The organism is Pseudarthrobacter sp. NS4 (assembly GCF_024758005.1).
Lineage (GTDB): Bacteria > Actinomycetota > Actinomycetes > Actinomycetales > Micrococcaceae > Arthrobacter.
Window position 1 is genome coordinate 1 of record NZ_CP103288.1, and the last position, 57,519, is coordinate 57,519.

A 57,519-nucleotide genomic window follows, 5' to 3' on the forward strand; every position below is an offset into this window, starting at 1 on the left:
ATGACAGTAGACGAAGCCAACCACGCCAATACTGTCGGAAGTTCCTGGCGCCGCGTTGTCAGCCTGCTGGAACAGGACCACCGGGTATCACCGCGGCAGCGCGGCTTTGTCATCCTCGCCCAGGCGCAGGGCCTGATCGGTTCCACCCTCCTGGTGGCGGTCCCCAACGAACTCACCCGCGAAGTACTCCAGACCCAGGTCAAGGATGCCCTGGACGATGCCTTGCACAATGTCTTCTCCGAGGACATCCGCTGCGCCATCGACGTTGACACAGACCTGGTTCCCATCCACGAGGAGCCCGAACCCGTCGTCGAGCCGTCCTTCGCCTCGGATCAGCTGATCGAGCAGAAGCCGCAGCCCATGCTCCCCAGTACCTCCCATGAGTTCGGCCGGCTGAACCCCAAGTACGTCTTCGATACCTTCGTGATCGGGTCCTCCAACCGGTTCGCCCACGCCGCCGCCGTTGCAGTGGCTGAAGCTCCGGCCAAGGCTTACAACCCGCTGTTCATCTACGGCGATTCCGGGCTCGGCAAAACGCACCTCCTGCACGCGATCGGCCACTATGCCCGCCGCCTCTACAGCGGCATCCGCGTCCGGTACGTCAATTCCGAAGAATTCACCAACGACTTCATCAACTCCATCCGTGATGACGAGGGCGCCAGCTTCAAGACCACATACCGGAACGTGGACGTGCTGCTCATCGATGACATCCAGTTCCTGGCCGGCAAGGACCGGACGCTGGAGGAGTTCTTTCACACCTTCAATTCGCTGCACAACAACAACAAGCAGGTGGTCATCACCTCCGACCAGCCGCCCAAGCTGCTCGCCGGGTTCGAAGACCGGATGAAGTCACGGTTTGAGTGGGGCCTGCTGACGGACATCCAGCCGCCGGAACTGGAAACCCGAATCGCCATCCTCCGCAAGAAGGCCCTCAGCGAAGGACTTTCCGCGCCTGATGACGCCCTCGAATACATCGCGTCCAAAATCTCCAGCAACATCCGTGAACTCGAGGGTGCCCTGATCCGGGTCACCGCATTCGCCAGCCTGAACCGGCAACCCGTGGACGTTGCCCTGGCGGAGATGGTCCTCAAGGACCTCATCACAGACGACGGCGCCCAGGAGATCACATCCAGCCAGATCCTCCAGCAGACAGCCGACTACTTCAAGCTCAGCATGGAAGAACTCTGCAGCAAGTCCCGCACGCGCACCCTGGTGACCGCCCGCCAGATCGCCATGTACCTCTGCCGGGAACTGACGGACATGTCGCTGCCCAAGATTGGCCAGGAGCTTGGCGGCCGCGACCACACCACGGTCATCCATGCCGACCGGAAGATCCGTGAGCTGATGGCCGAGCGCCGTGTGATCTACAACCAGGTGACAGAGCTGACCAACAGGATCAAGCAACAACAGCGGGACTCCTGAGCGCCCCACCTATACCTTATTAACAGGTGTATGTGGATAAGCCTGTGGATAGTTAAGGGGACAACCGCGGTTAATGGGCTTAAAACCCTTAAGCCGCCTGTGGATTGGGAAAATCTCCAAAATTCTTATCCCCATCCACACCCTGTTTAAAACCTGCTCCGCCCACAATCAGTGAACAGGCCTTAACCCCCGGAACCCGCGGCCGAGCGAGGTTATCCACAGTTTCCACAGCAGTTATTAACACTACTAATCCCAAGAAATTGATTTCCCTCAAACAACAAGACCGATCCGCATCCCCACGACGGGCGGGCCGGGCGGCCCTTGACCCTTCTGGGCATACCTGGGGGATGGGTTAATCCCGGATCTTCCGGCTAAGCTGTCAGCAGCGCTCCCATCCTCAGGTTCCGGCGTGGTTTCCGTCAGCAGGGACCATGCAGGTTTCAGGTGCGGACAACACTTTCTTGAGATTCCCCACGGGAGTTTCCGGTTCATAGACGCAGCAGCAATGAAAGGCGGCACCCTTCCGTGAAGTTCAGAGTCGATCGGGATGTCCTGGCAGAAGCCGTCACCTGGACAGCCCGGTCGTTGTCTCCGCGGCCGCCCGTGCCTGTCCTTTCCGGCCTGCTTTTGAAGGCTGAAGCCGGAACCGTCAGCCTCTCGAGCTTCGACTACGAGACGTCGGCACGCCTCGAAATCACAGCGGACATTCGGGACGAAGGCACCATCCTGGTATCGGGGCGCCTCCTGGCGGATATCTGCCGCAGCCTTCCTTCAGCTCCTGTCGACATCGAGACCGATGGCAACAAGGTGACTCTCACCTGCCGTCGAAGCAGCTTCCACCTCGCCACCATGCCTGAAGCCGAATACCCGCCGCTGCCGGCCTTGCCGGCCATCAGCGGAACCGTCCCCGGTGACTCCTTCGCACAGGCTGTTTCCCAGGTGATCATCGCCGCCAGCAAGGACGACACCCTCCCCATCCTCACCGGCGTCCGGATGGAGATCGAAGACGACCTGATCACCCTGCTGGCCACCGACCGCTACCGCCTTGCGATGCGTGAAGTCCCGTGGAAACCTGCGACACCAGGCATCTCCACCAGTGCCCTCGTCAAGGCAAAAACCCTCAACGAAGTGGCCAAGACGCTTGGCAACAGCGGCGACATCAACCTTGCCCTCGCGGACGACGACAGCCGGCTCATTGGCTTCGAGAGCGGCGGACGCACCACCACATCCCTGCTGGTTGACGGCGATTACCCGAAGATCCGCTCGCTCTTCCCGGAATCGACACCCATCCATGCCACGGTGCAGACCCAGGAACTGGTGGAGGCTGTACGGCGTGTGTCACTCGTGGCTGAGCGCAACACCCCGGTCCGGCTTGCGTTCACCGAGGGCCAACTCAACCTGGACGCCGGCACTGGCGAGGATGCCCAGGCTTCAGAGGAGCTTGAGGCACAGCTTTCAGGGGATGAGATCACGGTTGCCTTCAACCCCCACTACCTGGTGGAAGGCCTCAGTGTCATCGAAACCAAGTTTGTCCGGTTCTCCTTCACTTCGGCCCCGAAGCCGGCCATGATCACCGCACAGGCTGAGGCGGACGGCGAGGACCAGGATGACTACCGCTACCTGGTGATGCCTGTCCGCCTCCCCAACTAAGTAGCAGCAGGTGTCGTTTAGGACGTCCAAAACGACACCTGCTGCTACCCAGTCGGCACCCCTCCCATCCCTCGCGCAGAAAGAGTTCCACCATGCACATTGGACTGATCGGCCTTGGCAAAATGGGATTCAACATGCGCGAACGGCTGCGCAAGGGCGGCATTGAGGTCACCGGTTACGACCGAAACCCGGATGTCACCGACGTGGCCTCCCTGGATGAGCTTCTCGCCGCTGTCCCATCACCCCGGTTGATCTGGGTGATGGTTCCGGCCGGCGCGATCACCGATGCAGTGATCACCGAACTCGGAGACAAGCTGGACCAGGGCGACCTGGTGATCGACGGCGGCAACTCGCGCTTCACCGAAGACCAGAAGCATGGCGAACTCCTCGCCGCCAAGGGCATCCGCTTCGCTGACTGCGGTGTATCGGGTGGCGTCTGGGGACTGCAGAACGGCTATGGCCTGATGGCCGGCGGGGAGGCGGCAGACATCGAACGCGCCTTGCCGGTCTTTGATGCCCTTCGCCCGGAAGGCGAACGCGAGGACAGCTTTGTGCATGTGGGCGGCATCGGCGCCGGCCACTACGCCAAGATGGTGCACAACGGCATCGAGTACGGCTTGATGCAGGCCTATGCCGAGGGTTACCAGCTGCTTGCTTCCAAGGACATCATCAGTGACTTGCCCGGCACCTTCCGGGCCTGGCAGAAAGGCACGGTAGTCCGGTCATGGCTGCTGGACCTGCTGGTCAAGGCGCTGGACGAGGACCCGGGACTGCAGAACATCGATGACTACGTCGAGGATTCCGGCGAAGGCAGGTGGACCGTGGAAGAAGCCATCGCCAACGCCATTCCCGCACCGGCCATTACAGCCGCACTGTTCGCCAGGTTCGAGTCCCGTGAGGACAGTTCCCCCGCCATGAAGATGGTGTCCGCCCTCCGGCATCAGTTCGGCGGACACGCAACCCGTCCCGCCAAGTAACACCCACCGGGGACCGCCACTGTCCCCAGAATTGTCGAAACCCGCGTGTATCTGGAACACCTTTCACTGACCGATTTCCGAAGTTACGCCCAGGTTGACCTTGCCCTTGCGCCCGGCGTCACCGTACTGGTGGGGTATAACGGCATCGGCAAAACCAACCTGATGGAAGCAATCGGCTACCTCGCCACCCTCAGTTCCCACCGGGTCAGTTCGGACGGACCCCTGCTGCGTTTCGGTACTGACCGGGCACTGGTCCGGGCACGGATTGTCCGCGGCAGCCAGACCACTGTCCTGGAGTTGGAGATCAACGCGGCCCGGGCAAACCGCGGCCGCATCAACCGGAGCAACCCGGTGCGTGCCCGGGACCTGCTGGGCATTTGCCAGACAGTTCTGTTTGCTCCGGAGGACCTGGCGCTGGTCAAGGGGGATCCTTCGAACCGCCGGCGTTTCCTGGACGAACTGCTCGCCAGCCTCGTTCCGCACCATGCCGCCACGCGGAGTGACTACGACCGGGTGTTGAAACAGCGCAACGCCCTGCTCAAGTCTGCCCGCGCCGGAAAGTTCACCCCGGGACACGAGGCAACCCTGGATGTCTGGGACCAGCACATGGCAAAAGCCGGCGCCGAACTGCTGTACGCGCGGCTCGAGCTGGTGGAACGCCTGCGGCCGCACCTTGCCCGGGCCTATGCGGAACTGACGGACGCATCAAAGCCCGCTGACGCCACCTACCGCTCCTCGTTGCAGAACCAGATGGACGACGACGGCGCGGCGCTGGCAGGTGCGCCGCGCTCCGGAGCGCCGGGTGCTGATGCCGAACCGGAGGATTTGCGCAGGCTTTCCGTGGAACAGCTCACTGAACGCTACGTCCGGGCCTTCGCTGAATCGCGGAAAAAAGAGCTGGAACGGGGCATTTCGCTGGTAGGACCGCACCGCGATGAACTGGAACTTGTCCTGGGCCAGGCGCCCGCGAAGGGGTATGCCTCGCACGGCGAAACCTGGTCCATGTGCCTCTCACTTCGTCTCGCCTCCTACTACGTGATGCTCGACGACGCACGCACCGGCGGTTCCGCTCCCATCCTGATCCTCGACGACGTTTTTGCCGAACTGGATGTGCAGCGCCGGCGTAAACTTGCGGCAATAGTCTCCGGCGCGGAACAGGTCCTGGTGACCGCCGCCGTCGACGCCGATATCCCGGAAGAGCTGTCCGGACGGCGGGTGAGGGTCATCCCGGGAGGAATTGATGAGCAGGGACAGTGAAAAAGACGGCGGGCTGCAGCCCGGCCGTGATCCCGACAACATCGATGCCCCGCAGGCAGCACTGAACAGAATGCGCGAGGCCGCCGCTGCGCGCGGTGAAATCCGCAGGAAGGCACAGCGTCCGGGCCAGAAAGCCAAAAACGGGATCCGGGACACCCGCGGTTTCAGCCAGTTCCACGGCACCGGCCGGGATCCCCTGGGCCTGGGCAAAGTGGTGGGCCGCCTCGTGGCTGAACGCGGCTGGACATCACCGGTGGCCGTCGGCTCCGTCATGGCCGAATGGGCCACCCTGGTGGGGCCGGAAATCTCCGCCCATTGCACCCCCGAGAGCTTTACGGACACCACCCTCCACGTCCGCTGTGATTCAACCGCCTGGGCAACCCAGCTCCGGCTGCTCAGTACCAGCCTGCTGGACAAATTCCGCGTGGAACTGGGAGATGGAGTGGTCACCAGTATCCACGTGCTGGGCCCATCGGCACCCAGCTGGCGCAAGGGTGGCCGTACCGTCAACGGCCGCGGTCCACGGGATACCTACGGATAGCCGCCCGCCGGACTATTGAAAATACGCCCTACGGCGTGTAGAGCGCTGGAAGGGCCGGAGGGTGTATAGGCACCCGGGGGCCGTCCCGCTGGGGCTCCCTAGGCGCAGTCAACGGCCTCCGGCAGCCACACTGCCAGCCGTCCGCGGCCCTGGAATGCGGGGATATGGCATGTTTCGCGGTAGAATCGTTGTAGATAACTGGGCGCGGGTGAAACGTTGACTGAGTCCGTTCTCCGTGCGCATCCGGCACGCGGAGTCGGACCCCCAACCGTCAGCAAGTCACCGGCGCCATAAGTTTGTGCCTGTTGGCGGGCGACTTTTCCGAATGGAAGGGGAACCGGCCGGCCATCATCGAGAACAGAGGAGTCGACAGCGCCTGTGGCTAACGACAATACAGATATTCTGGCAGTTGAACCCGCAGTCGAGGATGCCCGTACGCCTGACACCCCGGCGGAATCTGCGAAACCGCGGGAGTACGGTGCCAGCGACATCACTGTCCTCGAAGGCCTGGAAGCCGTCCGGAAACGTCCGGGCATGTACATCGGCTCCACCGGACCCCGCGGGCTCCACCACCTGGTGTACGAAGTGGTGGACAACTCCGTGGATGAAGCCCTCGCCGGCTACTGCACCCACATCGAGATAGTCCTGCAGGCCGACGGCGGCGTCAAAGTCGTGGACGACGGCCGCGGCATCCCCGTGGACATGCATCCCACCGAGCACAAACCCACCGTCGAAGTGGTCATGACCATCCTGCACGCCGGCGGCAAGTTCGGCGGCGCAGGCTACGCGGTCTCCGGCGGCCTGCACGGCGTGGGCATCTCCGTTGTCAATGCGTTGTCCAGCCGGGTGGACACCGAGGTCCGGCGCCAGGGCCACGTCTGGCGGATGTCCTTTGCCGATGGCGGCAAGCCCCAGGGCAGCCTGGTCAAGGGCGAAGAGACGGACCACACCGGCACCACCCAGACCTTCTATCCCGACCCGGCGATCTTTGAATCCACCGAGTTCGATTTCGAGACCCTCCGTGCCCGCTTCCAGCAGATGGCCTTCCTTAACAAGGGCCTGCGCATCACGCTGACGGACGAGCGCACGCCCACCACCGAGGACACCGACGAAGACCTGGACCTTGATGGCATTGCCACCGAAGGCGAGGTCAGCGCGGAACACCGCACAGTGGTGTACCAGTACGACGAAGGCCTGCTGGACTACGTCAAGCACCTGAACTCCGGCAAGAAAGTGGATGTTGTCCACGAGGATGTCATCGCTTTCGAAACCGAGGACAAGGAACGCCGGATCGCCCTGGAGATGGCGATGCAGTGGACCAACGCCTACTCCGAGAGTGTCCACACCTACGCCAACACCATCAACACCCATGAGGGCGGAACCCACGAAGAGGGTTTCCGTGCCGCCATGACGTCCCTGATCAACCGCTATGCGCGCGAGAAGGGAATCATCAAGGAAAAAGACGACAACCTCACCGGTGACGACATCCGTGAAGGCCTGACGGCCGTCATCTCCGTCAAGCTGTCAGAGCCACAGTTTGAAGGCCAGACCAAGACCAAGCTCGGCAACTCCGAGGTGAAGGGCTTCGTCCAGCGCGTGGTCACTGATGGCCTCGGCGACTGGCTGGAGCGCAACCCCGGCCCCGCCCGGGACGTGATCCGCAAGGCGATTTCTGCAGCCCAGGCCCGCATGGCGGCACGCAAGGCACGAGATAACGCGCGCCGGAAGAGCCCCCTGGAGTCCTTCGGCATGCCCGGCAAGCTCTCCGACTGCTCCTCGAAGGACCCGGAGAAGTGCGAGGTCTACATCGTGGAGGGTGACTCGGCAGGCGGATCCGCCAAGCGCGGCCGCAACCCCGAGACCCAGGCGATCCTGCCGCTGCGCGGCAAGATCCTGAACGTGGAGCGTGCCCGCCTCGACAAGGCGCTCGGCAACGCCGAGGTCCAGTCCATGATCACGGCCTTCGGCACGGGCATCGGCGAAGACTTCGACCTCTCCAAGCTGCGGTACCACAAGATCGTCCTGATGGCCGATGCCGACGTTGACGGCCAGCACATCACCACGCTGTTGATGACCCTCCTGTTCCGGTACATGCGCCCCCTGATCGAAAACGGCTACGTCTACCTGGCGCAGCCGCCGCTGTACCGGATCAAGTGGTCCAACGCCGCCCACGACTACGTCTACAGCGACCGTGAGCGTGATGCCAAGCTGGTGGCCGGCCAGGCCGCCGGGCGCAGGATCCCCAAGGACAACGGCATCCAGCGGTACAAGGGCCTCGGCGAAATGGACTACACCGAGCTGTGGGACACCACCATGGACCCGGACAACAGGACGCTGCTGCAGGTCACCATGGACGACGCCCTCGCCGCCGACCAGATTTTCTCTGTCCTCATGGGCGAAGACGTGGAATCACGCCGCAACTTCATCCAGCAGAACGCCAAGGACGTCCGATTCCTCGATATCTAGAGCGCCGCTCCTTATATTCGAAATCTGACATATACCTGAAACGGAAATAAATTAATGAGCGACGAAACACCCGAGAACCCGGCATCCGACGCCGGGACACCGGACACCGTTCTTGAAGGCGACGTGCTGATTGACCGTGTGGAACAGGTTGACCTGCAGACGGAAATGCAGCGGTCCTACCTGGACTACGCCATGGCCGTCATCGTGGGCCGTGCCCTCCCCGATGTCCGTGACGGGCTCAAACCAGTCCACCGCCGCGTGCTGTACGCGATGTTCGACGGCGGCTACCGCCCCGACCGTTCCTTCAACAAGTGCGCCCGCGTGGTGGGCGAGGTCATGGGCCAGTACCACCCGCACGGCGACACCGCCATCTACGATGCGCTGGTCCGCCTGATCCAGGACTGGACCATGCGGTACCCGCTGGCGCTTGGCCAGGGAAACTTCGGGTCCCCGGGCAACGACGGCGCAGCCGCGCCGCGTTACACCGAAACCAAGATGGCGCCCCTGGCCATGGAGATGGTCCGCGACATCGACGAGGAAACCGTCGACTTCCAGGACAACTACGACGGCAAGAACCAGGAACCCACCATCCTGCCGGCCCGGTTCCCCAACCTGCTGGTCAACGGATCGTCCGGCATCGCCGTCGGAATGGCCACCAACATCCCGCCGCACAACCTCCGCGAAGTGGCAGAGGGCGTGCAGTGGTACCTGGCCAACCCGGGTGCCAGCCGCGAGGAGCTGCTGGAAGAACTCCTGCTGCGGGTCAAGGGTCCCGATTTCCCCACCGGCGCCACCATTCTGGGCCACAAGGGCATCGAGGACGCCTACCGCACCGGCCGCGGCTCCGTCACCATGCGTGCCGTGGTTAACGTTGAGGAACTTCAGGGCCGTACCTGCCTGGTGGTCACCGAGCTTCCCTACCAGGCCAACCCGGACAATCTGGCCATCAAGATCGCCGAACTGGTCAAGGACGGCAAGATCCAGGGCATCGCCGACCTTCGCGACGAAACTTCAGGCCGCACCGGCCAGCGGCTGGTCATCGTCCTGAAACGCGATGCAGTGCCGAAGGTGGTCCTGAACAACCTCTACAAGCACACCGAGCTGCAGAGCAACTTCTCCGCCAACATGCTGGCGATCGTTGACGGCGTGCCGCGGACCCTCAGCCTGGATGCCTTCATCCGGCACTGGGTGACGCACCAGATGGACGTCATCGCACGGCGCACCCGCTACCGCCTGCGTAAGGCGGAAGAGGAAGCCCACATCCTCCGCGCGCTGCTCAAGGCACTGGACATGCTGGATGAAGTCATCGCCCTCATCCGCGCCTCCAACACCACCGAAGCAGCACGTGACGGGCTGATGGAGCTGCTGGACATCGACGAACTGCAGGCCAGGGCCATCCTGGACATGCAGCTGCGCCGCCTGGCCGCCCTGGAACGCCAAAAGATCCAGGACCGGCACTCCGAACTCGAGGCGTTGATTTCCGAATACAACGTCATTCTCGGCTCAGAGCAGCGGCAGCGGGAAATCATCAGCACCGAACTCGGCGAGATCGTGGACAAGCACGGCGATGACCGGCGCACCAGGATCCTCATGGGTTACGACGGCGACATGTCCATGGAGGACCTCATCCCCGAAGAGGAGATGGTGGTCACCATTACCCGCGGCGGTTACGTCAAGCGGACCCGCAGCGACAACTACCGCTCACAGCAGCGCGGCGGCAAGGGAATCAAGGGCGCGCAGCTCCGGGGCGACGACGTGGTGGAACACTTCTTCGTCACCACCACCCACCACTGGCTGCTGTTCTTCACCAACCTCGGCCGCGTATACCGGGCCAAGGCCTATGAGTTGATAGAGGCAGGCCGCGACGCCAAGGGCCAGCACGTGGCCAATCTGATGGCGTTCCAGCCCGACGAACACATCGCCCAGGTCCTGGACCTGAAGGACTACCAGCAGGCACCGTACCTGGTGCTGGCCACCAAGCGCGGCCTGGTCAAGAAGACACGGCTGGAGGATTACGACACCAACCGCTCCGCCGGCGTGATCGCCATCAACCTCCGTGACGGCGACGAACTGGTGTCCGCGCAGCTGGTGTCCGAAACGGATGACCTGCTGCTGGTTTCCCGCAAGGGCCAGTCCATCCGCTTCACAGCCACCGAGGATGCGCTCCGGCCCATGGGCCGGGCCACCTCCGGCGTCACCGGGATGAAGTTCCGTGAGGAGGATGAGCTGCTGGCCGCCAACGTGGTCACGGACGGTTCCTACGTGTTCATCGTGACCGAAGGCGGCTATGCCAAGCGCACCGCCGTGGAGGAATACCGCCTCCAGGGCCGCGGCGGCCTGGGCATCAAGGTGGCGAAGCTTGCCGAGGAACGCGGTGACCTGGTGGGGGCCCTCATCGTCCAGGAGGAGGATGAAGTGCTCGTGGTCATGGAAGGTGGCAAGGTTGTCCGCTCCTCCGTGTCCGGCGTGCCCGCTAAGGGACGCGACACCATGGGCGTCATTTTTGCCAAGCCGGACAAGAACGACCGGATCATCGAAGTGGCACGCAACAGCGAACGCGGTCTCGAGGGCGAGGAATCGCCGGCGGATGACGTAACGTTGGCTGAAGATGGCGGGGCCACTGGGGAATCCGCCGAGCCAGCAATGGCAGAAGAATCACCGGCCGTTGAGTCAGAGGACGCCTCGGGCGACACTGAGCCGAACGAAGACAACACGGAGGTAACGAGTGAGTAATCCCGACTCATTTCCCAAGCCGGGCAGTACTGTTCCCGACGGAAACCGGCCCTTGGCGGCACCCCGCGTGAACGCCCCCGTTCGTCCGCAGCAGCGGCCGCCGGCACCTGCCGCAGCCCCGGGCCAGCGTCCTGCTGCCCCCGGCCAGCGCCCTGCAGCCGAACGCCCCACGCAGGCACAGCCCGGCCAGCCCCCGGTACAGGGCCAGCCCGGCCAGCGTCCGGCACAGGGGCAGCCTGGTCAGCGGCCCGTGCAAGGCCCCCGGCCTGCAGCGGCCGGCCAGCGTCCCGCGGCAGGTGCTCCCGGGCAGGGGACTCCCGGCCTGGTCAAGCCGGCGCCGAAGGCAAAAGTCCGCCGCGCGCGGCTGCTGATCAGCAAGGTGGACCCCTGGTCCGTTCTGAAGATGGCCTTCCTGCTGTCGGTGGCTTTGGGAATCGTCACCGTGGTGGCCGCCATCGTCCTGTGGACCGTTCTTGACCTCACCGGCATCTTTGACCAGGTGGACAGCCTGCTGGGCACGCTGGCGGGCTCTGAAGGCGGCGGCTTCGAACTGAAGAAGGTCGCTTCCCTGGGGCAGGTGGCTTCATTCGCCACCATCATCGCCGTGGTGAACGTGGTCCTGCTGACCGCACTCTCCATGCTCTCGGCCGTTCTGTACAACATCTCGGCCACCCTTGTGGGCGGCATCGGGGTCACCCTCACCGACGATTAGGATCCCGTTTCCGCCGGCCCCCGGCCTGCGGAAAGGCCCGATTTGAGATCGGGCCGGGATGTGCTGTAAAGTCATGTCTCGGCCCGATGAGGCATCGGGGCGTATAGCTCAGGCGGTTAGAGCGCTTCGCTGATAACGAAGAGGTCCCAGGTTCAAGTCCTGGTACGCCCACGGAACCTGTGCAGGTTCAAGTGGAGGTTTGGTTCGGGGTAATCCCAGGCCGGACCGGAACGGGGAGCATGTGAAGAAGTTGCTGGTACTTGCAGCTGCGATCGCAGGCGTCCTGGTCTACCGGAAAGCACAGGAATCCGAGGCCCGGAAAGAGGTCTGGAGCAAGTCAACCGATACGGTGGACTAGCCTGGATATCCGGTCCGGGAGCTGGTCAAAGGCTCTCCGGTTCCAGGGTATGATTGACGGGTTGCTTCTTATGGGGGCATGGCGCAATTGGTAGCGCACCTGCTTTGCAAGCAGGGGGTTCGGGGTTCGAGTCCCCGTGCCTCCACCATAGGAAAGTCCCGGTCAGCGGAAACGCTGGCCGGGACTTTTGTTTGTCCCCTCCCCGGATATGCCGGGCATTAGGGTTGTGCAGTGAACTTCTTTCTCGCCGCCGTGGGTGTCCTGGGTGTTGCGTCTTCAGGACCGCTAATTGCCGCCACCCTCGGTGCGAGGGACTCAGCGTTGCCTTCGCCGGCGTCGTGACCATTACCGGGTTCGACATGGGTTCCTCCCCGGATGCGCTGCTGGGGGACCTGCTGGCCGTCACCGGCGGAGCCCTGGCCGGCCTCTACACGCTCGCCGGAGGCAAAGCCCGGCAAAGCATGACCACAGGAACGTACATCACGCTCTGCTACGGGATGTGCGCAGCCTTGGTGGCACTTCTGGCGCTGTTGGGAGGACAACCCCTGGTGGGCTGGGCTTCCAGGCGGCGGGATGGCTGGGAATTGTTGCCATTACCGTCTGTGCGCAGCTCGTGGGCCACACCGCGTTCAACCACCTGCTCGGCACCATGAGCCCGCTGCTGGTCTCGATGATCATCCTCCTGGAGATTCCGGGCGCGGCCCTGCTGGCGGCGGTGTTTCTCGGGGAGACGCTTCCCGCCGGCACCTATTCCGGGCTCGGCCTTATCCTGGCGGGACTCACCGTCGTCGTCCTGGGGCAAAAGCCTGGGCGCCCGGAAATGCGGGGGAAGGCACCGCGGCACGAACCGCCGTCGGACCGCCCCCTGGCCGAGCTGGGCACCGACTAGCCAAACTCACCCTGGCTGGCTGGCTGGCTGGCTGGCCGGGCCGGAGGACCTGCTCCCGGCAGGGTGCTGCTACTGGCCGCCGCGGCGGGCGGGCTGCGCTGTGTTCACGGTGTGGATGGCCCGGAGGAGCTTGGCCGGGAAGTACACGGAGAAGAAGACCACCATGGGCGCCTTCAGTGCCATTTTCTTGACGTTGTGTGCTTTGTAGGTGCGGTCGAACCGCGTCACGTAGTACCGGTAGTCGCGCGGGGAATCTTCAAGCCGCCGGGCCGACATCCCGGAAACCATCTGAGGGCAGTACTGGACCTTCAGTTCGTGGTCGGCCAAGTGCAGCGACAGGTCGATATCCTCGTGCATCTCGTCTTTTTCATCGCGGCAGGTCTCAGCCCGGATGGTTTCCCAGGCGGAAGCGCGGAGGGCCATGTTCGAGCCGAAGAGAAAATGGTACTGGTGCTTGGCCAGCTTCAGCATGAGCTGGCGCATCTTGTCGTCAGCTTTGAGGCCGAAACGCCGCATCGGCATGTCGTAGTAGACCACCGGACCGGTGGCTGCCTGGACAGAGGGGTCGAGGAACGCGGTCTGCACCTGCTCCACCCAGTCGGGCTCCAGCACGGAATCGGCATCGATGCGTCCCAGGACGTCACCCGTGGCGTTATCCAGGCCGAAGTTGCGGGTGGGAATGAGGCCCTGTGCCCGGTCCTGCTTCAGCAGAATGACGGGGCTTTCCGGGTACTCGAGCTGCATCTGCTGCACGATCTGGGCTGTGCGGTCTTTGGAAAGGTTGTCCACCACAATGATTTCGTGGGCGGGGACCGACTGGTAGATGGCAGCTATGAGGCACTGCCGGATGACGCTCTCTTCGTTGTACGCCGGGATAACGATGGACACACGGGGCAGCTCGGCTGCGTCGTTCAAGGTATCCCCAAGGGATTGATCGGCTGACATCACTTCAAATCTAGCACCGCGGTGCTGTGCTGCCCGGGAGGGGGCCCAATTCTTCCAACGCGGTGGGCAGCAGTTCCAGAGACAGCGGAAGGAGCCCTGTTGAAAACAGGACCCCTTCCGGTGCGTGCGGGAGACTAGGACTGGCTGGTGCCCTTGTCCCCGTTGTTGATGTTGGCGGCGATGTTCTTCGCTGCCGTCTTGGCATCGGTGGCAGCCTTGGTGGTGCTTTCGGAAGCATCCTCGGCCACGTGCTTGGCCTTTTCGGCAGCCTCGGAGGTCTTGTCAGCACCGGCAGCGGCGAAGGACGCGGTGGCATCGGCAGCCTTGTCCGCGGCATCCACAGCGGTGTCCGTGACGTCGTTGACGGTGGTGGCCGGAACGGGAGCGGGCGTCGGAGTAACCGGCGAGGGCGTCTTCCACGGGTCATCAACAGGCTTGGAGGCCTTCCAGGCGGCAACTCCCGCCGCCACAGCTGCGGCGATCACGCCAAAGACCAGCCAGCCGCGCTGTTTCTTTACCGGCTCAGGCTCAAGGAGCTGGATGTCTGCGGCGCGGCCGAAGCGGGTCGCGGCTTCCTTGAGCTGGCTGCCGGTGGCCTGGGCCTGCTCCTGGAGTACGTGGACGATTCCTACATCACCGAGCTTCCGGGCTACAGCGTCAACGCGGTCGGGCGTGCCTTCCAGGGTGCGGTGAACGGCATCCGAGGCGAGGCCGATTTGGTCCGACAGCCGCGGCAGGTAATCCACAACAACGCGGTCACGCGCGTTCAGCACGACCGGGGTGGCCTTGTCCAGGGCCTCATGCAGGCGCGGGGAAGCCCCGTCCACCACGTCATTGATCCGTGGGGCAAGCTGCGCCAGGCCGTCCTGGATTCGGGGAGTCACAGTAGCAACGCCGTCGGCCAGGTTGTGCGCTGCGGTATCCAGGCCGTGCTGGAGACGGGGAACCGCCCAGTCGACGGCTGCTTCCACACGGGGGGCTGCCCAATCCTTGGCATTCTCTACGGCGCCAATGACTGACAGCTCAAGGTCACGGGCAATACGATCCGATTTCTTCACAACTACCTCCCGATTAATGTGACGGTCTGTGGTTAGCCTACGTGCCTTGGTCTTCACCGGCTATTCAGGCTGCGGATTTTAGGGAGATTTCACCCAGCGCGGAACTGTAGCCGGGGCCACTCCCAGCCTTGGGCGGCGTGGAAGAATGGGGCCTATGACTGCCATCGCAACTGCAAAAGCAACCATCCACACGAGCCTCGGCGACATCAGGGTTGACCTCTTCGGCAACCACGCGCCCAAGACCGTCAAAAACTTCATCGGCCTCGCCACGGGCGAGCAGGCGTGGACCCACCCGGAGACCGGCGAGGACAAGACCGGCACTCCGCTTTACAACGGAACCGTCTTCCACCGCATCATCAAGGACTTCATGATCCAGGCCGGCGATCCGCTGGGCCGCGGAACGGGTGGCCCCGGCTACCGTTTCGACGACGAGATCCACCCGGAGCTCACCTTCAACCAGCCCTACAAGCTGGCCATGGCCAACGCCGGCATCCAGATGGGCAAGGGCACCAACGGCTCGCAGTTCTTCATCACCACCATTCCCACCGACTGGCTACAGGGCAAACACAGCATCTTCGGTGAGGTGGCGGACGATGAATCCAAGAAGGTTGTTGACGCCATCGAGGGTGTCCGCACCGGGATGGGCGACCGCCCGGTGGAGGACGTCACCATTAACAGCATCGACATCGAACAGCTGTAATACCGAACCATGAGTTACGGAATTCCGTCGGCTGAGCCGTCCGCCCAGGTTCCGGTATGCCCGCGGCACCCTGACCGGCCCTCGTACGTGCGCTGCCAGCGGTGCGGTCGCCCCGCATGCCCCGAGTGCCAGCGGGCGGCCGCCGTCGGATTCCAATGCATTGACTGCGTCAACGAAGCAAAACGTACGACGCCGGAAGTACGGACTGTCTACGGCGGTGCCGTCGCCACCGGCAAACCTAAGGTGACGTTCGGGATCATCGCCGCCTGTGCCGTGCTGTATGTCCTGCAGTGGCTTGTCCCCAATGGCGCCGTTTACCAGGCCCTGGGCTTTGCCAACATCTACGCCGAGCCCGGGTGGGGCCAGTTCGAGCCGTGGCGGATGCTCACGGCCGCGTTTCTGCACTCCCAGGGGTTCATCCTCCACATCGTGCTGAACATGTACATGCTGTGGATATTCGGACAGGCCCTTGAGCCGCTGTTGGGACGGGTACGGTTCCTGGCCCTTTACGTGATTTCCGCGCTCGGCGGATCCGTTGGCTATCTCCTGCTGACTCCCCTCTATCAGCCCGGCCAGCCGCTGTACGGAGTGGTGGGAGCTTCCGGGGCCATCTTCGGGCTCTTCGGCGCCACGTTGCTCGTTCAGCGCCACCGGGGCGCTGATACCCGCCAACTGTGGGTGCTGATCGCCATCAACGGCGTGATCGGCTTCCTGATACCCCAGATAGCCTGGCAGGCACACCTCGGTGGTTTGATCACCGGCGGGCTCTGCGCTGCGGTCCTCGCCTATACTCCGCGCGGACGCCGCCAGGGACTGCTCCAGGCCGCAGGCCTGGTGGCGGTACTGGTCCTGCTGGCATTGGCGGCGTGGGTGCGGGTCTCCTAGCTCACCTAGGGGCCCCTGAGGTCCATCTACGACAAACCCCCGACGTCCGAAAGGGCGCCGGGGGTTTTTCTGTTATCCACAGCCCTTATCCACAGTGTTGGTAACTTACACCCCTGTGATTCACTCTTGGAAACTTCAGTGCGCGCCAGTTGGCGGGCTTTTCCCACTTTGAACTGGCTCCTTCTCCACACCTGTGGATAAGTCTTGGGGATAGGCCTGTGCTTAAGTGGACAAAGTAGGCATTCTTGGCACGATTGTGGATAAGTCGAACAGTATTGTGGCTAACCAAGGGGTCCGCCCCGTTGCATGGCGTCGTATCAACAGGCTTATGCACATTGTTAATAAGTTCCGCCCTTGTAGTTCGCCATCGGTAATGCCACTGCATCGCAGTATGCGGGCCTTCGGCACCCGTTTTATCCCCCAACTCTTTCCACAGCTGTGGATAACTTGTGGGTATCGCGGTGTTGGTAAGTGGATAAGCTGCTGGTGCTGTCTTTTCCCGCCCCGCGCCCCAGGAGGACTTCCTTGACCGCCACCACCAGACACATCTTCCTTGACAAGCAACACCCTGCCCTGTGGCGTGCCATCAACGGGCTGGCGCTCAAGATCAAGGAAGCAGCAAAAGATGCCGGCATCGACGCCAAGACCCTGGAACTCCTCAATGTGAGGATGTCGCAGATCAACGGGTGCGCTTTTTGCCTGGACCTTCACGTCAAGGAAGCAATCCAGGCGGGCGAGACAGCGCAGCGGTTGGCTGTGCTGCCCGCATGGCGCGATACAGCGCTGTTCACGGAGAAGGAGCGGGCGGCGCTGGCCCTGACCGAAAGCATCACGGAGCTCCCCGATCAGCGGCTCAGGGAGCAGGAGGAAGGTTTTGCCAGGGAATACCTCACGGAGGAGGAATTCTCGGTGGTAAGTTGGGCGGCAGCCAGCATGAACGCCTTCAACCGCATCTCCATCACCAGCCACCATCCGGTCCGTCGGGACCGCTGAAAAGCGCTGGAGCCCGTGAAGATGTTATCCACAGGTATTCCACACTGTTAATAACCGCATCCGGTGTGCGAGTTTAGTACTTTGGCCCCACTTCTGGCGCATGGGCGGGGTCCTGCTCCGTTATCCGCAGGTTTTCAACAGTGTGGATAACTTTTCCAACAGCTGGGGACAATCCCCTGCGGGATGGATTACAGCCAGACGCCGGAGGACCCCCTCCGGTGGCTGTCCACCAGGTGTGTATCCACCATTCCGATGGCTTCCATCAGGGCGAACATGGTGGTTGGCCCCACAAAGGAGAAGCCCTTCCTGCGCAGCGCCTTGGACAACGCCACCGACTCCTCCGATTGGGTGGGGATATCTGAGTGGAGCAAGGGCCGAGGGGTGGTGGAGGGCTGGAAGTTCCAGACCAAGTCCACCAGGCCTCCCTCCTGCCTCAGGGCGAGGGTGGCCCTGGCATTCCTGATGGCGGCAAGGATTTTCAGGCGGTTCCTGACGATGCCGGGGTCCTGCAGGAGCCGCTCCACATCTTCGTCGGTATAGAGCGCCACAGCATCAGGGCTGAAGTCCGCGAAAGCGGCACGGAATGCCGGGCGCTTGCGCAGGATGGTGGCCCAGGAAAGCCCCGCTTGAAAGCCTTCAAGGCAGATACGTTCGTAGAGGCCCTGTTCATCCTTGACCGGAACGCCCCACTCATGGTCGTAATAGTCCCGCATAAGCGGATCGACGGCGGCCCAGGCAGGACGGGCCAGCCCGTCGTCGCCCACCACCACGCCAGGCGTGTCAGCGGCCATGCGGTTCCTCCCGGGATACGTGCCCGCAGGCGGGCCAGGAAAAGCTTAGGAGCGCCACCGCGTGGTCATCAGGAAACCCACGATGGCGATGCCGAAGCCGGCCACGATGTTCCAGGATTCCCATGCCTGGACGGGAAAGCGCCCTTCACTGATGTAGAACGTGATGATCCAGAACAGGCCGATGATCATCAGGCCGAACATCACGGGCTTGAACCACACCGGATTTGGTTTGTAGGCCTGGGGGGAAGCCTGCTGGGCGGTGCTGGCAGTCTTCTTGCGCGGCTTTGACTCGGGCACTGGCTCTCCTTGGCGGGCTGAGGCAAGCTCGGCATCCCGGGCTTGATATCCTGCAAGAAGGAAATTGCCAGCGGTCTGCGCGATCTTGGTCAAATCTGGATTCTTACTAGCAGCCAATTCTAGCCGGAGTTCACGGGCCGCCGGTGCCCAGCGGAACCGCCCCCAAGGAGAACCCGTGGTATTGCAGGAGAAGGTGAGGCCCGCCGCTGCCCCTGCACCCGCCGTCGGCATTCTGCGCGGGACCGTTCAGGTGCTCGGCGAACTGCTCATCACGGGAGGCATCATCCTCCTGCTGTTCGTCGCCTGGCAGCTGTGGTGGACCAATGTCGAATCGGACGCCAAGCAGACCGAAGTCATCAAGGAATTCGCCCAGGACATTGGCGGTGCAGCCCCAGCAGCCCCCGATGCCGTGGCCCCGCCGGCCGGCGAGGACTTCGGTCCGCCCGTGGTGGCCGGCGCACCCGGCCACGCCGGGACCATCGGGATTATGTACATCCCCCGGTTCGGCGCCAACTACACCCGCCCCATCGTGCAGGGAACCAGCAGTGACGTCCTGGACACCCTGGGATTGGGCCACTACGCCAATACGGCCATGCCCGGAGCGGTGGGCAACTTCGCGGTCGCAGGACACCGGCAGACCCACGGCGCAGTGCTGGACAACATCCACACCCTGGTTCCCGGCGATAAGATTTACGTCCAGACCAAGGACGGCTACTACGTCTACGTCTTCCGAAACAACCAGATCGTGATGCCCTCCCGCGCCGACGTCCTGGAACCGGTGCCCACCCAGCCGGGCGTCGCACCCACGGAAAGCTTCCTGACCATGACGAGCTGCAACCCGCGCTTCGGAGCCGAAGAACGCATCATTGCCTATGCGCTGCTGGACAGCTGGCGCCCCGCATCAGCCGGGCCGCCTGCAGAAATCGCAGCCCAGGTAGCCGCGGCGATCGGAAAGGGCTGAGCATGTACGGCTGGATCTTCCGGCACCTTCCCGGGCCATTGTGGCTGCGGATCGTCACCTCACTGGTACTCATCGCCGTCGCACTGGTATTGATGGTCCAGTTCCTTTTTCCATGGATGTCCGAGTACACCCAATTCACCGACTCAACGATTGGTGCAGCAAGCCAGCCATGACCACAACCAAGATCCTCGTGGTGGATAACTACGACAGCTTCGTCTACACCCTGGTGGGCTACCTCCAGGAGCTCGGCGCCGAGACCACCGTGGTCCGCAACGACGACGTCACCCTGGCCGAGGCCATCGAACTCGCCGGCACCCGCGACGGCGTCCTGATCTCCCCAGGCCCGGGCAACCCTGCCGAGGCCGGCGTCTGCATTGAGCTCATCAAGTGGTGCGGGGAAAACAGCGTTCCCATGTTCGGAGTGTGCCTGGGACACCAGGCCCTGGCCGAGGCCTTCGGCGGCAAGGTGACACACGCGCCCGAGCTTATGCACGGCAAGACCTCACTGGTGGAACACATCGGCACCAGCGTTTTCGCGGGACTCCCCTCCCCCGTCACCGCCACCCGCTACCATTCCCTGGCCGCTGTCCGGGAGTCCATTCCCGATGTCCTTGAGGTCACCGCGGAAACCGCCTCCGGCGTCGTGATGGGCCTCCAGCACCGTACTGCTCCCCTCTGCGGGGTGCAGTTCCACCCGGAATCAGTGCTGACCGAGGGCGGCTACCAGATGCTCGGGAACTGGCTTGAGTCGCTGGGAATGGCCGGGGCGGCAGCCCGGGCAGCCAAACTGAGTCCGCTCATCCAGCACTGACCTGCCTGCTGCCTGCCGGTCAGTCGTCGTCGTCCTTCTTGCTGGATGTCGGCGTCGGTGTCGGGGTTGGCTCGGGGCTTGGCGGGGGCGGCGGCGGAGCTTTGGCCACCACGATGGTGACGGTCTTGCCCTGATCCACTGAGGCGTTGACCGCATCGCTCTGGTCGGTCACCCTGCCTGCCTCCACCTGGGCGTTTTCCACCTCAATGACGTTGGGGACCAGGCTCAGCTCCTTCAGGGCAGCCTCGGCTTCCTCGCGGGTCCGGCCGCGCAGTTCGGGGACTGCCACCTTGCCCGTGGACACCACAAGTTCAACTGTGGTTCCCACTCCCACCATTTGGCCGGGAGCAGGGCTGCTGGTTATCACGATTCCTGCCGGCACGGTGGCGCTGTTGGCAGTGGTGGTGGACGGGGCGCCCACCAGCCCGCTCTGCCGCAGGATGTCCCGTGCTGCCGCCTCAGTCTTACCCGGAAGGTTCTCGGGGACTTTGACGGCACTGGGCCCTTCGGAAACGTTCAGAACCAGCTCGGAATTGGGCTCCAGAAATTCACCGGATGCCGGATCAGTCCCGATGGCCAGCCCCTTGGGAACCGTATCGTTCTGGCTTCGAACGATCCGTGGCCGCAGATCCGCGTTGTACAGTTCCTGCAGCGCCGCCGATTCGGTCATGGAGGCAACCGCTGGAATCTGTACCTGGGGCGGTGGCGGGGCCGGACGGTTGACGGTGTTGTACACCCACAATCCGCCGCCGGCGAGCACCAGCAGGGTAAGGATCACCAAGGTTGTTATCCACGCCCGACGGCGGGACTTCTGCCGGGCGGTGCGCTCACGTTCAGGTTCCAGCCCCAAGGGCAGCGCGCCGGTGTCCCGGGATTCATCCGCGGCGGGAGCCATGGCTGATCCGCCGTTAAGCGGGACCGCGTTGGTGGGCAGCCTGCCGGTGGGTGCATCGTCCAGGAAGCCGGTTCCGGTGACCGCGAATGCCTGGGTTGCCGGAGCCGTTGGTACGTGGTCGTTCGGGTCCGTTGGGGCCTCTGAAGCGGCGAGTGCCGTGACAGGAATGCCGGCCCTCGCGGCGCGGAGGGCACGCTGGAAAGCGGCAGCGTCCTGGAACCTGTCATCGCGGTTTTTTTGCAGGGCTTTGGCCAACACGGTATCCAGCGCATGCGAAACGTCAGGGTTTACGCTGCTGGCGGGCTCGGGAATCTCACGGACGTGCTGGTAGGCCACGGACACGGGGCTGTCGCCGATGAACGGCGGCCGGGAGGTGAGCATTTCGTACAGGAGGCAGGCTGCGGAATACAGGTCGCTCCGGGCATCCACTGTTTCACCCCTCGCCTGCTCCGGCGAGAGATACTGGGCGGTGCCCACCACTGCCTGCGTCTGGGTCATGGTGGCTGAAGAGTCGGCGATGGCACGGGCGATGCCGAAGTCCATGACTTTCACCGAATCTGTACCTTCGCAGTACATCACGTTGGCCGGTTTGATGTCCCGATGCACGATGCCGGCCTTGTGGCTGTATTCCAAGGCGGCGAGGACGCCCAGGCAGTAGTCGATGGCCTGGCCAATGGTGACGTCGTTGGCGCGGATGAGGTCCCGGATGGTCTTGCCCTCAACGAATTCCATCACGATGTAGGGCACCCGGACGTTCTCGGCCGACCCGTCAGGAACCACGTGTTCGCCTGTGTCATAGATGGCCACAATGGACGAGTGGTTCAGTGCAGCGACGGCCTGGGCTTCCCGCTTGAACCGCGCCTGGAACTGGGGATCCCGTGCCAGGTCCGGCCGCAGCAGCTTGACGGCCACGGTGCGTCCCAGCCGGGTGTCCACCCCGCGGTACACATCCGCCATACCGCCGCGGCCAATCAGGGCGCCAAGCTCGTAGCGGCCGCTCAGGACACGCTGGTTATCCACCGGGAGGCTGTCCTCACGGTGCAACGGTGTGCGCGGTGACTCGTTCATTGGTCGGTCCTGCAGCTACGGGGCGCAGGTCGGGGGCAGGCCCGGCAGCTGGTCGTCGGCACAGGTGGGCAGGGTCGATTGCGGGGTGGGCGGCGCTGCCACCGCGGTGGTGGTGGGAGACGGTGGCGGCGGCGGTGATGAGGTTGTTGGGGCAGGCGGCGCCACCGCGTAGATGACGGTGATGGGAGAACCCTCCGGCACTGCACCCACGGGGTTCAGCTCAATGACCCTTCCCGGCGCGTCGGTAGTGCTTTCCTGCGGGACCACCGTGACAGCGAGCCCCAGGGCGGCCAGTTCGGCCTGGACCTGGCGGTAGTCCTTCCCGAGGTAGGCGGCAGGGATCACGTTGACCGTCTCCTGCGTGGGTTCAGGGTCCGGCGTCGGGGTGTTGGGTGTCGCCGTCGTCGGCGGTGTCGTCCTGGTGGGGCTTGCGGTGGTGGCGGGCGGGCTGCTGGTCGTGACGGCGACTGTGGGGTCGTTGGAGGGAAAAAGGATCCCGCGCTGGTTGAGGAAGAATCCAACCAGAGCGAACAGGAGCAGCAGGATCAGGGCAATCAACGGCCAGGTCCAGGGACTGCGGCCCTTGCGTTCCGGTTCATCGGCTGGCTCGTCGTCGTACGCTGTGTCTTCCTGGTCCCAGCTTCGCTCGGCGGCGAGGGCGTTTGCCCGCGCGAGGTTACCCTGGGGAGCGTCAGCGTCCGCGGCAGAGGCCCCGGCAGCTCCGGCGGCCATTCCGGCTGCGGCACTGGCCGCGCCGGCACCGAGCACCGGCAGGGCCGACGTGGGGGTGGGCGAAGAATCGCGGGAGGCTCCGATGATGCCGGTGGGTGCGGTGGCCGTGTCCACAGGGGCAGTGATGGGTCCCGTGTCCGCCGAGTCAAAGAGCAGCATGCCCGGGACTGCGGCGCGTGCGGCGCTGATATCGCCGTTGCGGATGGCCTCGGCGGCTTCAGCGAGCTTTATGGCGTTGGCAGGCCGGTCTTTGGGATCCTTGGCCAGCATGGACATGAGGAGGGCACGGACCGGGGAGGGCAGGGTTTCCGGCAGCGGCGGCGGAGCATCGTTGACCTGGGCCAGCGCGATGGCGATCTGCGACTCCCCGGTGAAGGGGCGGTGTCCGCTGAGGCACTCGTATCCGATGACGCCCAGGGAATAGATGTCCGATGATCCGGTGGCGGTCTGGCCGGTGGCCTGCTCGGGAGCCAGATACTGCGCGGTGCCCATGACCTGGCCCGTTTGGGTGAGGGGCACCTGGTCGGCGAGGCGGGCGATGCCGAAGTCAGTGACCTTTACGCGTCCGTCAGGGGTGATGAGCAGGTTCCCGGGCTTGATGTCGCGGTGCACCAGCCCCTGGGCATGGGCGACGGCGAGGGCGCGGGCGGTCTGGGCGATCATGGACAGCGTCCGGTCCGGGGACAGCACCTGCTCGTGCTCGATGATGCTGCTCAACGGCTGGCCCGGAACGAGTTCCATGACCAGGTAGGCCGAGCCCTCTTCCTCGCCGTAGTCGAAGACATTGGCGATGCCCACGTGGTTCAGCAGTGCGGTGTGGCGGGCCTCCGCGCGGAAACGCTGAAGGAAGCCGGGGTCGCCCGTGTATTCCTCCTTGAGCACTTTGATCGCGACGATGCGGCCCAGGACGAGGTCCTTGGCTTTCCAGACTTCCCCCATCCCGCCGATCGCGATCCGCGTGGTCAGCTGGAATCTGCCGCCGAGGGTGATTCCGGTTGTAGGCCTCACTTATTCAACACCGCCTCAAAAATTTTCTTCGCGTTGGGACTGGTCAGCTGTGCGCCGGTGGTGATGTCCACGCCTTCCATGACGATGGTGACAACCACCTCCGGGTTGTTGGCGGGGGCAAAGCCGGTGAACCAGGAGTTGTTGGTGCCGTTGCCGAGTTCCGCTGTTCCGGTCTTGCCCGCCACCTGGACACCGGGAACGGCTGCCCGGTTCGCGATGCCCTCGCTGACCGCACTCACCATCCACTCCGTGATCTGGTTGGCGATCTCCGGGGTGGTGGAAGTCCTTAGCTGCTCCGGCTGTGGTTCGTCGATGACCCGGAGGTCCGGGGAACGCAGGGTCTTGATGAGGTTCGGCTGCATCTGGACGCCGTCGTTCGCAATCGCGGCGGTCATCATTGCCACCTGCAGCGAGGTGGCACGCACGTCCTTCTGGCCGATGGCGGACTGGGCCAGGCCCGGTGCATCAAGGTCGTCAGGGAAGCCGTTGCCACGGGCATAGTCAAGCTTCAACTGGTCGCCCATGTCCTCGCCGAAACCGAACTTTTCGGCCTGTGTTGCGATGGCGTCACGGCCCAGGTCCAAAGCGATGCTGGCAAAGGGGGTGTTGCACGACTGCTGCAGGGCGAAGGCGAAACCGGCCGTGTCACGCGTGTAGCAGTTGCCGCCCGCATAGTTCGGCAGCCGGTACTGGATTCCCTCGAACGGCAGCTCTGCCGGGTTGGGGAGAACGCTGTCCTTGTTGTACTTGCCGGAGGCCAGCGCTGCAGCAGTGTCCACCAGCTTGTACACGGAGCCCGGGGCGAGCAGCTCGCCCGTGGGTCCGCTGACGTTCTGGTTCAGGTTGATGCCGGGGACCTTGGCCAGCTCATTGATGTTGGCGTTTTCGGCGTCCGGGTCCTGGGTGGCCACCCGGTTGGGATCGTAGGAAGGCTTGGACACCATGGCCAGGATGGACCCGGTCTTGGGATTCATGACCACGATCGATCCGCGCTGGCCCTCCGGAATCAGGCTGTAGGCGAGCCGCTGGATTTCGGGGTCGATGGTGAGTTCCACCGACGCCCCCATGGGCTGGTTTCCCAGGAAAAGTTGTCCCACCCGGTCCAGGAACAGCTGGTCCGAGTCGCCCGCCAACACCTCGCCCATGGCGCGTTCCAGTCCCGTGGCACCATAGTTCTGGGAGAAGTAGCCGGTAATTCCGGCGTAGAGCTCGGGCTGGGTGTAGGTGCGCTGGAACTTGCAGGTTTCGGAACCGCTCTCCACAGATTCAGCTATTGGGGAGCCGCCAACAATGATGGCGCCGCGGTCGCTGCAGTAGTTCTGCAGGATGGCGCGCTGGTTCCAGGGGTTGTCCTTCAGTTCATCGGCGCCCACTACCTGGACGTAGCTGATGGCACCGAAAATCAGGACGAACATGGCGATCGCTGCCACCCATGAATGCCGTATTGCCTGGTTCACAGGTGCTTCACCGCCTCGGTTGGAGTATCAATGCCTACGGGTTCCGATCCTTTGGCCGGCGGCAGCGGGGTGGTATCCACGGGGCCACGGGCAGTGTGCGAGATCATGAGCAGCAGGCCGACGATGATCCAGTTGGCCAGCAGGGAGGAACCTCCGGCGGCCAGGAAGGGCGTTGTCAGGCCGGTGAGCGGGATCAGCCTTGTGACGCCGCCGATCACCACGAAACACTGCAGTGCCACCGCGAAGGACAGCCCGCAGGCGAGGAGTTTTCCGAACGCGTCCCGGGTGCCCAGTGCCGCGCGGAAACCGCGCGTGAAGAGCAGCAGGTACATCAGGACCACCGCGAAGAGGCCGATCAGGCCCAGTTCCTCGCCGAGCGACGCGATGATCATGTCGCTGTTGGCAAAGGGCACAAGGTCCGGCCGGCCCTGGCCCAGTCCGGTTCCCACCAGTCCTCCGTTGGCCATGCCGAAGAGTCCCTGGACAATCTGTCCGCTGCCGCCGGGCGAACGGCCGTACACCTCCTCGGTGAAAGCATTGAGCCAGCCATCGATGCGGAGCCCAACGTGGGAGAAAACGCGCGAAGCCACGAAGCCGCCGCCCAGGATCAGGGCAACGCCGATCACTACCCAGCTGATGCGGCTGGTGGCCACGTAGATCATCACGATGAACAGGCCGAAGAACAGGACCGAGGAGCCAAGGTCGCGCTGGAAAATGAGCACGCCGATGCTGACCAGCCAGGCGGTGATCATGGGGCCCATGTCCTTGAACCGCGGGAACTGCAGGGGGCCGATCTTCCGGCCTGCCAGCAGGATGAGGTCGCGGTTGGATGAAAGATAACCCGCAAAGAATATCGCCAACGTGATCTTTGCGATCTCACCGGGCTGGAAGGTCATGGGCCCGAGGCGGATCCACACACGGGCACCGAGGATCTCCCCGGCGCTGATGCCCGGAATGAGGGGCAGGATCAGCAGGAGGGCACTCGCGGCCAGCGAAATGAACGTAAATCTGCGCAGGACGCGATGGTCCTTGAGGAACCAGATTACGGCAATGGCCACGGCCATGGCGATCAGCGTCCAGCGCAACTGGTTGTTGCCGGTATCAGCGCCGGGCGTGTCGAGGCGGTGGATCATAGCCAGGCCGAGCCCGTTCAGCGCCACCACCAAAGGAAGTATTACCGGATCGGCATACTTCGCGCGGAAGCGGAGGACACCGTGGAATACGAGTGCTGCAACGGCCAGGAGGCTGGACTGGAACCAGAAATCGGAGTCGAAGGCCTTTTCCTGGTCCACGCCCACCAGCATGTTGGCGCCGATGCCCACGGCCAGGGCCAGGAGGAGCAGCGCGAGTTCAACGTTGCGCCGGGTTTTGGGCATTGTACTGAGCTGGCTCATTGGCCCCCCTCGCAGGTGACAGTGGGCGTGGGTGATGGCGGCGGGCTCGCCGGCGTGGGCGCTGAAGCCGCCTCTGCGGGGGGCGCCGCCGTTTCGGTCGGGGACGGAGCCGGCGTTGTTGGGCTGGCGGTGGCGGAAGCCGGTGGAGTGGGGCACTCTTCTTCGGGGGACGTGGTGCCCGTGAGTTCGAGGTTTTTCACGATCCGCTGGGCGTCGTAGAGGTCGTTGGCGGGCACCGTCTGGCGGACGCGCTGCTGGGAGAAGGGGGGAAGGGAGTCCATCCGGATTTCCGTGACCGCTTCGAGGCTGGAGAGCTGGATGGGGCCCAGCCGCTGGGACACGCCATTGAATATGGCCACGCGGGAATCAAACTCGCCCACGTAATAGCGGGTCTGGGTCCATGCGTAGCCCAGCCACAGTCCGACGGTCAGGACCACCAGTATTGCAGCGGCGATGGACCAGGTAACCCACCGGCGGGGCTTCAGGGGCACAAGCGTTTCGTCGTCGTCCGCCGTTTGCGGCTCTGCCTTGTGTGTGAGGAGGGTAGCCGCACGGCGTGCCACGGTACGTCCGCCGATGGTGGGAATGGAGCCGGATTCGGCCGCGGAGACGGCGGCACCTACCAGCTCATGTGGGCGCGAAGCCAGTTCTTCCCGCAGGACTTCAGCGGTCAGATGTTCACCCAGGTGGGGGTCGGTGGGACCGGGCTCGACGGCGCTGGATCCCGACCCGTCAGCGGCAGGTTCTGCTGCGGTTTCACCCGGAGGCTTCCCGCCATCCTGGGAGCTGCCGGCGGCGGGGGCATCAGCCGCGGCAGCGGGCCTGGTGACCGCAAGGGGAGGGACAATGTCGACGGCGGCCGTGCTGACGTCGTCGGGCGTTTCCTCCACTATTTCCACCATGACAACGGTGACGTTGTCCGGGGAACCGGCTTCCAGGGTCAGGTCCACAAGGGTTTCCACGCACTCGCGCAGGTCCTTGGTTTCCTTGACCGTGCGCTCCACCGCGTGACCGGCCACGTAGTTGAGACCATCGGAGCAAAGGAGCCAGCGGTCTCCCGGCCTTACATCCAGGGTGTCCAGATCCAGTTCGGGGCTGGCGTCCACGTCGCCGAGAACCCGCATCAGGACGTTCTTATGGGGGTGGCTTTCCGCCTCCTCCGGCTTGAGCCGGCCTTCGTCGATGAGCCGTTGGACGAAGGTGTGGTCAACGCTGACCTGCTTGAACTTCCCGTCCCGGAGCCGGTAGGCACGGGAGTCGCCGATATGGGCGAAGTGAAGTTTCCCCTCGGCCAGCAGGAGGGCCGTGACGGTAGTGCCCATGCCCGCCAGTTTGGGGTTGACGTGCACGAGTTCGGAGAGCAGGGAATTCGCTGTCTGGATCTCGTCGGCGAGGATGGTGCCGGCGTCGCCGTCATAGTCGCCGCGGTCCAGGTGGATCATGTCCAGCACAGTGGCGGCGGAGGCGACGTCACCGCCGGCATGGCCGCCCATGCCGTCAGCCACAACGGCCAGGTGACGGCCGGCGTAAGCGGAGTCATCATTCTTTGACCGGATCCGGCCCACGTCCGAGCGGGCGGCGAAGCGCATGATGAGGGGCCGCTCCGCGGGCGTTGGCCCGTTTGCGGCGTTCTCGGGAACGGCCACGCTATGGCCTCAATTCAATGACCGTCTTGCCGATTCTCACAGGTACGCCTGGCTCAACGGGCAGGGCACGGGTAAGTTGCTGGTCCGCCAGGTAGGTTCCGTTTGTGGAGCCCAGATCCTCGATGAACCAGCGGCTGCCCTGGGGGAACAGCCTGGCGTGGCGGCCGGAAGCGTAGTCGTCCTCGAGCACCAGCGTTGCCTCCTGGGCGCGGCCCAGCAGGATAGGGCTGGCGGCCAGCGGAAGCGACGTTCCCTTCAAGGGACCTTCCACCACCACCAGTTGCCGTGCCTGCTGCTTGACAGGCTGCGGCGGAGCATCGGCGAGTTCCGGATTTCTGCGGACCTGGCGGGCCGTTGGCACGCCCGAGGCTGCCTTGCGGCCGACCATGAGGTCGCGGCGCATGGCAGAAACGATGCTGAAGATGAGCACCCAGAGGAGCAGCAGGAAGCCAAACCGCAGCGCGGTGATGGTCAGGTCGCTCATGCGTGGCCACCAGGGCTGGCAGGAAGCAGGCGGAAGATGATCTTTGTCCGTCCCATCGTGATGGTGGAGCCGTCAGTGAGTTCGGTGCTTCCGGAAACCTTTTGCCCGTTGACGTAGCTTCCGTTGGTGGAACCCATGTCCACGGCGCTCGTCACGCCGTTGGCAGTGCGGATTTCCAGGTGGCGGCGCGAGACCCCGGTGTCTTCAACGTGGATATCGGCCTCAGAGGACCTGCCGAGCACGATGGACGGGGCGTTCAGCGAGTAGCGCTGGCCGTCGATGTCCAGCACGGGCTGGAGCCTGACCGGTTGGCGGCTGGGGGCGGCAGGAACATTGGGGCGGGCGGGGCTGCCGGCAGCACCGACGGATTTCTCCGTCGTGGAGACAATTTCGAAGTCCCCGGCGCGCACTTCCGCATCGCGGCGGAAGGAGATCCGCACCGAGCCTTGAAGGGTGTAGCCCTGGCTGCGGACGTGGTTGATGACAACGTCGCACAGTTCTTCGGCCAGCGGGGTGCCCCATTCCTGGGCACGGCGGAAATCGTCGTCGCTGAGCCGGACGTCAAAAACGTTCGGCGCCAGCGTGCGCCCGGCAGCTACCGTCAGGGATTTGTGGTCCACCTCGCGGCGAAGCCTGCTGGCGATCTCCACGGGTTCAACCTGGGCTTTGGAGCCGGTGGAGAAGACGCCCCGGACAGCCTTTTCAATGCCGCGTTCAACTTTGTCCAGCAGTCCCATGGTTCTTCTCCTCTCCCCCCGGACGCGGGGCAGTTTTCATTGCGGAACTTCACGCGCCGTGCAGTTCGCAACTCAACAGTGCGCCTGCATGCAGCAGCCGCGTTTACATCCGATACTACTGGGCAGGCCTGCTAATGACCTTAATCCACAACGGCCGGGCGCCGGTAAAAGTTCAGTTTGCGGGGGCTGAAGATGCTGGGTTGGCCCTGGCTTCTGGTGGGTCCGGCATTAGTTTTGGACGTCGGCGAGGGCGGTCCCGGCAGCTGCAGGGAGCCCAATTGGTGTTTTGCCGCATCTGTCCGTTATGCTTGATCTCGCTGCTTTTACAAGACTGCGGATCCGGGAAACCGGCCATGGTCCGGTGAAAGAAGTTGCGCGCGAGTGGCGGAACGGCAGACGCGCTGGCTTCAGGTGCCAGTATCCGAAAGGGTGTGGGGGTTCAAATCCCCCCTCGCGCACGCAAATGAAAGAGCCCCGGTCTTTGGACCGGGGCTCTTTTGCTTTCTCCGGCCCTGCCGCTTGTTAACTGGCCGGGCGGGCGGCAGCCTTGAACCGCCGTCGGGAGTTGGCCAGGTGACTGCGCATGGCGGCCGCGGCAGCCGCCTCGTCGCCGTCGGCAATGGCGTCCGAGATGGAGCGGTGCTCCTGCACCACCTGGTCAAAGTGGTCCCGCGCGTAATGCTCGACGCCGGTCATCAGCCGGGTGCGCGGCATGGCGATCATGGTCTGCCCCAGTGCGGCAAGGCAGTCTGAGTAATAGGGGTTGCCGGAGGCCGCGGCCACGGCGCGGTGGAACTCGAAGTCGGACCTCATGGCATGGGCCGGATGGCCGGCGCTGGCGGTGAACTCTTCAAGGGCGGAGATGACTGCCCGCAGCTGCCGCTCCGTGTGGTTCCGGGCCGCCAGCGCCGCAGCCTCCGTCTCCACCCCCATCCGGAATTCCAGCATGTGCAGCCGGTCCTCGGTGGTGGCCACCGGACGGGCGCCCGGCGCTGCCGACGGCCCTTCCGTGGGGGGAGTGAGGGCAAAGCTGCCGCGTCCGCGTTCGGTTTCCACCAGCCCTTCGGCCTGGAGCCGGGTGAGTGCGGCGCGGACCACGGTGCGGCTGACGCCGAAATCACTGATGAGCGTGTTTTCACTCGGGAGCTTCTCGCCTGGCTGGATAACGCCGTCGACGATGCGGTTGCGAAGGTCGGCGGCGAGGTCCGCGGTGAGGTTCCGGCTCATGGCATCAAGGTTACGCGCCGAACTCCACGGACTCGGTGGTCCACGCGCGGGCCTGGTCACTGAGTGTGACGCCGAGGCCGGGGCGGTCCGGGACGATCATCCGGCCGTCCTTGGTTTCGAGGCGCTCGTTGAACAGCGGGTCGAGCCAGTCGAAGTGCTCCACCCACGGCTCGCGGGGGTAGGCGGCTGCAAGGTGCAGGTGGATTTCCATGGCGAAGTGCGGGGCAAGACCCAGGCCGCGTTCGTCTGCCAGGGCGGCGAGGCGCAGGAACTGTGTGATGCCTCCGACGCGCGGGGCGTCCGGCTGGATGATGTCGCAGCCGTGGGCGTTGATAAGGCCCTTGTGCTCGGCCACCGAGGCGAGCATCTCGCCGGTGGCGATGGGGGTGTCCAGGACCTGGGCGAGGTGGGCGTGGCCTTCGAAGTCGTAGGCATCCAGGGGTTCTTCGATCCAGATGAGGTTGAACTCCTCGAGCCGGCGGCCCATGCGGAGGGCGGTGGCGCGGTCCCACTGCTGGTTGGCGTCCACCATGAGCGGGACGTCCCAGCCGATGTGTTCGCGGATTCCGGCGACTCGGCGGAGGTCTTCTTTGCTGTCCGGAAGTCCGACCTTGACCTTGATGCCGCCGATCCCTTCTTCGATGGACTGGGTGGCGCGGGCCTTTACTTCGTCCAGCGTGGCGTTGAGGAAGCCGCCGGAGGTGTTGTAGGTCTGGACGGAGTCGCGGTAGGAGCCGAGGAATTTGGCCAGGGGGAGTCCCGCGCGCTTGGCTTTGAGGTCGTAGAGGGCGATGTCGATGGCGGCGAGGGCCTGGGTGGCGACGCCGGACCGGCCCACCGACGCGCCGGCCCAGAGCAGCTTGGTGTAGATCTTGCCGATGTCGTTGGGGTCCTCGCCGATGATGCCCTCGGCCACCTCCTTGGCGTGGGCGTACTGGGCGGGGCCGCCGGCGCGCTTGGAGTAGCTGAAGCCGATGCCGGTGTGCCCCAGCTCGGTGGTGATCTCGGCGAAGAGGAAGGCCACCTCGGTCATGGGCTTCTGCCGGCCGGTGAAGACCTTGGCGTCACTGATGGGAACAGCAAGGGGAAGGCGGGCGGTGGATAGCTTGACGTGCCGGATCAGGTCAACGGGGCTCATGGATTCTCCTAAGGGCGGGGCTGGGCTCCTTCGCCCACATTCTTAGGATATAAGTTGGCTACTTGTATTACAAGTGGTGCGCGCTGGTGCTCCTTTTAAGGGATCGCTCGAATTCGGTGAGGGCACCATGCCGAGGGCCTGGACGGCTATGTGGGAGTTCTCACCGCTGAAAACAAAGCGTTCCTTGACGAACTTCACGCGCGCTTCCTTGCGGGTCAACACTGGGACCAGTGAGCGCTGGCCGTCCTACTGTCAGGATGACATCTATGACTTTCGAAAAAGTATGCCTGGAAGCGACCGATGGGATCCTATCCTGACAGTCCTTCCGAGTGGCGCCTGACGTCAGGTTGGGGTGTGCTCTATCTGGACGAGTGGCTACGGTAAGCCTTCAGTACGACTGCAGCCCCGCATCTCTGGGGGTGTGGATCAAGGCGGTAAGTGGTGGTCTTTTCGCAGTGCTAATTGGCGCCCTGCTGGTTCGTGAGTGCCTTCACAGCCGGGCTTTTTGTAGGTTCGGCTTGTTGGTCCGCTGCCCCAGGTCCAGGCAGGCGGTTAGGCTTGGCGCAACACGATGCTTGGGGGAGCGGAAGATGGAAGCAATTGCTGTCGACGGTGGCAAGGGAACTGTAGAACTTGGTGCTGATGGGGTGATCCGTCTTGTGTGGAAACCCGGAGTCGTTCTGGAAGCCGTTGATATCCACGCGGCCATGGCAGCGGTCAACGAAGTTGCCGGCGCGCAGGAGTATCCGATGCTGGTCGACATGGAGGGCGTGGGAGCTGTGACCCGTCAGGCCCGCGCGGTGTTCTCCATCCCGTGTGCAGCGTCGCGGGTAGCCTTACTTGGCTCCGGCCCGGTCGATCGCGTCCTGGCGACCTTCATCGTAGGGGTCAGCCCGCCCTGTTCCACACGTTTTTTCACCTCCCGGGAGGATGCCTTGAAGTGGCTTCTTCAAAGTCTTAATCCCTGATGCTCCGTATTGGCTGACAGCCACGGCATCGGCAGAGGTTGTGATGCTTTCAGATGTCGTGAAGGGACACTGTTTTTCTTTTGACGTGCGACGTACTCTTAGCGGAATCCCAGGCAAGGGCGTCCGGGTCGCTGGGGAAACGGGGAAGGGTGAATGAGATGGCACTCAAGGACGAGTGGGACCGACTTGATTCAGAGACGCGCCAGTGGCTCCTGGATAACCCGGGATGCGTGATGGTGCCGCGCACTGTCGCTGCCCTGATACAGCAAAATTCGACAGGGCACCTCGAAGTTGATGAGCACGGCCAGATGCTGCTTTCCCGTGAGGATCTGGATTTTATCCGCGAGAAAGGAACAGGCATCGGGGCACGGGAAATCAGTGAGGAAGTGCGGTTTTTCGATGCAACGGAGCCCGGAAAGCGCAGCTCCTGAACACCTTTTAATATCGGCCCCGTTGAGATCTGAGCGCACCCAACCAAGCGTTGTCATCAACTACAAGATGATCTAACCGCAGGCAATGGGACTGCCCCGGCTTTTGTTGGCTCGGGGTCTTAGGCCTCAGAGTCCGCTTCAGTCGGGCTGGTTGCCTGCGGTGCCGTTGATGGTGAATGGTGTCGAGACTCCCTCGTACATGAGGTGGGCGATAAGGCCGTCGGCGGCGTGGGGGAGGGTGTGGCAGTGGTTACTCCATATGCCCGGGTTGTCGGCGGTGAAGGCGATCTCGTATGACTCGCCGGGGCGGACGTCGAGTGAGTCGACCCACCATGGGCTTCCTGACGCCGATTTTCCGTCGCGTGAGAGCACGAGGACGTGGTGGCCGTGCAGGTGCATCGGATGTACCTCGCCGGTCTGGTTGACGATGCGCATCACGACGACGTCGTTCTCGCGCACGTGGAACATCGGTACGTCGGGGAAGAGCCGTCCGTTGATCGTCCAGAAGTTGCCGGGGCGGCCGTCGATGAGGCCGAACCGGCGCCCGATCACGTAGTCGAATGTGACATCCGGCGATCGTGGGTCCAGTTCGGGTGGGACCGGATCGCCGTACGCCAGCAGGTCCAGTGTCTCGGAGGGCTGCCGCGCTGATGGCGGGGCAGTGGCCGGATCGCCGATGGAGATGCTGCGTGCCCCGCCGACGTGGAGGCGCGCCGAGCCCTGTGCGGGGGCTTGCAGCGTAACGTCCGCCCGTCCGCCCGCGGGGATGAGTACCGTCTTGCCTTCGATGAGGGCCGGGTCGTTCACCTCGCGCCCGTCGGTCGCGACGACCCGGAAGGGAGAGGCGGACCAGACTGCGGCCGTGCCCTGGTCTGTGTTGATGATGCGGGTTCGAACCGTGGTTCCGGGTTCAGCCGGGACATGCTCGTCCTGCACCCGCCCGTTGAGTGTGTGCTGGCCCCCGTAGACGTGCAGGAGCGCGACGACCTCGGTTCCGTAGTTATTAACCGGCGGTCCGGCGGGTTCTATGACGACCGCCCCGAGAAGCCCGCCTTCGACCTGCTCATGGGATACCTGATGGGAGTGGTACCAGTAGGTGCCGGCGTCCTCGGCAATAAACCGGTAGACATAACGACCTCCAATTTGTACCGCGTCCTGCGTGATGCCTGCGACCCCGTCAGCGGCGTTGGGCACGTCAATGCCGTGCCAGTGCAGGGTGGCACCAGCCGCAACTGACTCGTTGACGAATACCACCTCGATAAGAGCGCCCTGGGTCGCTCTTATCGTCGGTCCGGGGGACGTGCCGTTTACGGTGTACCCGTCAAAAGGACGCCCGCCTGGTATGTCGATCATCTGCTGGCGGGCGATGAGTTCGACGCGGATGTCAGGAATCCGGAGTGGGTCCGCGATCAGCTCTGTGACGCTTGTGGCACTGACGGGGTCCTGCGTGCCCGAGCCAGCGCCATGGACATGACCTGCCTGCCCGCCACCCATGTCCATGACCGAGTATTCGCCCAGCAGCGTCGAGCTCCAGCCCAGTGCGCCGAGGCCAAGAGCGGCGGCCACCGCCACCCCGACGGTGGCGCGCCGGAAGAGGTCATGTCGTGATGGCATCAGAGGCCGGTTTCTCGGCAGTGATGAAGTTGGGCCGGCTGATGCGTAACGCCGCGTATATGGCGGCGAGCAGGATGGCCAGGGCGTTCGCACCGTGGACCAGGCCAAGGTAGGGCATATCGGTGATTGAGTATCCGAGGGTGATCTGCAGTGCGACGAGGAAGAGAACGATGGCCGCCCACTTGCGTGCGCCGCGCACCTTTACGAAGAAAGCGACGATGACCAACACGATGGCGGCGATGGGAATGACCATGCCCCCGACGATGCCGTGGATTGGGAATCCGAGGTCACCGGTGAACGTCGCTTGGCGGCTCTCGACGAGGGCCTTGTCAATGACGCCGCCACCTTGGATGTAATGGCCCATCCCGCCCAGGCCAAAGGCGATCGAAGCGGCCTGTACAACGACACCGCCGGCGATGATCCAGGCTATGACGGAGTAGAACCTGCGCATGATGTCCTCCAAATTGCGTGGTCGAAGTTCCGCGGCCTCCGCTTGACCCCACGTTAGGCTCCCCTGGGACGTGCCGGAACGCGGATGGCCGCAGTGGCGCAGGGGGCCAGCCTCCATGACGGGTGGGGGAGTACCCCCTCCCGGTAATCGCGCCGGTGGCGGATTATAGGATTGTGCTCCGCAGATGGAGATTGCTTGCAATGCTGGCTCCGCTCGGGGCGGCGTCACTGCTTTACGTCCTCATCGTCCGCGGATTCGTGGAGCCGGCTGCGGATCACAGTCTTGCCTGGCCGTTGGTCGGTGTATTGCCGACGTTCGTCTTCGGCGTCTGGCTGCTCACAGTGTCGTCATCTCGGTCGGCGATCTTCATTGCCGTGGCATCCACCGCCATGGCTGTGGGGTCGGCGTATGAAACCTTCGTGCAGCGGAACGTTGAACTGATTCAGCAGCCCTGGTTCCCCCTCTTCAATATGGTGGGCCTGACAGCGGATGCGGTGGCGACCGCCGCCTTCCTCGTCACATTCGCCACCTACCCGACGGGGATTCCGGAACGCAAATGGCAACAGGTCGCTGTCGCTCTCGTCTGGGTTCCGGTGCTCGTCGGCCCGCTCACCCTGCTGACGACACCTCACGTCATCATGCCGCCATACGTGGGAATCAGCGGCGATGCCCTTCCGAACCAGTTCGCTGTGCCGGGGCTCGAGTGGGCCTCTCCTGGCGTCTACTACCTCATCTACCAGCCGTGGCCGAGTGTACTGCTTGGGCTAGGTGTGCTTTACTCACGTGCGCTCTTAGGTGCAGCGGAAGTTCGGGCGCGTCTGCTGGCCATAACCTGGGTGGTTACGGCGTCGTTGATCAGCTTCATCCTGTGGACGTTCACCCCGCCGAATTGGATTACGACGGTCGCCGTCTTCGCGTCGCTTATCGCAATTCCTCTCGCGGCTATCCACGGCATCTTCCGGTACGGAGCCTTTGACATCGCACCAGATGACCGCGGGCGCCTGGTGGCCCGCTCATCGAACCTGTTAATCACGGTGCTCTACGGGGTCGCCACCGCCACGCCCGCCGTCCTGCTCGCTGACCGCCTGACCGGCGTCGGTGCCATCTTGCTCACAGCGATCTTCGCCGTCTGCCTGCTGCCACTCCGCGGGTGGCTGAGACACTGGATCCATCGCGCTGTCTTCGGCGACAGGGACCGCCAGTTGATGCTGCTCAGCCATCTCGGAACCCAATTGGTTCAAGCGGTAGAACCCCACGAACTGCTCACCCGGCTGACAGACGCTGTGCGTGAAGGTCTTGACGCCTCATGGGTGCGGATCAGGCTGGCAGGACCCGACGGCAATCTCACCGCGTCTGCGATGGGGGAGGCCGGCGAGGCGAACGGGGATCCGGTCCACTCGTGCGACATCGTACGGGCCGATGAAACCCTCGGCCGCATTGAGGTCGGCCCCCGCCGACGGGGGGACTACAGCGACTCGGAACGGGCGCTGCTGCGTACTGTCGCAGGCCAGGCCGGTCCGTCGGTCGCCAATGTGCGCCTCAGTGCCCAACTCGCCCAGCAACTGAACGAACTCACGGCATCCCGTGAACGGCTCGTCGCGGCGCAGGACGATGAGCGCAAACGCTTGGAGCGGGACCTGCACGACGGGATCCAGCAGAATGTCGTGGCGCAGATTGCCGGGCTCCGCCTCGCCCGGAACCGCTTGGAGCGCGGCGAGCTCACGGCGGACGAACTGGCCGGGCTGCAGGATCAGGCCAGGGAAACGCTGACAGACCTTCGCGAGCTTGCGCACGGCATCCACCCGCCCGTGTTGAGCGATAACGGTCTGGTGGCGGCCATCGAGTCGAGCGTGGCGAGATTCCCGCTCCCGCTGACCGTCAAAGCGGACGACGGCGTTCGTGCCGAGCGATTCCCTGAAGACGTAGAGACAACGGCGTACTACGTCGTGCGGGAGGCACTGGCAAATACAGCAAAGCACGCCCATGCGAACCTCGCCTCAGTCGGGCTCGTTCGGAAAGATGGTTATCTGCAGATCGCAATCACCGACGACGGATGCGGCATCGGCACCCTTACACCGCTAACCAGCGGCGGCCTGGCGAACATCCACGACCGGGTGGCGGCCCTGCACGGTAGTGTCAACGTCTTGGGCAATGACCCGTCGGGAACCACTGTGCTGGTCAAGCTCCCCGTGGAGCGGGGGTGACTGTGTTGGAGGATCCGGGCGTGCTGCGGGTGGTCATTGCCGAGGACAACTACCTCGTACGCGAGGGGGTCCGTCGTTTGCTGGCGGACTCCGGCGAGATCGATGTCGTCGCCTGTACCGGCAACGCGACCGAGTTGCTTGACGCCGTGCGTCGATTCTCCCCCGATTCGGTGCTCACAGACATCCGGATGCCGCCCGGCCATCATATGGAAGGTATCGAGGCCGCCCTTGCGATACGCGCCGCACACCCGGGCACAGGCGTGGTGGTACTGTCGCAGCACGCCGACGAAAGCTATGCACTTGCGCTCTTCGCCGGCGGCTCAGCGGGCCTCGGCTACTTGCTGAAAGATCGCATCGGCGATCTCGAGGACCTCGTGCACGCGCTCCGTGAGGTGCACGCAGGCGGTTCCGTCATTGACCCACAGATCGTCGACACGCTCGTACGCCGCCGCAGCGTGGACGCGGCTAACCCGCTGTCGGACTTGTCCCCGCGTGAGCTCGACGTGCTGCGCGAGATGGCACAGGGAAAAACGAACGCAGGCATCGAACAGTCGCTCCACCTCTCGTCCTCCACCGTCGAAAAGCACGTCAACGCCATCTTCACCAAGCTCCACATACCCGTCACGGGTGTGCACCGTCGTGTTGCCGCGGTGCTCACCTTTCTGCAGAGCGACGGACCTGATGTGACCGCCGAGGAGCAATCTCTGCCTTAGCTGATGTTGCGATTGACGGTGCACATCCCCACCAGTCACGGCTCCGGCAGAGGTTGTGAACTTCCGGGTTCCGTGAAACGACTGTTCTTCTTTTTTGACGCGAGACGTACCGTTAGCGGAATCCCAGGTCCGGGCGGCGGGTTCCTGACGAAACGGAAGAAGGGGGCGAAACAGATGACACTCAAAGACGAGTGGGACCGGCTTGATTCAGAGACGCTCAGTGGCTTTTGGACAACCCGGGGTGCGTGATGGTGGCCCCGCACTGTCGCTGCCCGAATCCAGCAAAATTCGGCAGGACACCTCGATATCGACGAGCATGGCCCAGATGCACCTTTCCCGTGAGGATCCGGATTTTATCCGCGAGAAAGGAACGGGCATGGGTGCACGGGAAATCAGAGAGGAAGTGCGGTGTGGGGCTTCCAGACTGGCCCTGATCTCATCTGGCAGGGGGTCTTATCTGGTGCCGTCTGGCCGCTTGCGCGCGGCGGCGGAGTCCAGGAACTGCGGTGTTCCGGGACCGATGGGGTTGTCGCTGGTCTGGCCAGAGTGGCTGGGGTGTGGGGTTTGGTTTAGCTGGATCAGGCCGTCCAACTGGCGCAGAATCCATTCCCTGACGGCCTGTTCTTCCTCCCAGGATTCAACGTAACTCCAGCGGGCCGCGAGTTCATCGCGAAACTCTTCCAGCGTCTCGCGCTGGATGCCGTGCCGGAACTGATCGGCGATGGATGCACGAGCCTGACGACGCTGCTCATCGCTCCAGCGTTCGGGTGGAACGATGGTTCCTGTTCCGTCGCGGATCACGGCACGGGGACGTTGATTCATCGGCAGCACTGGATCTGTCCTTCCGGGTTTAGTTTGACCTGGCAGATCAGGTATCGGTCCCAGTATGGCCGCTGCCTTCAGCCTCAGAAAACCCGCGCCGGCAGCTACATCCATCCAGGCGTCATACGTGAGTACCCCGCCCTTCCCGACCTGTCGACGGTGGCTGCCAGACGATGTCCTGTGGCGGCTGCCAGTCAGGCACAGGGCCGAGCGGCCCCGCTATCGGTCCAAATTCGGGAGCTTCAGGACGGGAAGAAGCTTGCCATGAGGGACAGTCCGTGGGAAGCCGCGGCTCCGGCTCCGTCAGCAACCACCAGCTTTCCTATGTCGTCTTCTTCATGGGGCTTGAAGCAGATTGGCTGCTCTCCTGCCTCCCGGTGGAAGAACTGTGGATCGGGGCCGGGAACAGGCTGATAATGAACGCACGGCCAGTCCCGCGCCGACCGGTTCCCCAGGCCTTGGCGGGCACCGCACGTACTTCCGGCGGGAGGAAGGTTCCATGGCGCTGTCCGATGAAGAGCGCAGGCGACTTGAAAAGCTTGAACAGGACCTGGCGGCAAGCGATCCGGACCTGGCCCGGGAACTGCAGTCCGGATTGCCCGGTAGCGGGGCTGCGGCCCGCCCTGTTTACGCCATCTTGGCCGCTTTAGCCGGCTTCGCGCTGATCATCGTGGGGATCGTCACGCGGCTTACGGTCACCGGCGTCGTTGGATTCCTGCTGATGGGGGCAGGCGTTTACTGGTTCCTTAGCGCCCTCCATTGGCGGGACAGGACCAGGTAGGGCGGGACAGGACCAGGTAGGCTGCCACGACCGGCAGCGCAGTCAAGATTCGTGGGCGGCAGCGACGCTGAACCTGCGTGGCGGACCGAAACCCACGGCAGGCCGGCCCCGCACGCACTGTTCCCCCCGGCAATCAGGAACGTATCCTGAGGACGTCAATCATAACCATGTCACCCAGGAGGCAGTCGATGACCATTCCGCCGCCACCGGAACCGGGACCGTTTCCCCCCGGACCGGGCCGCCCCGGGACACCGGACCCGACGTTCCCCGTTCCGCCGTCACCGTTTCCCGATCCGAACCCGGCTCCCGATCCCTTACCCGTACCCGACCCAGGGCCGGTACCGCCGCGCCCGGACCCCACCCGCACACCATAGACCAGCGGCACTCCCCAACGGGGTGACCCGAAGGATTACTTACCGCCGTCCGGTGTCATGAACGACATGGACACGGTTCCAAAGCGGACCAGTCCAGCGGGAAAAGGGCGGGTGGTCCAGCAGGCAGCATGGCGCCGTTCCCCCGAAAGCTCTACGGTGGCCCCCGGCGCCGCCCCGATAATCTCTCGGCCCCGATCCGGGCCAGGCTCCTGGCCGATCCCATGGGAACAGTGCCGGCGGAACTGGCCTCCGAGGCGTGCGGGGAAATCATCTGTGCCGAACAGCTGCGGAGTAGGCGTAGGCGTCGGCGGCGAAAGGCCAAGAGTGTAATCGCGGATCGCGGCATGGAAACACATGCTTTGTCCTACGCTTTTACACGCAGATTTGAAGGTCTTACGTCCTCAAGCGGGGACTCAACGGGTCACGTCAGGGTTTTTGCCGCGGCGGAGTTGCCGTATCAGCGCCGCCGCAGTCGCTAGCTCTACGCCGTAGACCAGCAGGGGCGGCAAGTCACCGGTAGTGGCCAGGGCGCCAGCGAAGACCGCGGCCCCACCCAGGTTAAGCCAGCCCGGCCAACGGAGCTCCCGTGGCAGGGTCCCGGAGTTTGCGTGGCCACGCGCCGGGGCCAGCAAAGCACCACCCAGGGCAGACATACCAGCCAGACTCAGCCACATGTACCCGTGGAACGGCCACATGGGCAGATTCCCTAACGCGAAGGCTTCCGGATCCCTGTACCGCGCCTCCAGTTCGACCAGGAACAGGACAGCTCCCGTGGACAGGAGAAGTGCAGCGCTCTGGGCAAGCCGCTGACCCGCCAAGGGATCCTGTTTGCCTCCGTCGCTTCCTGTTTTCCAGTGACGGGTGAGCATCACCACCCCAACTGGCAATACAACAGTACCTGCGGCGAAGAGCAGTTGCTCGGCCTTCCACTGCACGGGATCAGCCTGCAGAATGGCCAATTTGGCCTGCGGATCTCCTTCGATAAACACCCGTGAGATTGGCATAAAGGCCGCGGCCAGAAACATCACGGATCCCGTGGCCATGACGGCTGCCGACGCTGTTGCATCTCCCCGAATTTTCACGGTCATGGGACGAAGGTAACCCTTCCAAGCCGGCATGCACAATACTCCGGGCACAGCGGCGGGGATGTGTTTGACCTGCCAGTGGCTGGGTTGTGGCAGCCGGCGCGATTGAGGCCTTCGAGGCCCTCCGTGCCCACTCAAGTCAGGCGTTGACCTGATGTTCTTGCCGACCCGCCGCAGCACCAGACCTCTCGCCCTTGGGCTTGGGAAGGATGACCTCATACTGAGGTCGAGGTCGAGGAGTTCGCCATGGAACTCCTCATGACGCAAAGGCGGTCGGGCCCCTGATCCTTACCCTAGCCGCGCTGCACTGCTTGGCGTCTCTTCGCTAGGTGATTGAGCACGAAGGGTTTTCGCCTCGTCACCAGACAAGGACGGGGAGCTACGCGGAAAATGTGCGGGTTTCCACACAATGCCAGGCGCAGCATTGCCCGGGTTCGTCGGCGGGGGCTAGCTTGTGCCCAAATGTAGACGTTCGATTACCGGAGGTTCAGCGGGCAATCTGGTGTCGACCGAGGATTGCGTTCCTCCACGGCTAAGGACTGAAGATGTCAAAAGCGCGGCCGCGGGTCAATTACTCCGACGCTAACGTATTCTTCCCCGCACACTTACGGACCCGCAGAGCGTTCTTCCGCTGATGGCTGCTGGCTGATATGGCAAACATGATGTCCCCCAACGTCGCCGTAGTTATACGTGCGCGCCGTGCCGTCTGGTTGCTTGCCTTACCTTTGCCGGGGACTATATGGGGTGCCGGCCTGGCAGTGGTAAGTCCGCCCGCTACTTGCCCTACTGGACCGGGTTCTTGCTTTTATGACTACCGTCTGATGGTCCGGGGGTCAGCTCATGCGCCCAGCGGCTAAAGTACTCTCTCTTGGGGGCAACACGATCTGGTTGACCGGAGCCCGTGTGGTGCCGATGGTAACGGGTCTTCTGTTTTGGGCCCTGGCTGCAATTCTCTTGGCCCCGGCTGAGCTCGGTTTAGCTTCCGCGGTCGTGGCGGCGGCGCTGCTGACAGTTCAAATAGGGATGCTTGGTGTTGGCCCGGCCATACTGACCCTCCTGCCCGCCGAAACCGATGGGCGTCGGCTGGTAACCACAAGCCTGCTCACTGTAGGGCTCTCATCACTTATAGTCGCGACCGGGCTGGTCTTAATAACGCGAGCCCTCGGTCCTGGGGTCGGCCAAGCCTGGGATGATCCATCCGCGGCGGTGGCGTTTTTGGCTGCCGCTTTTTTCGCTACCACGGCTTACCAACTTGACCATATCCAATCTGCGCAAAGCCAAGCCCATTTGGCGTTGATGCGCAGTTTCCTCCAGAGTCTCGTCCAGTTGGCGGTTCTGGTTATTTCCCTGGCCGGTGGATACCGCACTCTGAACATCGTTGTCACCGCGGTCGCCACCGGAGCCGCAGCCAGCGTACTTCTTGGACTGCTGCAGGTGTACCGTGGCCTTGGTCCCAGGCGGAAAAAAGCCCTGCAGGTTCGGGAAATCCTGAACCTGCTTCGCCCCGCGCTCCGGAATTATCCCCTTATGCTCTCTGACCGCGCGCCAGGCTACCTGTTGCCTCTCATCATCGCCGCTACACTCAGCGCCTCAGCCACTGCGGCCTGGTACGTGGTCTGGATGCTGGCAACAGCAGTCTTTTTCGTTCCGCAGTCCGCCGGCTATTCTCTGCAGACTAAGCTCGCAGCCCCCGGCCATCATCCGGGGCTGGTTGTACGGGCGCTTCGAATCAGCCTCCTACTCACCCTTGCGGCCGGGGGAGTCCTGCTTGGAGCCAGCCGCTTTATCCTGCAATTGCTGGGCTCTCAGTACGCCCCGCATTGGGTTTTATTTCTCATACTGGTCCCGGCATTGGTCCTGAATTGTGTGACGCAGGTTTACTACGGCGTTTGCCGGGCCCGTGGACATCAGGCGGAAGCAACCGCCGTCGCAGTCCTGGCAGCAGCCATCGCAGTAGTGCCTGCCAGCGCCGCAGCCCATCTCTACGCGCTACCCGGGGTGTCGGTGCTGTGGCTTGCAGCCCAGTTAGCAGCAGCACTCGTTGCTGCCTGGCGCCTGCGGAAGATTCACGCCCGCGCAGAAAGTCCAAAAGCAAACGACATCCCTGCGCGTACAGTCGGCAACCCGGACGAATTGAACACACCCTGATTCGAAGGCGATATGGATCGCGTTGTCCCGCACGCGCCGGTCCTCCCGACGGACTGTTGGATGCCCAGGTCGGTACAGACGTCGTTGAGCTGTGAGGAGGTGTATTGAGTGCCGCGGTCTGCGTGGAACATGACCCCGGCCGGTCCGCCGCGGAGGATGATAGGCCATGCGCAGCGCGCGTTCGACCAGGGCGCCGGTCTGCAACGAGTCCATCGCCACCCAATCACGCGCCGGGAGCAGGCATTCCTGACAGCACACAAATCCACCCAACCCTCATCGGTGCGCAGGTACGTGATATCCGAGATCCACACTGCATCAAGGGCCCCGGTATCCCACTTCCTGGCCACCAGAACCGGGATCGATGCACCCGGGCCTCACCGATTGGCGCTACTGGCCGGAACCGCCGCGGAGATCCCTTCCAGACCCTGTCGGCCCGGCGCGTCGAGGAGACCACAGTCTTCCGGTCTACGGCGGTACGGTTCCAGGTCCGGCGGGCTCATACGGACTCTAACGGGACCTACGCAGCACCTGCGATCCAGGCCGCGCTGACCCCGTGTATCCTCCGATGCCTGCGCCGCTCCAGGCTGCGATGGATGTACAAAGGCAGTGCCGGCACCCCATCCTCACGGATAAAAAGTCCCGGTACTTGGCGTATGGTGCGAGCAGCGACCTACGTTTTGAAGGTGAGGACGAGCTTGGATGCTGCGGTGTTGCCGGCTTCCTTGAAGTTGAGGTCCAGGCCGTTCACTGCTGCTGGAGTCCATGCCAAGTGAGATTTGTTGGCCGAGTTCACCGGCCAGAACGCTGACGGTCAGCGGAACGTTGTAGTTGGTGTTGGTCGTTGTCGGGCCAAGCGTGCGATGCCGGCACCGAGCGCCGGATGGTTGCTGTACGTGGTCCCGCCCTCGGTCCAGGTGTCATCAGCGACCAGCTTGATGTTCTGCGTACCTGTCGACCCGTTCGTAGGCGGAGAGGTCGAACTTCAAGTACGCGACCTCCTCCGGGCTGTTGTCTACGTCCAGCAGGGTACTGGTGCCGTGGTTCGTCGTCCCCGCACCGCTGGACACGTAGCTGTCAGCGGTGGCAGTGAGCGCTACGGTTTGCCCCTGTCAGATTCACCGTCACCGCCACAGCAGTCGCATCAGCAGCCGGAGACGTATCCGTCACCGTTGGGGGCGTACCACCACCACCGCCGCCTGCTTCGTCAGGGGGAGTAAAAGTGCCAGTACCGGCTGGTGGCGTTCACATCGGCCAGCACCAGCAGACCGCTGTTGCCCGTGCCCCGTGCCGAAGCGTTGAGGTTCTGCTTCGTCGACGTCACGTTGTTGACATACTGGTCAGCGTCCACGATACGAGCCGTCTTCGTGGTGGTGAAGCTGATCGTGTCCAGCGCCGTGGATTTTTCGTAGATCGCACCTCCCGAGCTGGTGCAGACGCCGGCGTTCGTCGTGCCACTGGGCTTCGGATAGGTAGCGAAGGTACGCAACCTCTGCGTGCTCTCATCAATCAGGACGATCACCCGGTTCGGGCACTCGGCCACAGTCGCGATCGTGTGCGCCGACCAGGTCGTACCACTCAATGCCAACAGCTGGATCAGCGGCTGGGACGCGGAGGTGAACGAGGTCTTGATAGCGGCGAAAACCCTTCCACCCGAGGAGTCCAGCCACTTCAGGTTCATATGGTCATCACCGCTGCGATACCCCTTCACCGCCGCGACAGGAGTGCTCCAGGTGGTCTTCGACGCTCCATCGACGTGGTAGCTCCAGTACATGCCGTCGGTGGAATCACCGACCTGACGGCTCCACATCACACCCATCTTCCCGTCGAACGCGATCACAGCCGAATTGTCGTCCACAGAGACGTTGCTCAACGATGAAGGATGCGCGAACGGCGTTCCCCAGGTCTTGCCATCCGTTCCAGTGACGTTCAGATAGATCCGGTTCCCCTGCTGCCACGTCGCCCACACCCGACCGGTCGAGTCCTTGTCGATGGACAGGGTCTCAACGCGGTGGTCATTGATTTTTGTAGAACTCAGCAGCGAGTACTTCTTTGTACCCGGGTCGTAGCTGTAACGCCGCATGGTGCTTGGGTAGTTCGGTTCAGCCGGCAGACCGTCGTTAACGAACCGATAGCTCGCCACATGCAATGTCTTCCCGTCCCACAACACGTCATGGTGAGTGTTCGCCCGCGTTTCCGTCGCCACACCTGTATCGGCCCAGGAGCTCGTCGAGGCATTGAAGCGGAAGATGTGGAAATCCGAGCTGGCAGTGTCCCACAGGTTCCCCCACCAGATCCCGTCGTTGAACCACAACGCATTCGTCTGCCGCTTCGTACCCGTCGGTGTCCCGGTCCCCGTATGGGACGGGCCCTCGACCCCGACATCACCCGTAGCAGCCGACGCCGCAACCGGGACCACCAGGCCGGCCAGCGCAACCAGCAGCGCTGTCAGCAGTGCGTGAAGCCGTAGATTCCGCGACCCGCGGAGACGAAGACCAGCCGGGCCACCGACTCCCCGTCTTACAAAAAGCTGGGAAGTCCTGGGACCTCGATTGCGCTTGCCCATGTTAGATAGTGGATTTTCCAGCATCTTTACTCCCCGGAGTTCAATATCACAGTCAACCCTCAGGTTGTTCAGTGTTAGTGCTGGACGCATCAAAAGCAATCCCCGGTACCCCCTCTTGTGCTGGTCCTGCAATCCCCTATTGTCATGGGTGGCCGAGACCGTGCCGGGACAGCTGTCCGTCGTCCTGCGGCGCTGTCCGGCCCTTGTCGCCGAGCCCGATTGCGACGCCGACTGGTACGCGAAGACGGACGATCGCCAGAGGGCGTGGCCGCCCGGCATCGAAGCCAAGGGCAACGTTGACCCTTGGTGAGCGGATGCAGACTCAAGATCCCTTGTGGGGTCCTCGCTTGTCGCCATTGTCCCGGGAGAAGTCGTTGGAGTTGCTTCTAACGGATGCGTGAGGATCTCCGGCGAGTTCAGCTGCGCCAATCGCGGAAATATACAGCTCAATAAGGCGTGCGTCCGCAACGCTATTCCGCGAACGATGAAATCGACGGGACGTCTGGTGTCCCTAGGGGTTACAAGATCGCAGAAGCCACTAAACATGACATGGTTCCGTCCTTTTTGGTGGCGCGTTTTTATGGCTCGCTGTGGACAACAGAGAGGCTTGTGATGAGAGCCTCTTTTGCTTCAACGAGCCTAAAGAGCGTAGGAATCACCGTTTTGCTGTCGCCCAGATTGATACTCCCTTGCCTGGCCATCACCGCCCAGCACTTGTCCCCCAATGTGCGAACAGCATCCCACCAGCTATTGTTCTGCCGGGGCTGACTCCTGGTCTCAGGAAACTCTTCAGGAGTCAGCCCAACCCTCTGGCTACTGGTGCACAAGCCTGAACTACCGGCCGCGCCCGTGGCTCACGCCGCGGGCGCCGTTGCTAAACTGCGGTCCATAAACATGGCCGAACGTGAGGAGGCCTGAATGGCGGAGGCAGGCATGCCATGGACACCGGAGGATCCCTGGTGGGTCCGGGACAACCTGCGCGAGGCCATCGACCGTCTGGTGGATCTGGGGTACACGGTCCGCGGGGGCCAGGCCGAAGACCCGGAACTGATAGACCCCGGCGGCTCGGCAGTGGAGACGTGGCGGGAGGACTACCCGTACGAGGAACGGATGTCCCGCGAAGAATACGAGGCGGAAAAATACCGGCTGCAGGTAGAGCTGCTGAAGTTCCAATACTGGGGACAGGACCACGGACTCAAGAACGTCATCGTTTTCGAGGGCCGCGACGCCGCCGGCAAGGGCGGCACCATCAACGCTTCACCGAACATCTGGATCCCCGCTCGGCCCGGACCGTCGCGCTGGGCAAACCGTCGGACCGCGAACAGGGCCAGTGGTATTTCCAGCGGTACATTCAACACCTGCCAACGGCCGGTGAGATCGTGATGTTCGACCGGTCCTGGTACAACAGGGCCAACGTCGAGCGGGTCATGGGCTTCTGCACCGAAGACGAGTACGACACGTTCATGGGCCAGGCGCCGCTGTTTGAAAAGATGCTCGTGGACTCCGGGATCCGGCTGAACAAGTTCTGGTTCTCGGTCACCCGGCACGAGCAGCGGACCCGCTTCGCCATCCGGCAGATCGACCCGGTACGGCGCTGGAAGCTCTCACCCGTGGACCTCGCCTCGCTGGACCGGTGGGAGGACTACACCGCGGCCAAGGAAGAAACGTTCCTGCGCACCGACAGCGACTACGCACCCTGGATCACCATCAAATCCAACGACAAAAAACGCGGACGCATCAACGCCATGCGCTACTTCCTCAACCAGTTCGACTATGAGGGCAAGGACACCTCCGTCGTGCACGAACCAGACCCGCTCATCGTGCGCCGCGGACGCGACGCAGTCGGCGACTAAAGCCGGCACCGCAGGGACGGATTCGCCAACCAGGCCAGGCACAAAGCACTGGATCATCGCGGATCAATGCCCGGCGGTTCGCCTTGTTCCGGAGGCGTTGACCTCCTTGCCGTCTACCCCGTTGAGCCGAAAATTTCCCGCGCCATCTCATGGTGCAGCACAAATTCCGGGCTGCCGTTCGCGTCCGTGGTCCCGGAGGAAACATAGTAGCCGTGCCCCATGGCAGAGCCGCCCGCAGCCCTGTCCAATGCCGTCAATGAAGCCTCTGACAGGATGCCGTCCGGCGCGGAAGACCGGATCTCGGCTTTTTCTTCGGGTGTCAGTTTGGCGGCCAGAGCAGCGAAATCCTTCACGATGTCTCCTTATGGCGGACAGAATCGGACGGTTACAGCGATTTTAGAGCGGGAAGATGAACTGTCGAGGCCCCTCAACACTGACCCGCACCTCCACCCAAGTCCCACATCACGGTGCCTCGAAGCGTGCATACAGATCTGCGGCTAGTCGGTAAGGAAGGCGGCGAAGGTTTTCGGTGATGAGGCAGCAAGTTCTGCCAGTTCCGCAAGCCGATGGGCGCGCGCGGACTCGGCCTGCGTGAAAGGGGCGTCCTGCCGTCTGTAAAACAGCGGAGCGCCTCCAGGCGAGGGTATTTTCAGGATGTTTGCTGCAACCGGGACTCTGCTGTCTTTGTGGGGGACAGGTTCGGCTCCGAGCAATTCAGCGACCGCGAGCTGGAGCTCGTCGGGATTCCCTGCGACCCTGACGGCCAAACTCAGGGCCTTGGTTTGCCCGTCCGCTACGGCCAGGGCAGTGGTCCGCCACGCCAGCACGTTCCGCCCGCTGCCGCTGCCGGCAGCGGCGAGCAGGTCCTCCTGCCCCAGGGTCTCCGGCGCGGCAACGACGAGTTCCACGAGGACTCCGCCCGGATGTCCATGGCGCTGAAAGTCAATCACGTCAACGTGGGCGCGTTCCAGGGCTCGCCGGAGCGCCCACTGGGCCACCGGCCCGTCCTCCGTAGTGGCACGGATCCGCCACAATGCAGATACGGTATGCAGTTCACGGCGGCGGTGAAGGGACGGGGCGTGAAGCCAGTCCCGCAATGCGCGCCGCACTGAAGGTTCGGCGACCCAGATCACCAGCACTGTGGCCGTCAGCGTCAGCACCAGAACCTTGTGGAGGTACGGCATGCCAGTGTTCATGACCGCTGCATGGACAGCCAGTTCAATTGGCAGCATGGCGGCCAGATTAGCCAGTGTCAGTCGGAACTTATGGGGGTGGGGCAGCTGTCCACATATCTCGCATTCCAACTCCGATCCCGATGAACGCAACTTACGCAGTCTCATGAACTCCATCGTCAAGGATGCATGTTTCCCCCAGATGGCCTGAGAACCAACGAGACGTCAACGAATTCCGCCCCATGAGTGTGGGTGGAGGGAGGCGATGTAGGCCCTCCGGCCCGAAACCGCCCCAGCTGGCGGAGACAAGCCCCACGCAAAACGAGGGCGACCCCTGGGTGCCGCGCAGCGTGAAGCGGTACATGCCGTCCGTCGAGGCACCGTCCTGCCGGTTCCACATCACGCCCACCTTGCCGGGCCCGAACGCGATCACAGCCGGGATGTCGTCCAGTGACACATTGCTCAAGGACGCGGGATGAGGAAACGGCCCTTGGAGGCTCTGGACTGGGACGATCGGCCCACCACCGTGGTGCCCACAAACATGCTGACCTGCCCTGCCACGATCTGAACCGCGAGCATCTGTACCGCGTACCCGACGAGGACGAGCAACTGACTGAAGGTCCCAGCCATGTTGAGCGGTGGTGTCCGGGCATTTCTTCATCCATGACGGCAGGCACCGGGCGATCAGGGCCCTTTCCACCGGGCAGCCCACGATTGAAGCGAAGGTGATCGAAGCAGGTATGGGACCGAACCCCTTGGTATCAGAAGCCTCTGCTGTGCTTCCTGTGGTGCACTCGTGGAAGGTCCACCCCGGTGACCACACCATCCTTGTCTGCTACCGCTGCTGGCGGGAGGAATGCGGGGTATGACCGCGCGTTGGCCGGCCCATCCTGACGCCCCCAAATTCAACATCCGTCACAGCAGTCACACGTTCATCTATGATTTGGCTAGCGGCCACTCATCCTTCGCCCATCACCGGTCCTGCGACGGCAGGGTGGGGCAAGGCATAGCCAAAACCCCTAACACCATGGAGGGCACTGCCATGAGAACCACCCTGGGGCGGACCACTGCCGCCCTAGCAACATTAGCCATGCTCATTACACTTGCCGTCGTGGGCGGCGGGACCGTCAACGCGGCGGGACCGGTTACTGTCACGGCCGCCGCCGACACTTACGTGCAGGCGGACCGGCCAACGGAGAACTTCGGGACCAGCGTCCGCTGGTCCACGGAAGGCCGGACGAACATCTGGCGTAATAGCCTGCTGCGCTTCAACGTCACGGTCCCGGCTGGCGAAAAGATCACGTCGGCCAAGCTGCGAGCCTACTCGGAAGCGTCCACAACCGCGAGTGAGTACGTGGATGTTTACACCACGGCGGGCGGCTGGACTGAAACCGGCGTGACGTGGAACAACGCACCCGCACGGGGAACTTGGCTCGGGAAGACCGGCGGCTTTGCCACGGGCGCTTGGGTGGAGTGGGACGTGACCAAGGGCGTCACGGCTGGCGAAACCAATCTGAAGCTCGAAACCAACGCGCAAAAGTGGGTGGGCTTCAAGTCTGACGAGTCGGCGGATCCGGCTCTGCGCCCGCGCCTGGTAGTCACTACGGAAGCTGACACCACAACGCCAACGCAGCCGCCGGGTGACGGCACCACCGCCGCCGCTACTTTCAACTGGGGCACCCCAGTGGCTGGGGACGAATTCAACTACACCGGGGCACCTGACCCGGCCAAGTGGACCGTCTACAACAGCGCCGGCCACGCGGGCAACGGCATCCGATCAGCGCAGCAGGCCGCCGTTGACGGCTCCAAACTCGTGATCAACGGCACCCCTAACGGCACCACCGCCGGCATGGGTGCCAAGTTCGACAACCGCAAGTATGGGCGGTGGGAAGTCCGGGCAGCAGGATCCGGTGACAACGAATATCACATGGTGTCCATCCTTTGGCCGGACAGTGAGAACTGGCCGTGCGACGGCGAGATTGACTACGCCGAAACTGATGGCGCTTGGAACGTCATCAAGTTCTTCCACCACTACTCCTGCGAGAACAAACAAATCTCGGCGCAGAAGGCCCTGGACGTGTCCCAGTTCCACAACTACGCGGTCGAGTGGACCGATAAGGGCATCGTTGGTTACGTGGACGGCGTGAAGTGGTTCGAGGACAGGGACCCGGCACACCAACCTCCTGGCCCCATGCACCAAACGCTGCAGCTGGACTGGTTCCCTGACAGCACGGCTGACGGGGCCGGGGAAATGCGGGTGGACTGGGTGCGTGTCTACAACGTGGCCGCGCCTTCACCCACACCCACGCCTACCACGCCCCCGGCCAGCGGGGATGCGTTCGACTTCGCCGCTACGGGTGATATGAACCCATCCGGCGTGACGGACCCCAATTCGGCGTCCGGGAAGAACGCGGCCAGCATCCGGGGCGCGCTGGACAGTGGAGCGCTGGATAACTTCATCGGCGTAGGTGATTTCCAGTACAGCGTCGGTACCTGCGGCTCGGGCAACGATTCCTACGCGAACTATGAACGCAACTGGGGGCCGATCAAGTCCAAGACCTACTGGACGCCTGGGCCGAACCATGACGTGGAGCCGGGCCGGAACGACGACCTGGACCGCTACATGGACGGGCAGTGTGTGAGCACGTCCAAGTCTGCTACCAGCACCACGCTGGGCAGGTTCCAGGACGCGCTGGAATGGTACGCGATTGATAAGGGCAACTGGCACATCCTGTTTGCTCCCACGGCGATATGGCGTTACAACTCCACGCGGGCAAGCCAAATGACCGCAGAGTTTGACGCGGACCTCGGGCGGGCCAAAGCCGCGGGCAAGCACCTGGCGGTTGTCTACCATGACCCGTACTTCACGTCCAACACGTCCAGCCACAGCCGCTTCAGCCAGGGCAAGCCGTGGATTGACGTGTTCGACAAGCACCGGGTGCGGGTGCTGCTGTCCGGTTCGCAGCACAACTATGAGCGGACCTGCCCGGTGAACAAGAGCGACGTTTGCACCACTGACGGGATGCAGCAGTTCCAGGTGTCCACGGGCGGCATCAGCCTGCGTTCGTTCACGAGCTCGCCAAGCTATATGCAGAAACGGTTCAGCGACACGTGGGGGCATCTGCGGATGAGCTTGAAGGCTGACGGTTCCTACTCGTGGGAGTTCAAGCCTGTTCACGGCGGCATGCAGACCGACAGCGGATCACGCCCCGCACCATAAGCAAAAGAAAGGGTGAGCCCCCAATCGTGGGGCTCACCATCTGCCGGAAGGAAGTACCACCATGCGCATAAGGAAAACTGCATCAGCAGCAGTAACAGCAGTAGTCGCAGCGGGAACCATCGCATCAGCAGTCGGCGGCGCGGACAAAGCCCCGGCACAGAACACCGAACCACCCAAGAACCAAGACCCATCAGCCAACGGCACAGTCGCACCATCCCTGTGCTACGCCACCCAAGAGGACGGCACAGGGTTCTGCGTGGACAGGTCAGTGTGCAGCGGTGGATGCCTGCACGTGGACGGAACCAACGCAGTGCAGAACCGCAAGTGGTACGAGCTGAACAGCTGACGCCAAATGGATGACCTGATAGCTGACTTCCTGCGATGGCTGTACTGCATTGAGGTACCGCTAAGCGAACAGACACAGGACGACTACGCACTGTGCTGATAGACCTGCTGGAAACTCCGCTGAACAGTGAGTGGGGTTTCTCGACGAGGTGGTGATCAGCGACTGGACCGCGGTGCGGAGCGTCGGCGCGGCCAAGGCATCCCAGGACCGGGTCATGCCGGGCCCGGACGGTCCGTGGGGCGAAGCCCTTGTGGCCGCCGTGCGGGCCGGTGAGGTGGAGGAAGCCAGCGTTGACCGGAAGGTGCTGCGGATCCTGCAGCTCGCCGCCCGGGTGGGCGCCTTGGAGGGTTTCGAGCCGGTCAGCGCCGAACCCGTGGACCGGGAAGACCTGGTGGCATTCGCCCGGGAGGCTTCAGCCGCCGGGACGGCGATGGTGAAGAACGACGGCGTGCTCCCGCTGGATCCTTCCAGTCTTGGCAAGGTGGCCGTGATCGGGCACAATGCCAGGTACGCACGGACGCAGGGCGGCGGCTCGGCCACGGTCCTTCCCGAGAAGGTCGTCACACCGCTGGATGGGGTCCGCGCGGCCGGACGTGTTGGACACGGAGTCCGTAACGGCACAGTAAGCGCCGGCAAGGTCGGCAGAGGTCGCAGCGCGGGCATCGAGCCATTCTTTGGGAACCTGCCCTGGCGGCACCGTTGGATGAAGCACTGCGTCTTCACCGTCTTCAACGATCTCGTCCAGTTCCGCGGCAAGCCTTGCATCGCGGCGGAATCCGGCCAGCACCTCGAGCAGGCATGCCTCCAGGCTGGGTCCGGCGTATACCGTGCGGAAGTTTCCGTGTAGGTCATCCCATCGGCCCGGGCACCTGCCGTTGGTTGCCCATTCCCAGCCGCTCCACGCCCAAGGGTCGGGACGGAACCCGATGCGCCATACCCGGTTGTCCGGGCCGGTGAGGTTGCTGACGACGCTGGAGAGCTTGATGCCGCTGCCTTCCAGGAACTTCTCCAGGCGGTGGATCTCCCGCGTTCTGTCCTGCACGGCGATGGCCCGGGCACGGGTCAGATCCCGCAGCTCCCGGATGGGTTCGGGCGGCACGAAGGAGCCCCTCAACAAACCATGGGCAGCGAGCTGTGCCAACCACGACGCGTCGGAGACATCGGTCTTGCGTCCCGGGATGTTCCGGGCGGCCTTGGCGTTGACCAGCATCACGGGCAGGGCCGATTCCAGCAGATAGTAGAACGGCTTCCAGTAGTCACTGGTCGCTTCCATCACCACCGTTGTGACCTGCTGCTGCTCGAGGAAAGCGCGCAACTGCAGGATCTCATTCGTGGTTGATCCCCAGGTGGTGACCGTCGAGCTGAACCGGCCCCGTTGGCTTCCCGGGACCCGCACGCAGACCTTCGCGTCGTGTTTGGAGATATCCATGCCGACGGCGCGCTCATGCACAATATCCATTGCCTAGTCCTTTATTCAGTAGCGGAGCGTCCACCGCGGGAAGGACAGGGATAAATTCAGGAATCTAGCACTCGTGCTCGAAGCAACAATCCACGGTTCCCGTGGGAGTCCTTCACGTCACGCTTGGAAGCGGGCTCAGTCTCGGCACCAAGGAAGTCCGGCGTCATCCGCGGCAGACACGGCCATCATGCACCCGACGCCCGCAGGAAAACCAGAGCCGAGAAAGCCAACCAGGCCCCCATTTACACACCTCACGGCGCGGCAGCGCCCCTAAGCCGCTTGGAACAGGATGGCCGTGGGCGGAGGCGGCCTACACTGCACAGTGGGTTGCCGTTGTGGTGCAGTCTGCCGGGATGCAGCTAGCAGCGTGTCATGAGGTAGGCCGCCCAGCCCCGCGGCCATCCCCCAATCCGTTCTCCCCGGCGATCTTCTCCACTTCGAACTCCGGGGAGAAGGTGTCTTTGATGTATCCCGGCGGGAGGGTCAGGTTCCCGAATGGAATAAGCTTCCACACCAGCCGCTCCCATCGTTGTGCCTCCCATTCGAAGTTCCACATCAGGAACTTGGCCCCCGGTCCGGCAAGGGGGATCACGTGCTGGAGATAAGCGGCGCGCTGTCGTTCGGTGAGGTCATCGAAGGTGCCGTAGTCGACCAGGACGTCGAATGTTCCGTGCAGATGGCGTGGGTTGGTCAGGTCGTCCACGAGGAATTCCACTGATGCGCCAGCTTTTTGTGCTTTCCCCTTGGCTTTGGTGATTGCGGCCGGTGCGAAGTCCAACGGCGGTAAGGTCGAACGCGTGCTGTGCCATGAAGATGGCGTTGTTGCCCGCTCCGCAGCCCAGGTCAATTGCACGACCAGGGGTCAGCCCCCCGTCCTTCACCAGCCGGACGAGCTCTCGTGGCCGCATGCCGTACCGGCGTGAACCAACCGGCGCCAAAGCAGGGCAGTGACCAGGAGCGGGATCAACGATTCGGGGCTGAGGAGGTTCTGCTCGGGCAATTCGGCGAGGTTGTGAACAAATATTCCCGCCCAGCCAATCAACGCCGTTGCTGGGACCGCAAGCTCCCGGGCTGGTAGAGGCTTCATGCCGCGGCCCTGCGGTTACGGGTCTCTGACCAGAAGGCCAGGATGTGTTGGATAACTTCAGAGGGTGCAGGCAGAAGCGGGCCGACGTGCCCTGCCCCGGAGACCTGCGCGAATCGTCCGTCAGGGACTGATGCCGTGGACACTTTGATCTCCCACACCACCACCACGCCGGCGGGTGGATTGAGCACGACAACTCACAGCCCCTCAAACAGGTCGGTCAGCAGTGGACTGCCGGGCGGCCTTGGCGGCCACGCCAGGACCGACGATTCCCGAGACACAATTCTGGCCCACCGGCGCTCGTCCACCCCCGGATCGACGAGGACATGTCGCTGGGATTTGTGCTCCAACAGCCCTGCGACTATCCGGTGCGCTACCTGTTTCGTGTCCACGTCAATATCGATCCAGTCATCAGGAACCGGGCGCAGATGATACTCACGGGCAGGGTTCCAAGGCTCCATGCCCTGTTGTTGCCGCGTTTGGTTCCAGCGTTCAAAGGTCGATGCCCGCAAGGCGCCGTGCACGAGCCGCCTCAGGCCAGGGCCCGGCACCTGCCGTGCCCGGGTGAAGGCTTCATCCGTGGCCCTGCCCACTGCGATATGGTCCCGGTGTCCCGTGATCCCGTCAGGCCCGAAAGTCACCACCACCTGTGGACGTTCCTCGAGGAGGATCGCCAGAATCCTCCCAACCAGCTCCTCGAAGCCAACCTCGGCCAGGTGCCCGTCCACGTAGTCCAGCCATTCGTGCCGGTCCGGAATGGTGCCATGGGCCCGCCAAGCATTGACGCTTTCCCTCCGCCGCCAGGTACCCAGCTCCTGACGCGTCGTCGGGACGCCCTCGGCAATCTGCCCGGCCCCGCCATCGGTCGCAAGCACCAGGCAGAACCGGAACCCGGGGTCGTTCTCGTGTAAGGCAATCGAGCCCGCGCAACCGTACGCATCATCGTCCGGATGCGCAACCACAACCGCCAGTGAATGTGGTTCGTTCATACGGCAGAGGCTAAACCCCGATAACTCAGAAAAACAGGCCATCGACGAAGCTAAGTTTGCCGAACGAAAGCCGTGTGCGAAAGTACCGGTCAGGCTCGATCGTCGTAATAATGACAACTTCTATTCTCCCCCTCCTCGTAGGTCGTCTTTGGCCTAGATGTAGTGGTGCGTGGCGCTGCCGGCTTCTGAGTTGCCCTTGTTCCCGGTCCGGTCCCATACACCGAGAAAAACGTCCCGGCAGTACTCGTGCCACAGCGAACTTGAACGCCGATAATGGATATTCCGTCAACCTAGGAGCGCCGGAGTGCCGAGCTTTATACGTCAAGGTCGACCAGCAGGGTGCCAGATTCAGAACTAGGGCTTCCAGAGGTTCAAGTCGGACCAATTAGCGGGAAAGCCCATACTCACATTCGGTGAGATGAGTTCGGACCCGTCCGGTGCTTGAAGCTTGATGTCGAGTTTTCTGATTTGCGTCTTGAAGGTCAGGTGCCAGTTTGTGCCACTCGTGTGTGATCTGAGCATGAAGGCCAGGGCCGCGGCGTAGATATAGAGCCTCTGATGTGCTTTGGGCGTGACCGTGAAGCCGGGTTCGAGCAAGTGCGCTAGGAGCTCCCCGGCTGTGTCATGTTCGCGAAGTGAGAGAGGCCTTTTGAACGCGCGGTTGAAAAGACGCGAGCCGTGGGCACACGTGTTTCGAAAGTCGACCATCATACGCAGCACAGCACCAAAACGGCTGGGGTGGGCGAATCCGAACATGCGGGCGACCGAGCGCGCGTCCGGGGTCTGCATGAGCTCGTAGAGGAATGGCAGATTTCCGAAGCTCAGCACTTCAGTGACAGCCCAGATGGGCACATCTTGTTCCGGGTACTTCAACAGGTGGTGTTTGATGAAGTCTTCGTCTTCCGCCCCGGAAGAAACAGCTTCCCGCCAGGTCTTCGTCCATGCGTCAAACTTTGTGTGCTCGCCGACTGGTTTATCGCAACTTTGCGTATCCAAATATTCTTTGGATG

Annotated in this window: 52 protein-coding genes, 3 tRNA genes and 5 pseudogenes (1 of these 60 only partly in view); 30 read left to right on the forward strand and 30 right to left on the reverse strand. The window is 63.3% G+C overall.

What is annotated here, in order from left to right; all coding sequences use genetic code 11:
* From dnaA to NXY83_RS00060, 12 genes and pseudogenes are all read left to right on the forward strand, one after another.
* Complete coding sequence (gene dnaA / locus NXY83_RS00005) at nt 1–1,422, forward strand: chromosomal replication initiator protein DnaA (RefSeq protein WP_258804091.1); 1,422 nt, start codon at nt 1–3, stop codon at nt 1,420–1,422.
* A gap of 525 nt (nt 1,423–1,947) precedes the next feature.
* Complete coding sequence (gene dnaN, locus NXY83_RS00010; protein WP_258804092.1) at nt 1,948–3,072, forward strand: DNA polymerase III subunit beta; 1,125 nt, start codon at nt 1,948–1,950, stop codon at nt 3,070–3,072.
* A gap of 92 nt (nt 3,073–3,164) precedes the next feature.
* On the forward strand, nt 3,165–4,049 hold the full coding sequence (gnd, locus tag NXY83_RS00015; RefSeq protein ID WP_258804093.1) for a phosphogluconate dehydrogenase (NAD(+)-dependent, decarboxylating): 885 nt from the start codon (nt 3,165–3,167) through the stop codon (nt 4,047–4,049).
* Between the two features lie 45 nt (nt 4,050–4,094).
* Nucleotides 4,095–5,306 (forward strand): DNA replication/repair protein RecF, encoded by a 1,212-nt coding sequence (gene recF / locus NXY83_RS00020; RefSeq protein WP_258804094.1) that lies wholly within the window; start codon nt 4,095–4,097, stop codon nt 5,304–5,306.
* Nucleotides 5,290–5,847, forward strand: a complete 558-nt coding sequence (locus tag NXY83_RS00025) for a DUF721 domain-containing protein (RefSeq protein ID WP_258804095.1) — start codon at nt 5,290–5,292, stop codon at nt 5,845–5,847. Before recF ends, NXY83_RS00025 begins: the two co-directional genes overlap by 17 nt.
* Before the next feature lie 378 nt (nt 5,848–6,225).
* Entirely contained in the window at nt 6,226–8,313 is a 2,088-nt protein-coding gene (gyrB, locus tag NXY83_RS00030; protein WP_309484109.1) for a DNA topoisomerase (ATP-hydrolyzing) subunit B, read from the forward strand.
* Between the two features lie 54 nt (nt 8,314–8,367).
* Nucleotides 8,368–11,046 carry a DNA gyrase subunit A gene (gene gyrA, locus NXY83_RS00035; RefSeq protein ID WP_258804096.1) on the forward strand — a complete coding sequence of 893 codons (2,679 nt, stop codon included), beginning with the start codon at nt 8,368–8,370 and terminating at the stop codon, nt 11,044–11,046.
* Nucleotides 11,039–11,758 carry a DUF3566 domain-containing protein gene (locus tag NXY83_RS00040; RefSeq protein WP_258804097.1) on the forward strand — a complete coding sequence of 240 codons (720 nt, stop codon included), beginning with the start codon at nt 11,039–11,041 and terminating at the stop codon, nt 11,756–11,758. Before gyrA ends, NXY83_RS00040 begins: the two co-directional genes overlap by 8 nt.
* Nucleotides 11,759–11,855: 97 nt before the next feature.
* Nucleotides 11,856–11,929 (forward strand) — tRNA-Ile (locus NXY83_RS00045).
* 70 nt (nt 11,930–11,999) lie between these two features.
* The gene (locus NXY83_RS00050) at nt 12,000–12,116 is read left to right on the forward strand and encodes a DLW-39 family protein (RefSeq protein WP_258804098.1); all 117 of its coding nucleotides are present in this window, start codon (nt 12,000–12,002) and stop codon (nt 12,114–12,116) included.
* Nucleotides 12,117–12,188: 72 nt separating this feature from the next.
* A tRNA-Ala gene (locus NXY83_RS00055) sits at nt 12,189–12,264 on the forward strand.
* A 163-nt stretch (nt 12,265–12,427) separates the two neighbouring features.
* A pseudogene (locus NXY83_RS00060) lies at nt 12,428–13,005 on the forward strand (DMT family transporter); the annotation flags it as partial.
* A gap of 69 nt (nt 13,006–13,074) precedes the next feature.
* Here the strand turns inward: NXY83_RS00060 and NXY83_RS00065 are convergent.
* Nucleotides 13,075–13,950: a glycosyltransferase gene (locus tag NXY83_RS00065; protein WP_258804099.1), complete on the reverse strand. Its 876-nt coding sequence runs from the start codon at nt 13,948–13,950 to the stop codon at nt 13,075–13,077.
* A 134-nt stretch (nt 13,951–14,084) separates the two neighbouring features.
* The gene (locus NXY83_RS00070) at nt 14,085–15,008 is read right to left on the reverse strand and encodes a hypothetical protein (protein WP_258804100.1); all 924 of its coding nucleotides are present in this window, start codon (nt 15,006–15,008) and stop codon (nt 14,085–14,087) included.
* Nucleotides 15,009–15,162: 154 nt separating this feature from the next.
* On the opposite strand from NXY83_RS00070, the gene NXY83_RS00075 reads away from it, so the two are divergent.
* The 3 genes from NXY83_RS00075 to NXY83_RS00085 all read left to right on the forward strand — a co-directional run bounded on the left by NXY83_RS00075 (nt 15,163) and on the right by NXY83_RS00085 (nt 17,586).
* A complete protein-coding gene (locus NXY83_RS00075) occupies nt 15,163–15,708 on the forward strand; it encodes a peptidylprolyl isomerase (RefSeq protein WP_258804101.1) in 546 nt (181 codons plus the stop codon).
* Between the two features lie 9 nt (nt 15,709–15,717).
* Nucleotides 15,718–16,593 carry a rhomboid family intramembrane serine protease gene (locus NXY83_RS00080; RefSeq protein WP_258804102.1) on the forward strand — a complete coding sequence of 292 codons (876 nt, stop codon included), beginning with the start codon at nt 15,718–15,720 and terminating at the stop codon, nt 16,591–16,593.
* 525 nt (nt 16,594–17,118) lie between these two features.
* Nucleotides 17,119–17,586 carry a carboxymuconolactone decarboxylase family protein gene (locus tag NXY83_RS00085; RefSeq protein WP_258804103.1) on the forward strand — a complete coding sequence of 156 codons (468 nt, stop codon included), beginning with the start codon at nt 17,119–17,121 and terminating at the stop codon, nt 17,584–17,586.
* A gap of 188 nt (nt 17,587–17,774) precedes the next feature.
* Here NXY83_RS00085 and NXY83_RS00090 read toward each other — a convergent pair whose 3' ends face one another.
* Both NXY83_RS00090 and NXY83_RS00095 read right to left on the reverse strand, forming a co-directional pair.
* Nucleotides 17,775–18,377, reverse strand: coding sequence for a DNA-3-methyladenine glycosylase I (locus tag NXY83_RS00090; protein ID WP_258804104.1), 603 nt, complete (start codon nt 18,375–18,377; stop codon nt 17,775–17,777).
* A gap of 45 nt (nt 18,378–18,422) precedes the next feature.
* A complete protein-coding gene (locus tag NXY83_RS00095; RefSeq protein ID WP_258804105.1) occupies nt 18,423–18,674 on the reverse strand; it encodes a cell division protein CrgA in 252 nt (83 codons plus the stop codon).
* A gap of 175 nt (nt 18,675–18,849) precedes the next feature.
* Here NXY83_RS00095 and NXY83_RS00100 point away from each other — a divergent pair, with 175 nt between their 5' ends.
* From NXY83_RS00100 to NXY83_RS00110, 3 genes are read left to right on the forward strand one after another with little or no spacing between them, the layout of a single operon-like run.
* Nucleotides 18,850–19,635 carry a class E sortase gene (locus NXY83_RS00100; RefSeq protein ID WP_258804106.1) on the forward strand — a complete coding sequence of 262 codons (786 nt, stop codon included), beginning with the start codon at nt 18,850–18,852 and terminating at the stop codon, nt 19,633–19,635.
* A gap of 2 nt (nt 19,636–19,637) precedes the next feature.
* A complete protein-coding gene (locus NXY83_RS00105; protein ID WP_165976935.1) occupies nt 19,638–19,808 on the forward strand; it encodes a hypothetical protein in 171 nt (56 codons plus the stop codon).
* Complete coding sequence (locus NXY83_RS00110) at nt 19,805–20,446, forward strand: anthranilate synthase component II (RefSeq protein WP_258804107.1); 642 nt, start codon at nt 19,805–19,807, stop codon at nt 20,444–20,446. Before NXY83_RS00105 ends, NXY83_RS00110 begins: the two co-directional genes overlap by 4 nt.
* Nucleotides 20,447–20,465: 19 nt before the next feature.
* Here the strand turns inward: NXY83_RS00110 and pknB are convergent, their stop codons facing one another.
* From pknB to NXY83_RS00145, 7 genes are read right to left on the reverse strand one after another with little or no spacing between them, the layout of a single operon-like run.
* Nucleotides 20,466–22,409, reverse strand: a complete 1,944-nt coding sequence (gene pknB / locus NXY83_RS00115) for a Stk1 family PASTA domain-containing Ser/Thr kinase (protein WP_258804108.1) — start codon at nt 22,407–22,409, stop codon at nt 20,466–20,468.
* A gap of 15 nt (nt 22,410–22,424) precedes the next feature.
* Complete coding sequence (locus tag NXY83_RS00120; RefSeq protein WP_258804109.1) at nt 22,425–24,149, reverse strand: serine/threonine-protein kinase; 1,725 nt, start codon at nt 24,147–24,149, stop codon at nt 22,425–22,427.
* Entirely contained in the window at nt 24,146–25,606 is a 1,461-nt protein-coding gene (locus NXY83_RS00125; protein WP_258804110.1) for a peptidoglycan D,D-transpeptidase FtsI family protein, read from the reverse strand. Before NXY83_RS00125 ends, NXY83_RS00120 begins: the two co-directional genes overlap by 4 nt.
* Nucleotides 25,603–27,000 carry an FtsW/RodA/SpoVE family cell cycle protein gene (locus NXY83_RS00130; RefSeq protein WP_258804111.1) on the reverse strand — a complete coding sequence of 466 codons (1,398 nt, stop codon included), beginning with the start codon at nt 26,998–27,000 and terminating at the stop codon, nt 25,603–25,605. The genes NXY83_RS00125 and NXY83_RS00130 overlap by 4 nt, the downstream gene beginning before the upstream one ends.
* Nucleotides 26,997–28,646, reverse strand: coding sequence for a PP2C family protein-serine/threonine phosphatase (locus tag NXY83_RS00135; RefSeq protein WP_258804112.1), 1,650 nt, complete (start codon nt 28,644–28,646; stop codon nt 26,997–26,999). The genes NXY83_RS00130 and NXY83_RS00135 overlap by 4 nt, the downstream gene beginning before the upstream one ends.
* Nucleotide 28,647: 1 nt before the next feature.
* Nucleotides 28,648–29,130, reverse strand: coding sequence for an FHA domain-containing protein FhaB/FipA (locus tag NXY83_RS00140; protein ID WP_258804113.1), 483 nt, complete (start codon nt 29,128–29,130; stop codon nt 28,648–28,650).
* On the reverse strand, nt 29,127–29,867 hold the full coding sequence (locus NXY83_RS00145; RefSeq protein ID WP_258804114.1) for an FhaA domain-containing protein: 741 nt from the start codon (nt 29,865–29,867) through the stop codon (nt 29,127–29,129). The genes NXY83_RS00140 and NXY83_RS00145 overlap by 4 nt, the downstream gene beginning before the upstream one ends.
* A 375-nt stretch (nt 29,868–30,242) precedes the next feature.
* On the opposite strand from NXY83_RS00145, the gene NXY83_RS00150 reads away from it, so the two are divergent.
* Nucleotides 30,243–30,325 (forward strand) — tRNA-Leu (locus NXY83_RS00150).
* A 64-nt stretch (nt 30,326–30,389) separates the two neighbouring features.
* On the opposite strand, the gene NXY83_RS00155 is transcribed toward NXY83_RS00150, so the two are convergent.
* Complete coding sequence (locus tag NXY83_RS00155; protein ID WP_258804115.1) at nt 30,390–31,094, reverse strand: FadR/GntR family transcriptional regulator; 705 nt, start codon at nt 31,092–31,094, stop codon at nt 30,390–30,392.
* A 10-nt stretch (nt 31,095–31,104) separates the two neighbouring features.
* Nucleotides 31,105–32,232, reverse strand: coding sequence for an L-talarate/galactarate dehydratase (locus NXY83_RS00160; protein WP_258804116.1), 1,128 nt, complete (start codon nt 32,230–32,232; stop codon nt 31,105–31,107).
* A gap of 590 nt (nt 32,233–32,822) precedes the next feature.
* Here NXY83_RS00160 and NXY83_RS00165 point away from each other — a divergent pair.
* Nucleotides 32,823–33,200, forward strand: coding sequence for an STAS/SEC14 domain-containing protein (locus NXY83_RS00165; protein WP_258804117.1), 378 nt, complete (start codon nt 32,823–32,825; stop codon nt 33,198–33,200).
* A gap of 158 nt (nt 33,201–33,358) precedes the next feature.
* The gene (locus NXY83_RS00170) at nt 33,359–33,631 is read left to right on the forward strand and encodes a hypothetical protein (RefSeq protein WP_258804118.1); all 273 of its coding nucleotides are present in this window, start codon (nt 33,359–33,361) and stop codon (nt 33,629–33,631) included.
* A gap of 138 nt (nt 33,632–33,769) precedes the next feature.
* Here the strand turns inward: NXY83_RS00170 and NXY83_RS00175 are convergent, their stop codons facing one another.
* Nucleotides 33,770–35,245 carry a multicopper oxidase family protein gene (locus NXY83_RS00175; RefSeq protein ID WP_258804119.1) on the reverse strand — a complete coding sequence of 492 codons (1,476 nt, stop codon included), beginning with the start codon at nt 35,243–35,245 and terminating at the stop codon, nt 33,770–33,772.
* Nucleotides 35,229–35,696: a hypothetical protein gene (locus NXY83_RS00180; protein WP_258804120.1), complete on the reverse strand. Its 468-nt coding sequence runs from the start codon at nt 35,694–35,696 to the stop codon at nt 35,229–35,231. The genes NXY83_RS00175 and NXY83_RS00180 overlap by 17 nt, the downstream gene beginning before the upstream one ends.
* Before the next feature lie 173 nt (nt 35,697–35,869).
* Between NXY83_RS00180 and NXY83_RS00185 the strand changes: the two genes are divergently transcribed.
* Together NXY83_RS00185 and NXY83_RS00190 are read left to right on the forward strand one after the other, a co-directional pair.
* Nucleotides 35,870–37,900, forward strand: coding sequence for a sensor histidine kinase (locus NXY83_RS00185; RefSeq protein WP_258804121.1), 2,031 nt, complete (start codon nt 35,870–35,872; stop codon nt 37,898–37,900).
* Entirely contained in the window at nt 37,897–38,613 is a 717-nt protein-coding gene (locus tag NXY83_RS00190; protein WP_258804122.1) for a response regulator transcription factor, read from the forward strand. Before NXY83_RS00185 ends, NXY83_RS00190 begins: the two co-directional genes overlap by 4 nt.
* Before the next feature lie 453 nt (nt 38,614–39,066).
* Here NXY83_RS00190 and NXY83_RS00195 read toward each other — a convergent pair whose 3' ends face one another.
* Nucleotides 39,067–39,549: a hypothetical protein gene (locus NXY83_RS00195; protein ID WP_258804123.1), complete on the reverse strand. Its 483-nt coding sequence runs from the start codon at nt 39,547–39,549 to the stop codon at nt 39,067–39,069.
* A gap of 385 nt (nt 39,550–39,934) precedes the next feature.
* Between NXY83_RS00195 and NXY83_RS00200 the strand changes: the two genes are divergently transcribed.
* Nucleotides 39,935–40,216, forward strand: coding sequence for a DUF3040 domain-containing protein (locus NXY83_RS00200; RefSeq protein ID WP_258804124.1), 282 nt, complete (start codon nt 39,935–39,937; stop codon nt 40,214–40,216).
* 787 nt (nt 40,217–41,003) lie between these two features.
* Here NXY83_RS00200 and NXY83_RS00205 read toward each other — a convergent pair.
* Nucleotides 41,004–41,678 (reverse strand): hypothetical protein, encoded by a 675-nt coding sequence (locus tag NXY83_RS00205; protein ID WP_258804125.1) that lies wholly within the window; start codon nt 41,676–41,678, stop codon nt 41,004–41,006.
* An 885-nt stretch (nt 41,679–42,563) separates the two neighbouring features.
* On the opposite strand from NXY83_RS00205, the gene NXY83_RS00210 reads away from it, so the two are divergent.
* Nucleotides 42,564–43,823, forward strand: a complete 1,260-nt coding sequence (locus NXY83_RS00210) for a hypothetical protein (protein WP_258804126.1) — start codon at nt 42,564–42,566, stop codon at nt 43,821–43,823.
* Here NXY83_RS00210 and NXY83_RS00215 read toward each other — a convergent pair.
* From NXY83_RS00215 to NXY83_RS00220, 3 genes are all read right to left on the reverse strand, one after another.
* Complete coding sequence (locus NXY83_RS00215; protein WP_397427540.1) at nt 43,742–44,170, reverse strand: DDE-type integrase/transposase/recombinase; 429 nt, start codon at nt 44,168–44,170, stop codon at nt 43,742–43,744. The two genes, NXY83_RS00210 and NXY83_RS00215, sit on opposite strands and share 82 nt — an antisense overlap.
* A 573-nt stretch (nt 44,171–44,743) precedes the next feature.
* Entirely contained in the window at nt 44,744–44,890 is a 147-nt protein-coding gene (locus tag NXY83_RS21155) for a hypothetical protein (RefSeq protein ID WP_425327179.1), read from the reverse strand.
* 137 nt (nt 44,891–45,027) lie between these two features.
* Nucleotides 45,028–46,134, reverse strand: coding sequence for a hypothetical protein (locus tag NXY83_RS00220; protein WP_258804127.1), 1,107 nt, complete (start codon nt 46,132–46,134; stop codon nt 45,028–45,030).
* A gap of 391 nt (nt 46,135–46,525) precedes the next feature.
* Here NXY83_RS00220 and NXY83_RS00225 point away from each other — a divergent pair, with 391 nt between their 5' ends.
* Together NXY83_RS00225 and ppk2 are read left to right on the forward strand one after the other, a co-directional pair.
* Complete coding sequence (locus NXY83_RS00225; RefSeq protein ID WP_258804128.1) at nt 46,526–46,696, forward strand: hypothetical protein; 171 nt, start codon at nt 46,526–46,528, stop codon at nt 46,694–46,696.
* 608 nt (nt 46,697–47,304) lie between these two features.
* Nucleotides 47,305–48,239, forward strand: a pseudogene (gene ppk2, locus NXY83_RS00230) (polyphosphate kinase 2).
* A gap of 113 nt (nt 48,240–48,352) precedes the next feature.
* On the opposite strand, the gene NXY83_RS00235 reads toward ppk2, so the two are convergent.
* Together NXY83_RS00235 and NXY83_RS00240 are read right to left on the reverse strand one after the other, a co-directional pair.
* Nucleotides 48,353–48,592, reverse strand: a complete 240-nt coding sequence (locus NXY83_RS00235; RefSeq protein ID WP_258804129.1) for a hypothetical protein — start codon at nt 48,590–48,592, stop codon at nt 48,353–48,355.
* 144 nt (nt 48,593–48,736) lie between these two features.
* Nucleotides 48,737–49,471 carry an amino acid-binding protein gene (locus NXY83_RS00240; RefSeq protein WP_258804130.1) on the reverse strand — a complete coding sequence of 245 codons (735 nt, stop codon included), beginning with the start codon at nt 49,469–49,471 and terminating at the stop codon, nt 48,737–48,739.
* A gap of 1,030 nt (nt 49,472–50,501) precedes the next feature.
* On the opposite strand from NXY83_RS00240, the gene NXY83_RS00245 reads away from it, so the two are divergent.
* The 3 genes from NXY83_RS00245 to NXY83_RS20850 all read left to right on the forward strand — a co-directional run bounded on the left by NXY83_RS00245 (nt 50,502) and on the right by NXY83_RS20850 (nt 53,824).
* On the forward strand, nt 50,502–52,631 hold the full coding sequence (locus NXY83_RS00245; RefSeq protein ID WP_258804131.1) for a DUF7594 domain-containing protein: 2,130 nt from the start codon (nt 50,502–50,504) through the stop codon (nt 52,629–52,631).
* A 61-nt stretch (nt 52,632–52,692) separates the two neighbouring features.
* Nucleotides 52,693–52,977, forward strand: coding sequence for a hypothetical protein (locus NXY83_RS00250; RefSeq protein WP_258804132.1), 285 nt, complete (start codon nt 52,693–52,695; stop codon nt 52,975–52,977).
* A gap of 430 nt (nt 52,978–53,407) precedes the next feature.
* Entirely contained in the window at nt 53,408–53,824 is a 417-nt protein-coding gene (locus NXY83_RS20850) for a glycoside hydrolase family 3 C-terminal domain-containing protein (RefSeq protein WP_309484148.1), read from the forward strand.
* Here the strand turns inward: NXY83_RS20850 and NXY83_RS00260 are convergent.
* From NXY83_RS00260 to NXY83_RS00290, 8 genes and pseudogenes are all read right to left on the reverse strand, one after another.
* Nucleotides 53,768–53,905: pseudogene (locus tag NXY83_RS00260) on the reverse strand (hypothetical protein); the annotation flags it as partial. The gene NXY83_RS20850 and the pseudogene NXY83_RS00260 overlap by 57 nt on opposite strands.
* A 6-nt stretch (nt 53,906–53,911) precedes the next feature.
* A pseudogene (locus NXY83_RS00265) lies at nt 53,912–54,436 on the reverse strand (IS110 family transposase); the annotation flags it as partial.
* Between the two features lie 370 nt (nt 54,437–54,806).
* A complete protein-coding gene (locus tag NXY83_RS00270) occupies nt 54,807–55,214 on the reverse strand; it encodes a class I SAM-dependent methyltransferase (RefSeq protein WP_258804133.1) in 408 nt (135 codons plus the stop codon).
* 40 nt (nt 55,215–55,254) lie between these two features.
* A pseudogene (locus tag NXY83_RS20950) lies at nt 55,255–55,344 on the reverse strand (hypothetical protein); the annotation flags it as partial.
* Nucleotides 55,314–55,523 carry a hypothetical protein gene (locus tag NXY83_RS00275; protein ID WP_258804134.1) on the reverse strand — a complete coding sequence of 70 codons (210 nt, stop codon included), beginning with the start codon at nt 55,521–55,523 and terminating at the stop codon, nt 55,314–55,316. The gene NXY83_RS00275 and the pseudogene NXY83_RS20950, both read right to left, overlap by 31 nt.
* Complete coding sequence (locus NXY83_RS00280) at nt 55,520–55,711, reverse strand: hypothetical protein (RefSeq protein WP_258804135.1); 192 nt, start codon at nt 55,709–55,711, stop codon at nt 55,520–55,522. Before NXY83_RS00280 ends, NXY83_RS00275 begins: the two co-directional genes overlap by 4 nt.
* 6 nt (nt 55,712–55,717) lie before the next feature.
* On the reverse strand, nt 55,718–56,509 hold the full coding sequence (locus NXY83_RS00285; protein WP_258804136.1) for a PIG-L deacetylase family protein: 792 nt from the start codon (nt 56,507–56,509) through the stop codon (nt 55,718–55,720).
* A gap of 354 nt (nt 56,510–56,863) precedes the next feature.
* On the reverse strand, nt 56,864–57,519 hold the 3' portion of the coding sequence (locus NXY83_RS00290; protein ID WP_258804137.1) for an Abi family protein. It continues 361 nt past the right edge of the window; only the last 656 of its 1,017 coding nucleotides appear in the window; its start codon lies off the right edge, out of view; the stop codon is at nt 56,864–56,866.

Coding starts and splice junctions, on each gene's coding strand:
- dnaA (WP_258804091.1), top strand. CDS start 1: ATGACAGTAGACGAAGCCAACCACGCCAATACTGTCGGAAGTTCCTGG.
- gnd (WP_258804093.1), top strand. CDS start 3,165: ATGCACATTGGACTGATCGGCCTTGGCAAAATGGGATTCAACATGCGC.
- NXY83_RS00025 (WP_258804095.1), top strand. CDS start 5,290: ATGAGCAGGGACAGTGAAAAAGACGGCGGGCTGCAGCCCGGCCGTGAT.
- gyrA (WP_258804096.1), top strand. CDS start 8,368: ATGAGCGACGAAACACCCGAGAACCCGGCATCCGACGCCGGGACACCG.
- NXY83_RS00065 (WP_258804099.1), bottom strand. CDS start 13,950: ATGTCAGCCGATCAATCCCTTGGGGATACCTTGAACGACGCAGCCGAG.
- NXY83_RS00075 (WP_258804101.1), top strand. CDS start 15,163: ATGACTGCCATCGCAACTGCAAAAGCAACCATCCACACGAGCCTCGGC.
- NXY83_RS00080 (WP_258804102.1), top strand. CDS start 15,718: ATGAGTTACGGAATTCCGTCGGCTGAGCCGTCCGCCCAGGTTCCGGTA.
- NXY83_RS00090 (WP_258804104.1), bottom strand. CDS start 18,377: ATGGCCGCTGACACGCCTGGCGTGGTGGTGGGCGACGACGGGCTGGCC.
- NXY83_RS00105 (WP_165976935.1), top strand. CDS start 19,638: ATGTACGGCTGGATCTTCCGGCACCTTCCCGGGCCATTGTGGCTGCGG.
- NXY83_RS00110 (WP_258804107.1), top strand. CDS start 19,805: ATGACCACAACCAAGATCCTCGTGGTGGATAACTACGACAGCTTCGTC.
- pknB (WP_258804108.1), bottom strand. CDS start 22,409: ATGAACGAGTCACCGCGCACACCGTTGCACCGTGAGGACAGCCTCCCG.
- NXY83_RS00130 (WP_258804111.1), bottom strand. CDS start 27,000: ATGAGCCAGCTCAGTACAATGCCCAAAACCCGGCGCAACGTTGAACTC.
- NXY83_RS00140 (WP_258804113.1), bottom strand. CDS start 29,130: ATGAGCGACCTGACCATCACCGCGCTGCGGTTTGGCTTCCTGCTGCTC.
- NXY83_RS00145 (WP_258804114.1), bottom strand. CDS start 29,867: ATGGGACTGCTGGACAAAGTTGAACGCGGCATTGAAAAGGCTGTCCGG.
- NXY83_RS00155 (WP_258804115.1), bottom strand. CDS start 31,094: ATGAGCCGGAACCTCACCGCGGACCTCGCCGCCGACCTTCGCAACCGC.
- NXY83_RS00160 (WP_258804116.1), bottom strand. CDS start 32,232: ATGAGCCCCGTTGACCTGATCCGGCACGTCAAGCTATCCACCGCCCGC.
- NXY83_RS00165 (WP_258804117.1), top strand. CDS start 32,823: ATGGAAGCAATTGCTGTCGACGGTGGCAAGGGAACTGTAGAACTTGGT.
- NXY83_RS00170 (WP_258804118.1), top strand. CDS start 33,359: ATGGCACTCAAGGACGAGTGGGACCGACTTGATTCAGAGACGCGCCAG.
- NXY83_RS00175 (WP_258804119.1), bottom strand. CDS start 35,245: ATGCCATCACGACATGACCTCTTCCGGCGCGCCACCGTCGGGGTGGCG.
- NXY83_RS00180 (WP_258804120.1), bottom strand. CDS start 35,696: ATGCGCAGGTTCTACTCCGTCATAGCCTGGATCATCGCCGGCGGTGTC.
- NXY83_RS00195 (WP_258804123.1), bottom strand. CDS start 39,549: ATGGATGTAGCTGCCGGCGCGGGTTTTCTGAGGCTGAAGGCAGCGGCC.
- NXY83_RS00200 (WP_258804124.1), top strand. CDS start 39,935: ATGGCGCTGTCCGATGAAGAGCGCAGGCGACTTGAAAAGCTTGAACAG.
- NXY83_RS00205 (WP_258804125.1), bottom strand. CDS start 41,678: ATGACCGTGAAAATTCGGGGAGATGCAACAGCGTCGGCAGCCGTCATG.
- NXY83_RS00240 (WP_258804130.1), bottom strand. CDS start 49,471: ATGCTGCCAATTGAACTGGCTGTCCATGCAGCGGTCATGAACACTGGC.
- NXY83_RS00245 (WP_258804131.1), top strand. CDS start 50,502: ATGCTCATTACACTTGCCGTCGTGGGCGGCGGGACCGTCAACGCGGCG.
- NXY83_RS00250 (WP_258804132.1), top strand. CDS start 52,693: ATGCGCATAAGGAAAACTGCATCAGCAGCAGTAACAGCAGTAGTCGCA.
- NXY83_RS20850 (WP_309484148.1), top strand. CDS start 53,408: ATGGTGAAGAACGACGGCGTGCTCCCGCTGGATCCTTCCAGTCTTGGC.
- NXY83_RS00275 (WP_258804134.1), bottom strand. CDS start 55,523: ATGAAGCCTCTACCAGCCCGGGAGCTTGCGGTCCCAGCAACGGCGTTG.
- NXY83_RS00285 (WP_258804136.1), bottom strand. CDS start 56,509: ATGAACGAACCACATTCACTGGCGGTTGTGGTTGCGCATCCGGACGAT.